The sequence below is a fragment of the Rhizobium sp. 9140 genome (genome assembly GCF_900067135.1).
Classification (GTDB): Bacteria; Pseudomonadota; Alphaproteobacteria; order Rhizobiales; family Rhizobiaceae; genus Ferranicluibacter.
The window spans coordinates 111,093-167,288 of sequence record NZ_FJUR01000005.1 but is presented as its reverse complement, the minus strand read 5'-3'; the positions used below and the strand labels follow the sequence as shown (position 1 = coordinate 167,288).

The window sequence follows — 56,196 nt, the reverse complement described above, 5'->3', positions numbered from 1 at the left end:
GAAGGCTGCGACCAGACATTCCGGGAAAACGTGGATCAGACCAGCGAAGACGAGGGGAGCCATCCCGGTTAGTGTCATCCTACGAGGAACTCGCCGAAGAAAGCGAAACGACACGAGGCCGGGCCGATTGCTGCCAGATGATGGAGGATCGGCCGCAAGGCTCGGTTTCACGGAAGGATGTGAAATGGTATCGGTGCTATTAGCGCAAGATGATAGCGACCGCGACGATTTCGGGACGGAAAAATACCCGCGAGGATATCTTCCGGAACTTTGCGCAGCGCATTACCCACCGGGCGAGGGTCATTTCCCAAGTTGGCTCCAGGAGATTGCCAAAGTTAACTTCAATGGATCGCACTGGCAGGCTCGGTGGAGAACCAAACGTCGGGATAGATGGCTATCGCGCTTTCGTCAGGGGCGCGATCGGCCGTTCTCCACAGCGAGCGAATGGACCGAGCTTCCGGAAAACTGGCTGGCAACATGGAAGCAGTGACCTCCCTCGACGCGCCCACGCATGGAATAAACCAGGCAGGCATCAGGGGTGTGACGCTAAAGCCCCCGTTTTCTGCCCGCACCAGCAATGTCAGCGCGACCTCCTCGCTCGGTCGCCACGGAAAGATCATCCGTCCGCCGGGCTTCAGCGCCCTTAACCACTCGGTCGGCGGTGCGGCCACGCCGGCGTTCACGTAGATCACGTCCGACAGCGGCAACCGCTTCCTCGTAGCATCACCCGTGATGACATCTACGCCTTCAAACGGTTCGAGGTTCTGCGTGGCCTCTCCGGCCAGGTTCCCGTCGATTTCGAATGCGGTAACCTTGCCTGTGGGCAAGACGAGCATTGACAGGATCGCGGTGTAATACCCGGTTCCTGCGCCGACATGCGTGACGGCCTCCCCGCGCTGTGGCGCTACCGCTCCTATCCATGCCGCATGAAGCGAAGGTTCGCCGTTATTGATCCCCTTTTGTGCATCCAGCGCCACGAGGGCATTTTGATAGAGGTAGACTGGATCAGCGCTCGGCGTCTCAAAGTACCGGAGGTTAACCATGACTTTCCAAGGGCCGGGAGGGAAAAAAGCTTCGCGAGGGACAGCCTCGAAAGCTCTCTCAAGCCGCGGATCAGACGATCTGCTGGCCGCCGCCATGAGGCGGGCATAAAACCCTCTGATTTCTTCGATGCTGGCTCGCTCATTTAACATGGGGAGGTCTCCTGTCCGCGCTGGATTTGGGCGACAGCAAGGAAACCCCGACCGTACGCGCCTCGTCCGAATCTTCATCCTGTTCAAACTTCATCGCTGCCGTCAGCCGCGCAATGGTTGCTCGATGCACACGAAACAGCCGTGCCACATCGGCCGGTTTCCGGCCGGCCTCGAGCATGTCGATGATTTCTGCGCGCTGTTCATCATTGAATTTCGGCGGTCGGCCTCCAACGCGGCCTTGTTCACGAGCAGAATTCAATCCCGCGCGAGTTCTTTCGCGTACCATGGCGCGCTCGAATTCGGCAAATGCCCCGAGCATCTTCATCATCATGCGACCCGCCGGGCCCGAAGTGTCCACGGCTTCGGTCAACGACCGGAAGCTGGCGCCGGCTGCTTCCACCTTGTCCAGGATATGGAGAAGATCCTTCAGCGAACGGGAGAGTCGGTCGAGTTTCCAGACGACGAGGGTGTCTCCGTCGCGCAGCTGGTCAAGCAACCGATGAAGCTCAGGCCGATCCCATCGAGCACCTGATGCCTTTTCATCAAATACACGTTCGCAACCGGCTTCCCAGAGCGCCTCTATCTGGGTTGCCGCCTCCTGGCCGTCGTTCTTCGAAATCCGCGCGTAGCCGATTAACATGTTCTGCTACATAAACCTGTTGCCAATCACAATTTGGCAACAGGTTTATGCGCAAGTCAAGCATTTATGAATCCTGGAGCGAACGACAATATCAAAGGTAATGATTTGGCAGCCGTACCAAAATCTGCACCTCAATTAACACGGTTCCCATTTGACTCGGTAAATTGAGTGAAGCGCAACGAGGCCGGAGGCTGGCCAGTCATTTTTAGTTCGAATAAAGGTTCGGGAAAATGACGTCCTGATCTACGATCACGTTGAACCGGTAGCCCGGCCTAATGTTGATCGTCGGCTGCACATTCAGGTTTTTAGAGATCGTTTGCTCGGCAACCCGACCAAAAGTTTCCGCGAAATTTCGCCGGGCTGCATCCGACGCCGTATCCTGAGTGGCAAGTGTCGAGCTTTCCGGTACCGCCATGTCGATGCCTGTCCCGATGAGAGCGACGAGCGCAGCGGAGCCGAATGTCCGCAGATAATGATTGTCCACCTTATCGCGGAAGCCGCTATACCCCTCAGAGTCGGTCCCTGCCATGCCGCCGATCTGCAGCGTAGACCCATTCGGGAAGATGATGTCGGTCCAGACCACGAGGACTCGACTCTGGCCAAAGGAAACCTTGCTGTCATAGCGTCCAAAGAGTTTCGTCCCCTGCGGCACCAGCAGGAAGTGACCCGTCGCGCTGTCATAGACATTCTGGCTCACCTGGGCAGTGATCCGGCCAGGTAGGTCCGAATTGATGCCGGTGATCAAGGTAGCGGGAATGACTGAGCCACGCTTCAATTCGTATCGAGACTGCTGCAGCACGACCTGATTGGGCAGGTAGCCAAGCTCTTTGATGTCAGCATTGAAGAAATCCTCTTTCGAAGCCTGGCCGTTGGGATCCCCGGCTTGTCCAGCTATGCCCCCTCTCAACGCTGCAGCATAAAGATCTGAGGCACCGCTTGGACCCGTCGTTCCCTGTGTGCGCTCAGTCGTGCTGTCGGCATGGCCTCCCTTTGCGGCAATGTCCGATATGTCGACCTTCAACGGCGAGTCGATGGCGGCGCCTTTTGCCTGAAGGCTCGCCATGCGCTGTCGCTGCTGCTCGCGCGCGATCTGTTCTCGCTGCTCGCGCAGCATGCGGGCGTTCCATTCCTCATCCGATTCCATGCGTGGCCGTCGGGTGTCGCGAGGTTCCTCTTTAGCTTCGGCTTCAACAGGTTGGTTGACGACCGTCCTGCTCGTGTCGGGGGTGGGCTGGAAGACAGGCTGTTCCTCCTGATCACCGATAATACCATCCTTCACACCCCGCTTCATCTGTTCCGCAAAACTGGACGCCGGACTATTCGATCCGGCTTCATTCGGAAGGTCATGACCGAAGCGAAGCCCACGGGAGGAGAGCCCGTACACGAGCACTGCAAGAAAAACGACCGCGATGCCGATACCGAGAAAGAGTGGGACGCGATTGAGGCGCTTCATCCCCTGGGTGTCGGCAGAGCCGTTTGTTCCCAACTGAAGAGATTGGACCATGATCGTTTCCGCCTCAGTTGCGCTTCATCAAAGAAAGCGGGCTTGCAGGCGTCGCGACGCCGTTGGTGACGGAGTACGCACGCCCGAGCTCAAGCGTGTCCGTCGACAACCTGACGAGGACCTGTCCATCGGAGGCGACAATCGAATAAGCCACCTCGACAGGCTTGGGCCCGTCTTTCGCGCTTGTGGCCTTTTCGTCGCCAATGATGGAGAACCCCCATCCCTTCAGCGCAGATTCCAGTGAGACGGCAAAATCGGAACTATCCTTCTTGAGCCTGATCGGCGTAGCGGTCGATCCGGCCTGCTCGGCAAAGCGCCCCGCCATATCACCGGCAATCGCGCTCGCTGCCGGCTCCGTAACGTCAACGGAGGCGGCGCTTGTGGTCAGACCGTCGGTTGCGCTTTGACAACCCGCAAGGCTCAGGCAAAAGGCAATCGGCAGAAGGCAGCGACGCAACATGTTTCAGCCTCCCCGCCGGATGGTGATTTTCTGCTGCCTCCAGCCAACTCCCGATAACAGCACGGCCTTGTCGATATTGTAGTCGACGATCATCATGTCATTCTTCAGCCGGTAGTTGACGATGCGGTTTTGTCCTCCCGAAACGACGAAGAGAACGGGCGCGTCCTGACCGGAAATTGCGCGCGGGAACTGGATGTAGGTCTTCTGGCCATCGGAATAGACCCGCTTTGGTCGCCAAGGCGCGCTGCCGCTCAATGAGTAGGAAAACGCCAGCTGTTCCGGCGGTACGCCGCCGCCCGGTCCACTCATCGACTGGATCCTGGCATTGATGTCCGAAAGCTTGGTCGACGCATCCTCCGGATATTCGAAGCCGACGCGTGCCATGTATTGGCTGGGATGCGATTTCAGCTGGATATGATACGTCCGCCGAGATGTCGTGACGACCATCGAGGTTACCAGGCCGGGTTCGGAGGGCTTGACGATCAGATGGATTGCTTGCCCGGTCGCGGCGCCCGATGTAGCCGGCTCGACCTTCCATCGAACAGTATCGCCAACCAGAACATCGCGGACGATCTCCCCACCTTGTAGCTCGATATCGCAGACTTGAAGAGGTGAACATACGACAGACGGTTGGGTCTCGCCGAAGAGGAAGATCACCTTCCCATCTGGGCCGCGCGTGACCAATCCCGCCTGACCGCGCCATTTTCCGGACAGATTGGTGCCTTTCACCTCGTTGTTGGTCAGGCTTTGCGAAAGCGCCGGCGTCGGTGCGCCGGCCGTTACGCCCAGTGCAAGCAAGCAGCCAACCGCTGCATATCCGTATAGGGTCCCCATTGCATTTCCCTGCCCTTAGAGTTGTGCGGTCCAGTCGAAGTCGGTCACGTACACCCCGATCGGGTTGAGCCGGATTGTTGCTTCGTCCTGCGGTGAAGTGATCGCGACGGTGGCGATGCCGCGGAACCGGCGAGTTGCGACTTCCTTGCCCTTCCGGTCACGCTCGTATTCTGTCCAGTCGATCTGATAAGTCTGGTTGGAGAGTGCGACGATGTTGTTCACCTCAATCGCAATGGTCGCATTCACGGCCTTTTCAAAAGGCGAGTTTCCGCGGAACCAGGCATTGACCTTTTGCGTCGAGGGATCACTTGTCCGCAGCAGTGCGTAAGTGCGGTCGATATATTGCTTTTGAACCACCGCATCGGGTGTAATGGAGCGAAAGCTTGCAACGAAATTCCCCAGCGTGGCGCGCACGACCCGGGCGTCGGCATATTCGATCTGTTGCGGGAAACCTCCCGACACTGTGTTGCCGAGCTTGTCGACCTCGACGATGTAGGGCACAAGTTTCACTTGCGTGCTCAGATACAGCGCATAGCCGAAACCTATGACGGCCATAGCCAGGCTCAAGATTCCGACAGCCCTCCATGCAGAGGCGGCTCTCACGTAGGAGCCATACCGCTCAGACCATTCCTGTCTCGCCGCAAGATATGGATTATCCGGTGCGCGTTGCGCTGCCATGCTCGTTTCCTGTCTGATTGTTAAGATTTATCCGGCCGTTCTGGCGGCGGAGTGGAGGACGATGATTTGCCGCGAGCCTGATCAAGCTTGGCGTTCGCGAGGCCCAAGATCGATCCGGCATAAGCGCCGGGAGAGCCGATCGCCTTATCCTTAGCTGCTGATCCGGCCGCCATTGCGCCGGATGTGAAGCCGGCTCCCATGCCTCGAAGAGCCGCGCCCGATGCGGAGGCCCCTCCGGCCCTCGCAGCCTGCGCCGCCGCAAACCCTGCTCCGACGGCACCAGCACCGAGGAAGGCTCCGCCCGCCGCAAACGAAGCGGCCTGGCCGCCGTGGCGGATCGTCTCCATCCCACCGGACACGGAGGCCCCCTGCACCACGCCCTGAATGATGTTGGGAACATACAGAGCGATTATGAAAACAACGACGGAGATTCCGGCAATCGCCAGCGTTGTGATGAATTGATCGGATTCGGCCGTCGGTGCCTGCGCGAGACCAAGAAGAACATTTGAGCCGATCTTGGCGATCATCACGAGCGCCATCAGCTTCATGCCGACGCCAAAGGCATAGACAAGATACCGAATGGCGAAGTCCTTGGTGAACGACGATCCACCCAGTCCAAGCATGATCATGCCGGCGAGAAGCCCCACATACATCTCGACCATAACGGATACGAAAATCGCAGCCACGAGCGAGAAGCAGATAACGACGATGCCCATCGCGAGCACAGCTGCGATTGCAAGCGCATTGTCTTCGAAGACCCCGAATTTCGCCTGCTCCGACATCTGGGATGCAACGCGGATCCCGGCGTCGAAGACTTCGGCGGGCGATGCGGATCCGCCGCCAGCGCCGATCTGAAAGAGGCTATCGACAACCGCCTTGGCAAAGGTTGGCCCCTGGGTCAGGACGAACGCGAAGAAGCCGATGAACATGATGCGGCGGACAAGTTCGGCAAACCAGCTGTCGAGAGAGGCGGCCTGCGTCGCGAGCCACACCGCCGCGATGCCAACTTCGATCCCGGCGAGGATCCAGAACAGCGACTGTGCTGCATCCATAATGGTGGTTTCCCAGCCTTTTGCGGCCGTGGAAACCTGGTTCTCCAATTCCGTGAGGACTTGACCTTGCTGTGCAATGGCCGGTGCCGCCAAGAAAATGCAGGTCGCGCCGGCAAGCAGGAAGATCCGCGTCAAATCACGCCTCACCATCTCGGCCGCATCTCCTGCCCCTTTTCAATCGGGGACAGATCCTTGCCTGTCCCGAAGAACTTCTCACGTGCGGCGCGCTGCTCTCCGCTCATCTCAGGCGCAGCGGTGGTCCTGTTTTGGGCAAAGATTACGGCAGATACAGCGACGAGGGCGCAGCCGCCTGCAAGGACGGAAACGATCAGAACGGTTCTGGTCACCAGCGCGGCTCCATTTTTTGCCCGGTCGGGACCGACTGGACATCGGCATTGAAGAAATTCTCGCGGCGAGCCTGGGCAAGATCCTTGTCGGTCTGTTCGCTTTGCAGCCAGGTTCCCATCATTGTCGTCTGCTGCGAGACAATCCCCCGAAGCTTCTGCATTTGGGCCACCTGTTGGGCAGCAATCTGATGGCCAACCTGCAGGGCCTTCATCTGGCCGTCGGCCGATTGCGACATTGAGCGCAACGCGCTCATCGTCTCTTCTTCGCTGTCAAACTGATCAGCGGTCAGGCTTGCGGCTTTGAGAGTACTCGAAATCGTATCCCGGTTCGTGGTCGACCAGGTTTGATAGGTCGACGAGAAGCTCTCAGCATTAGGCAGGCTCGTCTTTAGATCAGCGTAGCTTTTGAACCGCTGCTTCAGCAGGTCGTCCGCGTTACTCATTTGAAACGCGATGCCTTGACCTTGATCTACGAGGTCTCGCAGCTGATCGAGGTCGTTCTCGACCTCTCCCCAGATATGGTTTGGAAGCTGCGCAGTGTTCTGCAGCATGTTCTGGTAAATGTTGAGCTGGTTCTGAATCTGCTCGGCAAGCTGGGTGATCTGCTTGATCTGGTTTTCGATCTGGGTACCGGATTGGCCGACCAGCGAGATCAGCTCGCCATTATTGAGAAGCTGCGTCCACTCTGTAGCGCCGCCGGCCGCGGAGCCGGCGAAGGATAGAGTCGGTGACAATGCGAGGCCGAGGTTTATGGAGACAGTGGCGATTGCCCTAAGCGTTTTTTGAAACCGGCTGCCATTACGCATAGCGATTGATCCCCCTTTCGATGAGCCATTGCCCCGGCCACTCCTTGCCATGGGCGGATTGAAGCGCCCGGATGCGGGCAAGGTCGGATTTCCCGGACGCGCCGACGAAAGACAGCGTAACCGGACCAAGTGACATGTCGAAAAGCCGGCGGCCGTCTGGCGAGGTCACATAATATTCCCGCTTGGGGATGGCGTTCGCGACGATGTCGATCTGCCGTTCGTTGAAGCCGATCCGCTCATAAAACTCCCGTGTACCGGTTTCCCGGGCAGCACCATTTGGGAGGCAAATCTTGGTCGGGCAGGATTCCTTCAGGACGTCGATAATGCCTGAACGCTCGGCGTCTGAGATCGATTGCGTCGCGAGAATGACGGCGCAATTGGCCTTTCTCAGAACCTTGAGCCACTCCCTGATCTTGTCCCGGAAAACCGGATGACCCAGCATCAGCCAAGCCTCATCGAGGATGATCAGGCTCGGCGAACCGTCCAGGCGCTTCTCGATGCGGCGGAACAGATAGGTCAGGACCGGCACGAGGTTTCGCTCACCCATGTTCATAAGCTGTTCGATCTCGAAACATTGGAAGCGGCCGAGCGCCAGGCCATCATGCTCTGCGTCGAGCAGCTGTCCCATTGGCCCGTCGACCGTATAGTGATGAAGCGCGTCCTTGATGTCGCGCGCCTGGACGCCACTGACGAAATCGGAAAGCGATCGGCCGGGCGCTGCGGCCATCAAGCCGATCTGCCTGGAAATGGCGTTGCGATGGTCCGGATTGATCGTAACACCCTGCAAGGCCACGAGAGTTTCGATCCACTCGGATGCCCAGGCGCGATCCCCATCGCTCGACAGATCCGAAAGCGGGCAGAAGGCGAGTTTAGCACCCTCCCCGTCCTCGGCGCCGATCGCGTAGTGGTCGCCCTCGACAGCGAGCGTTAGAGGCAGCATTGAGTTACCCTTGTCAAAGGCGAAGACCTGGGCTTGCTCATAGCGGCAAAACTGCGCTGCGATCAGCGCAAGAAGGGTGGACTTGCCCGAGCCGGTCGGACCGAAAATCAGACTGTGGCCGACGTCGTTGACATGCAGGTTCAGCCGAAACGGCGTCGAACCAGACGCTACCTGCATCAGCGGCGGCGCATCGTGCGGATAAAACGGGCATGGCGCCGTCGGACTTCCCGACCAGACCGAGTTGAGTGGGATGAGGTCTGCCAGATTACGGGTGTTGATCAAGGGCTCCCGAATGTTGCAGTACCAGTTCCCCGGCAGGCTTCCGAGAAAGGCGTCGGTCGCGTTCAGGGTTTCGATGCGCGCACCAAATCCTTCGGCCTGGATGAGGCGGCGGACAGCTTCAGCCTTCTCCTGCAGAGCCTCCAGTCTCTCGTCGAAGAGAATGACCACTGGCGTATAGTAGCCGTACGCCACGAGCTGTGAGGACGCTTCGGCAATCGCGTCCTCTGTTTCCATGACCATCGCCATTGCGTCCTGATCAATCGAGCGGGACTGCGTTTGGAATAACTGGTCAAAAAACGGTCGAACCTTCTGCTGCCATTTCTTGCGCGTGCGCTCCAGCCGCTGCTTTGCTTCTTCGGCGTCGAGGAAGATGAAGCGTGACGACCACCTATAGGTCAGAGGCATCAGGTCGAGGCTGTTGAGGATACCCGGCCAGCTCTCCGCCGGTAGTCCATCAATCGCCACGACGCCGAGGAAACGATTCTCAACCCGCGGAGTGAGGCCGTGCTCCATCTCCGCTGTTACCAGCCAGTCGAGATACATGGGGATTTCAGGCAGCCGAATGGGATGATTTTCGCCAGTGATCGTGAAACGGATGAACTGAAAAAGATCGTCATAGCGGGCAACCCTGGCGCCGCCACGCTCCGGCACCTCGCGGGTGAGCATGCGTTGAATCGAAACCGAATTTCCAAGGTATTGCTCGATCTCGCGAATCGACCGCCGAAACGTCTCCAGCACGGTATCGGCATAGCTCGCCGTGCGGCTTTCGGTGTCCGAGTATATGTAGCGGGTCAGGCCGGAGCGGCGTCGTTCCGGCGGTCGATACGTCATGATCAGGGCGTGCCGGCTTTCGAAATGCCCTTGCTCCCGCGCGAAGTGGTTGCGTCGCTCGTCATCGATCATGCGCGTAACGGCGTCGGGAAAATGGCTTCGGTCAGCCGAAGGATAGTCGATAGTCGGGAAGCGGACCGCCTCGACCTGGATCATCCAGCCCGAACCCAGCCGCGACAGGGTCGCGTTGATCTGCCGGGACAGCTCATTGCGTTCAAAGTCGGTTGCACTTTCAGAGTCCGGGCCAGCAAAGTACCAACCCGCCATCAGACTGCCGTCCTTGAGAAGAATTATTCCGTTATCGACGATCCCCGCATAAGGGACGAGTTCCGAGAACGATGGGCCGGCGGAGCGAAATGAGCGCAAAGCAACCATCATAAACCCTCAGAACTGTCGCCAGGGCGAAGACGTTGGCAGGTAATGCGGCCGATATCGCATGTGGCGCACATAAACCTGCCGCATCATTGGGTCGGCTTTTGCCATCATTTGCAGGACGCCGACGATAACAATCCAGATCAATATCCCGAAGAGCGCCGAGTAGACTGTGAGCACGACGAAAATCAAAATCACCGCCGCAAGCCCGGTCAGGAGCACAAGCTCCCGGTCAGCACCCATCAAGAGGTTTGGGCGCGAAAGAGCGCGGTGGACCCGATTGCGGTGGAGATTGACCCTTGGCTCAGCCATTGCCCCCCTCCCCTTCCGCGCTGGTGGGCGGCGTTGTGGGTTGGCCTGCGAATTGCCCAATCCCGATCGAGGCGCCCGTCGAACCGAAGAGGCCGACAATCGTGGTGGCACCGAGAAGGATGCCGGCGACAAGGACGACATACATCAGCCGCCGTGCGAAATCATTGAGCTCGCCGCCGAAGATCAACATGCCACCAGCGATCGCGACGGCGGCCAGCGCGATATAGCCCGCGACCGGCCCGGTGATTGATTCCTGGATCTGTTCGAGTGGGCCCTCCCACGGGAGGCTCCCTCCTGAACCCGCAAACGCCGGAGCGGCAATCGATGCGCAAATGAACGCGGCGGCTATTCCCAAACGAAGGGAGCGATTATGCGGCATGGCTGTCCTCATCGATTTGCGGATAGTGCTCTGTCTGATAACGGGATCCGCTGAAACCCTCGACATGAAGGACCTCCCGCACCCGCCTCCCCCGGCCGGCGCGCTCGATCGAAATCACCAGATCGACCGCTTCGCCGATGACCGCTTGCATCGGCTGCTGGCTTGCCTCTGCTGTCAGTTGCTCGAGGCGCCGGAGCGCCGACATCGCGGTGTTTGAGTGGATTGTCGTCACGCCGCCCGGGTGGCCGGTGTTCCACGCTTTTAGCAAAGTCAAAGCTGCACCATCTCTGACTTCTCCAACGATGATGCGATCTGGTCGCAGGCGCATTGTGCTCTTGAGAAGCCGGGCCATATCGACGGTATCGCTCGTGTGGAGGCTGACGGCATTTTCTGCGGCACACTGGATTTCGGAGGTGTCTTCAAGGATCACAATCCGATCCTCCGGTGCGGCGGTCACGACTTCAGCAATCACGGCATTTGCAAGTGTCGTTTTCCCAGATCCGGTTCCGCCGGCGATAACGATATTGAGCCGGTTGGCGATAGCGCTGCGGATGATCGCTGCTTGCGCGTCCGTCATGATCTTTGTGTTCACATAGTCCTCGAGGGGGATGAGCTGCGACGCGCGACGACGGATGGTGAACGTCGGCGCGCCGACCACTGGTGGAAGCAATCCCTCGAACCGGTGACCTCCGATGGGAAGCTCACCCGAAATGATCGGGCGGTCACTGTCGGCCTCCGACTGGAGGGCGTGCGCCACCGAACCAATGACCGTTTCGGCAGCTGTCGCGGCCATCTCGCCAGCCGGAGCTACGCCGTGGCCCAGGCGTTCGATGAAGAGTTTGCCGTCCGGATTGAGCATGATTTCAACGACGGTCGGATCGTCAAGGGCAATGCAAAGCCGCTCACCAAGTGCATCCTGCAATTTGCGGACAAGGCGGGAGTGCGATTGAAGCATGGGGGAAACCGTCTCCTCGTTTGAGTGTGTGAAGAGACAGACCGTGAAGATCGCAGATTGTCGAGGTGCAAATTTGCATCTCGTAGTGTGCAAGTGATTCCGTCAGGCTTGCTGCGATTCGGCCCCTGACACTCTATTTTCGCTGGACGGTGGCGATTGAGTCACAGGAAAGATCTGCAGAGTTAACTCTTCGCTTCTTGCGGTAACCCGCTGGAATCTAACAATGAGTCCGGGAGACGTTCGAAACCAGCAAATCGCGTTAAGACTTTGTTAACTTTAAAATTCTTGCAAAACGCGGTGGAATGGGTTGTCCTATCGACGGCAAAAAGGTGTGTTTACGAAAATTACCGTGTGTACGAGAGGACGACGTGGAAAATCCCGCCCAGCTTCAAAAAGCTATTCATAAACTGATAGCGGCCCACGCGCGAGACCTCTCTGGCGCATTGCACGAGCATCGCATCAAGCTGTACCCGCCGGAGGCACGCAAGACGCTCCGGTCTTTTTCGTCAACCGAGGCGGCGAAGCTCATTGGAGTAAACGACGGGTATCTCCGCCATCTTTCAATCGAAGGAAAAGGGCCTCAGCCTGAGATCGGCAATAACAATCGCCGTTCCTACTCCGTCGACACCATTCAGGCGCTGCGCGAGTATCTCGACGAGAACGGCAAGGGTGACCGCCGTTATTCGCCAAGGCGCTCCGGTAGTGAGCATCTTCAGGTTATCACGGCAGTCAATTTCAAGGGTGGTAGCGGCAAGACGACGACGGCCGCGCACCTCGCTCAATATCTTGCTCTGAATGGCTATCGGGTCTTGGCAATAGACCTCGATCCGCAGGCGAGTATGTCCGCGCTTCACGGGTTCCAGCCAGAGTTCGACGTCAAGGACAATGAGACGCTCTACGGGGCCGTTCGCTATGATGAAGAACGTCGACCTATGAGGGACGTCGTCAAGAAGACCTACTTCCCGAATCTGGATCTTGTCCCCGGCAATCTCGAGCTGATGGAGTTCGAACACGATACCGCAAAGGTACTAAGCTCCAATGATCGGAAGAATATCTTCTTTACGAGAATGGATGACGCGATTGCGTCCGTGGCTGATGACTACGACGTCGTTGTCGTTGATTGCCCTCCGCAGCTCGGCTTCCTGACCATTTCGGCTCTTTGCGCGGCGACGGCGGTTCTTGTTACTGTCCATCCGCAGATGCTCGATGTCATGTCGATGTGCCAGTTCCTCCTGATGACCTCCGAGCTTCTAAGCGTGGTCGCAGATGCCGGGGGCAGCATGAATTATGACTGGATGCGTTACCTGGTCACCCGGTATGAGCCGGGTGATGGACCGCAAAATCAGATGGTGTCGTTTATGCGAACCATGTTCGGCGATCATGTCTTAAATCACCCTATGCTGAAGAGCACGGCCGTTTCTGACGCTGGCATCACCAAGCAGACACTTTACGAAGTGAGCCGCGATCAGTTTACGAGGGCGACCTACGATCGAGCAATGGAGTCGCTCGACAACGTCAACAGCGAGATTGAGCAGCTTATCCAGTCATCGTGGGGTCGCAAATGAGGCCCGCCCCGACCGCAAAATCGATCCTTCGCGGCAAGTTGCCAGCCGGAAACTCGTCCCCCCCTCCCCTTCTAGGGCGCGCGGAGACAATCAATTGTGCCAAACGCGAGAGGAAAGTTGATGGCTAGAAAACATCTTCTCTCGGAGCTCAAGGCTTCATTGACTTCGACGGACCACACGGGTGAGTCAACCTCTACAGTCGCGGCTCCGCCCCATTACGCCCCAAGGGGTGCAATCGGGGCGGTATCTCGTTCGATTGAGGCTCTGAAGTCTCAGGGTTTGACCGAGATCGATCCTGATTTGATCGATGCGCCGGCCGTTACGGATCGGCTCGACGAAGATGACGATCAATTCGAAGAGTTTGCTCGCAACATTCGTGAGAACGGGCAGCAGGTTCCAATTCTTGTCCGCCCTCATCCGACGATAGAGGGCCGTTATCAGATTGCATATGGCCGCCGCCGCTTGCGCGCAGTCAAGGCGGCAGGCGTCAAGATCACAGCCGCGATCAGGTCTCTGACGGACGACGAGCTTGTCCTGGCTCAGGGTCAGGAAAACAGCGCACGCCAAGATCTCTCCTTCATCGAGCGGGCACTTTATGCCGCGCAGCTTGAGGCAAATGGATATCAGCGCTCCGTTATCATGGCCGCGCTTGCAGTTGATAAGAGCAACCTGTCGCGGCTTATCCAAGCGGCGACCCAGTTGCCAGCCGACGTCATTCGCCTCATCGGTGCCGCTCCGAAAACAGGGCGTGATCGCTGGTACGAATTGTCCTCACGACTGAGCGCAGATGGAGCACTTGAAACGGCGCGTGCACTGCTTTCTGACAAAGCAATCATGTCCATGGCCTCGGACGAACGTTTTGCCCGTATTTTTGATGCGGTGGCGCCGAAGAAAACGAAAAGCGCTAAGTTTAAAACGGAAGTCTGGCAGGCCGACGATGGCGTCAAGGCTGCCAGCTTCAGACAGGATAAAAAGACACTGACCCTGATGATCGACAAGAAGGCGGCGCCGGAATTCGGCGAGTACCTGATGTCGGCCCTGCCCGAAATCTATGCATCGTTCAAAAAGACGAGGCAGTAGATGAAGCGAAACAAAGAAAGGTATCCGTAGCGCAAAGAAAAAGCCCTCCGAAACGGTGTTCCAGAAGGCCTCTCTCAGTTTGGTCGCTTAGAGAATCGCACTTCCTGGAATCACAGTCAAGAGTCAACGTCGATCCGGCGTAGCCTTTTCTTTGCCTTGTGAAAGGTGAAGGACATGGAAACTGGTTATTTAACGACGCCCTTTGGGCGGCGGCCGATGACGCTTGCCCTGGTGCGGCGTCAACAGGCAACTGAACAGGCCCCGGCGGAAGCCTCGGTGGATAAGTGGCGTGTCTTTCGGGACGTCGGGGACGCTCGTTCTAGGCTCGGCATTCATGATCGCGCGCTCGCTGTTTTGAACGCTCTCTTGTCGTTCTTTCCAGCCACCGAATTAAGCGCCGATCGCAGCCTCGTCGTTTTTCCATCCAACGCCCAGCTCTCCGCGCGCGCAAACGGCATAGCCGGAACCACATTGCGTAAATGCCTTTTGGCCTTGGTCGAGGCGGGCATCATCATCCGCAAGGACAGCCCGAATGGAAAGCGATATGCTCGCAAAGACGATGAGGGCAGAATTGAAGATGCCTATGGGTTTAACCTTGCCCCTCTTGTAAGCCGCGCCGCTGAATTCGCTGCGCTGGCCCAGGAGGTTGCGGCCGAGCAGCGCCGCTACCGCTTAGTGAAAGATCGGCTGACGATCGTGCGGCGAGATGTTCGAAAGCTTATCACCGTCGGCTTAACGGAAGGCGTTGCTGGCGACTGGCATGCTGCGGAAGACGCCTTTATCAACATCGTAGGGCGGTTTAAGAGGAGGCCAACGCTTGGCGACCTGGAATCGAGCCTCGACGAAATGACGCTTCTGCACGAGGAAGTGTCCAGGATGTTGGAAACACGAGAAGAATCCAAAAAAACCGATGGCAATGACATCGCATCTGGTTGCCACATACAGAATTCAAATACCGACTCTATCCATGAACTTGAACCTCGCTTCGAAAAGAAGCCGGGGGAAAGACCTGAGCCAAACAGCCGGCCTAAGCTGAAAGACGAGCCGCAGACCTTCCCGTTGTCGATGGTTCTGAGGGCATGCCCCGAAATTGGGAACTTCGGCCCCGGAGGATCGATCGGGAATTGGCGGGAGTTGATGGCCGCGGCCGTAACTGCTCGTTCGACGCTCGGCGTCAGTCCGTCGGCATATGAGGAGGCCTGCGAAGTCATGGGGCAAGCGGCGGCAGCGATTGCTATCGCCTGCATTTATGAACGTGCAGGACATATAAACTCGGCCGGCGGTTATCTCCGAGACTTGACGTCGAAGGCGCGGCGAGGGGAATTTTCGCTTGGCCCGATGCTGTTTGCGCTGCTAAGGGCGAACAACCAGTCCTTGAGAGCGACATCATAACGCCGCGGGGGACTAATCCGTTGATTATAAACCATTAAATGCGATAGATTGTGAAAGTTTCCGGCTGACAACTTTTCGATCCTTGGTCAAGATGCATCGCAACAGCTTAAGGCCGAACCGGAGAATTTAACGAGGGCACTCCATGTGGCGAGCAAAGCGTAAACTCTTGAGCGTGAAACAGGTCAGTGCACACCGGCCGACGTCTTCGCGATTGATCATGGGCCGGGAGCCTGGAAGCATGGAGTTGTCGTTTACGCCAGCAGAACTGTATGGGGCGATGGCCCAATGCTCGAGTCGGCGCCGAATGGACCAGCAAGCAGCGCGAGCTCATGTAGCATTTTGCAGGCATCTGATCGCTCGCCACGTTGATGAAAAAGGGGAACGCTTCGCACTTCTGGACTCATCTCGAGATCTGAAAGACTATGTCAGGAAGGCAATGACGGGGCTGGTGGGAGACGGCATCGCTTATCTTCATATGGCCCGCGACGGATATCGATGGGTCGATCATTTTGAAAGCCATGTGGTGCACGGAAAGAAGCCGACAGCTCGATCTCCCGATTTCATTTTCAGCCGCAGCAATGATTTCTTTGTGGCACTGGCCGAATCCAAGGCAACAAAGGGTACCTCGAAGAAGGCGTTCAATGAACGCGTTGAGGACGGTTACAAAAATCAGGTTGAGCCTTATCTAGGTCGCAAGATCGGCAGCTGGATTGCCTCTCACGGCTTTTCTGTCGGAAGCTGGATGACACCGGTAAAAGGGGCAGAAATCTTCGTCCACCATACGGATGCAGCCGATCCGACAACTGTCGAAGGGTCAGCTGCCGAAGAGCGATCTGATCCCACCGGAGTGCGGTTCGGAAGCTACTGCGGCGTGCTAACCCTTCTTTTCGGACCGGAAGTTGGAGAGGCTGCGCGCGCGCGTGCGTGGCGTCCGTCCGAGCAGAGTTTTTCGACTGTTGTCTGGCTCGACCGCACCTGGATCCTTGGTGAAGAAATTGCGCCGGAATCTTTCGTGGTTGGCAAGGATGGAAGGGTCGCGTTTAAACAAACAACGTTCCGCTGGTTCAATGGCCTGGCAATTGACCTGGAGATCGCAAAGCGCGTGTTCGCCTACATCGAAGCGGAAGCGCCCGAAGCACATTCTCTGGAGAACCTTCCTGAATTCGGTGATGATATCGTTGAAGCGGCCAAGCAGGCTGGCGGGGCAATTTTCCCGGACGGTTTTGCGGTCCTGGGGAATGAAAAGGATCTTGCGGAATTCAGGCCAGGTTCCGTCGCTCCAAGACAGGCTGCTGAAATCGTGAGAGCTGGCGATATTAGAATAGCGACATCAAACACTGAGCTGCTCTCTTATCAAGGCGCGGGATACGAACAGAAAGCTTTAGAGGAGCCAGTTCGAAACGCGGGTCTTCTACCTCGAGATTGAGAGCTCACAATGTCGAGCGACCAGCCATCTTTTTGCATTCGTGTCAGCCAGCAGGAAAGAGCGCGCCAGGTGTTAGGAGGTTTGCCCGTATGAACGACTGGCAGACCCGGCCAATCTTGATCATCTGTCCAATATCCTGGGGCAAAGTAGGATAGATTTCGCATATTTCCTCTTCAGGGTCGTGGAGAAAAACTGGAACGAATATGCCGAGCTGCTCCCGCCTTCGATGCAGCTCTTGCATCGTTCCATACTCCTGAGCCCTTAACGCTGTAGAGATCTGCCTGTCGTATTCCTCAAGAGCTGCTGCTGCCTCAGAGTCATAAGCTGCTGGAGGAACATACAACGGCATGCGGTGTGCCGCGGGGTTTCTCCGTTTCTTTACATCTTCTTCCCAGGTAGAAAACGGAGATAATGTGGTGGCAAGGTGTTGTAGTTTCGGATCTGCAGCGAAGGCAGGCTTGAAAAGACTGATGGAGAGTGGTCTTGCGGCTTGCGTGCCGGCACTGCCTGCCTGATGGACAATCGTCCACGCATAGTTATCGAGTAGGCCGAGAATGTTGATGTAGATCGCGTTGAGGTCGCGGCACGCTTCGTCAGACTGTTCGAGTGTTAGTGGGGCAGCACGATCGGGCATTATGATACTTTGGAAGCTGCGAAATGAAGCTATCAGCATCCTGAGGCGCCGCAGTACGCCAAACCGCATGAAATATTCTGCAGTCTTTGAGAGCCCGCCTCCCTCGACCAATACGGCCGCGTCTCCCAAAAGCTGGTTCAGTGCGTTGTTTACACCATAGATGTGGTTCTCCTTCGCCTGATTATCGAAGTACCGGTCGTTGAGAGCATTCGCGCCCCGGACGAAGAGCCTTTCGGCCTGTGCCGCGTGAACAGCAAATTCTACCTCACGGACTCCGAATTCGTCGTCGAAGGTCATTCTGCAATCCTCATGCTCGTGCTGATGACGTGACGAATGGCGAGTGCGGGAGAGAATGTCAACGCAATGACTTTGAGCGAGGGCATGGTTTTGTTCAGGCTACTTGCGCCAATCCTGTCCGTGCTCCAGAGCGAACCTGCAAGAGTATCAACGAATTAATTCTGCAGGCACGGCTACTGACTGTCTTTGCCGGAACGAAATCATCGATCACGTCCTCCGGACGACCGTGCACTCAACCTTTGTAATTGCTTAAGCCCGAGCCTACCCATAGCCCCGCGCGACGAACGCGGCCCGGGGTCGGGATCAGGCGTAAGCTGAACCGCCCCCTCGCCCGTTTCTCAAAGAAGCGGATTATGCAAATTTCCGGTAACGTATTGAAATAAAGAGATAAATAGCCACGAGTAAGAAAAGTTTCCGGCTGGCAACTTTTTGCACACCGAAATAGCGCTGGCTGAGGGGTGTCGAGTAACCGGGTCTTGGCGCATTGATTGATGACATCTTTCAAACCTTCACCTGTGAGGATACCGTTGTCGAGTTGGACTTGGTCCCGATCGAGCCGTCCAAAAGCGATCGCAAATGACGTTTCTGCCGTAGCCCGCCGGCGTGGCCGATCAATAGCGACGATATCGGCAGCCATTACCGCTTCGTTCTCCATTGGCGGGACTGGCGAAGCTTCAGAAGAGTGAAGACAGACCGGCGCTCGATGGTCGACTCGGAATTGGCCTTTGCGCGCTTCGCTCGGCCGTGCCGGAGGCACATGCGGTAATGTAGAGGCCGGTGGTGTGTGGGTTGGATGGGGAGGGGAGATGCCCCGGAGCGACGGCACCACGCGTCCAAATGGTACCACTCGCTGGAGAAAGCTTTGCGGGTGGCGGCGGAACTCGCTGCCTCGATATAGGTGCGGGCCCGATCCGTGCGGTTGAAACTGCGGAGGTAGACCGGGAACTAGCGCCGCCGGTGGCGAGGCGGGGAAGTGGGTTTACCGCGTCGATCGTTGTCGAGATGAGCACCGCTTCGCATCACGCCGCCTTGATATCGGTTTGCGAAAAGTCGTTGCCCATAAAGAGCAAGACTTAGGGATGCCGGGTGGCGGCCCTTGCCGTAGGTCAGCCAGGCCTGCGTCGCCAGAGCGACGAGATCGGCATCGACAGGAACATGTGTGAACGTTCTGAGGCCGTGTTTTTGCCCGAGCGAAGACTTGGGACGCGATATCCCTGACGTTTGTTACAGAGGCGGCAAGCGTCGTTTGACGGATGTTCCCTTTATGACGGCCGTGCTCGTGACGGCGTGTTCCGAGAGCGCTTCGAGAACATCGTCCATCTGCTCGATCGTATGAACGACGAGACGGGCCAAGAAGGGATCATCACCGGTGATCTTGTCGCATTCGACAACTTCCGGGCGCTCCTGAATGAGCCGTTCAACAAAGTGGAGCTTGCCGGGCAGCGGCCTGATCCTCACCATTGCCCTGATCTGGTACCCGATGGCGCGCGTGTCGACATCGACCGTAAAGCCGTTGATGACGCCAGCGGCCTCAAGGCGGCGAACGCGTTCCGATACGCTCGGCGCGGACATACCCACAAGGCGGGAAAGCTCGCTCATCGACAAGCGGGCATCGGAATCGAGTGCGGAGAGAATCCGCGCGTCGGTCGCGTCCAGCGTCGACTTTCCAATATGAAGGTTTTCAGGTGTCTTTGCTTTCGACATGGTAGTTAATTTACCGAAACAGCTTTCAAAGTTCCATATAAAATAGCCAAACCGCATTGCATGATTGCTCCAACAGGAGAAAACCATGCTGCTCGGGATCATCGCCGGCCTCACCACTTGCGCCCTATGGGGACTGACTTTCATCGCCCCGCGCGCCATCGGGCCGTTCACGGCTTGGGATTTGACGATTGCGCGCTATGGCATCTTCGGTCTGGCCTGCCTGCTGTTGATGGCCGATCGACGCTTCCGGCCCACTGGTATTGCGCCATCGCGGCTTTTGATCGGGCTGCTACTCGGCGGCGCCGGATACGTCGGGTACTTCATCAGTGCGGCCTTTGCAGTCCAACTCGCCGGGGCAGCCGTTCCGCCTGTCATCATTGGCACCATGCCGGTGTTCCTGGCGATTATCGCCAATATCCGAGACCGCTGCGCACCATGGAAGGCTCTCGCGCCGCCCTTGGCGCTAATTGCTATCGGCGTGGCAAGTGTGAACGTCGCGACGATAGGCGCGGCCGACGTTGCGGATACAGGGTCAATTTTGCTCGGTGCTCTCGCCAGTTCCGCGGCGTTGGCGATCTGGATCGCCTACGGTCTGGTGAATGCGGGGGTCATGCGGTCAACGGACGCACCGGACGGTCTGCAATGGACGGGATTGCAAGGCATCGGGGCGGCGGTCGGGAGTCTCCTCCTATTGCCACTGGTTTCGTTCGATCTCGGAAATACGGCATCCACAGCGGAAACCTTCCGGTTCATCGCATGGGCGTTGGTGATGGGGCTGGCCGGCTCGTGGTTTGCGACGTGGTGCTGGGTGATCGCGTCCCGCCGCCTGCCGCTGGCTCTCGCTGCCCAGCTTATCGTTGCCGAAACGGTCTTTGGCCTCGCCTACGGCTTTGCGTTCGAGGGGCGCTTCCCAACGCTAGCCGAAGCAATCGGGGTAGCCATGCAGTTCCTCGGCGTCTGTTCCGCAATCGCTGTTTTCAGCAAGCCGCGCACTTCGCTCGGTCTATCGCAAAACTCAGTCGTGCGGGGCTGACTCTTGCGCCTGCTATCTGCGATAGAAATTTCCTTGGGAATTCAGAGCTGGCGATCTTGCTGCAAGTATTAGGATTTTTGCGGCTCTTCGAATGTCTTTTTGAGCCAGATGCAAGCATGGCCAGGAGGAAGGCCCTCGATCCGCCCGAATTCTTCGTAGCCGTTTTTGCGATAGAAGTTGGGGGCTTGAAAGCTGAATGTATCGACGTAAGAACCGATGCAACCCCGTGCCTGCGCTGCCATCTCCGCTCGGCCTAGGAGCTGTATCCCTACATGTTGCCCTCTTGCCGCCGGAGACAACCATAACCAGTCAATAAAGAGCCAAGAGTAAAATGTGCGTCCCTTCAGGCCTCCTTGAACGCCTCCATTGCCGTCGCGCGCGATAACCCACAAATCTTCTGCGTTATCCGGGCCCACCTTTTCCGCGTTGAAGATGTCCAAACCCTCGTCGATTAAGCGTTGCACATCGTCACTTGGAAGGCGTTCTATTTCGACACGAATTGCCAATATTGTTTCCATTCCTATCGCGAAATTCTCGAGACCTGCGACAGCACCTTATCCGAGGCCGCGGGCTTCGGCGACCATCCAGCTACAGAACTGCGCACTGCTCTCGGTTCTGACCGGTGATCCAATTTCAACCGGCTCATATCCAGACGGGGCCACCAACGCGCCGGATCGTGTTTCCCTGGCCGTGAGGATCGGCGGCACGAGCACCATACCAAGACCGGCGACACAAGCATGAAGAGCTGCCTCGTCCGTGAAAAATCAGGATTTCGACGACAGCTATCTCGTCTGCGGTTGGAAAGTGAGCAATGAAGCAACCCCAAGGTTCGGTCAATTGTTGGGTGCCTCAACGCTGAGCAGTGAACGCACCAACGCGGCCTGACTACGCACGCCAGTTTTGTCAAAAATACGCTGGAGTTGAGTGCGTAGCGTATTAGTGCTGACTCTCAGGCGTTCGGCGGCGGCCGCCAGATCGTGTCCATCGACGATGAGACGGGCGAGCCTGATCTGCGCCGGCGACAAACCATAGATTTCCTGCGCCTGGTCAATCCGGCGCGCGATCGTCTGCGCATCATCGAATGATACTAGCGCCTTGCCATCTTCAAGATGGACCCAGCAGTGCATCGGCACCCCCGCCGCATCCTCGCCAAGGATCACCGGCCAAGCCTGCTTCGGCGATAAGGTTAGTCGTGTCTGCCCCTGCAACTCACGAAAAGCCAAGCGGACAGCTTCACGGAGCACGGAGGCGTGTTCGCTTCGCTTGGCGCGGAGTCGACCAGCAGCGATGGCGAGCCCCTGATGGCCCTGTATCCGCTCCTGCGCCAGACGGTTCGTCCACAGAATGCGCATATCTGCGTCAACCTCGATCATCGGGAAGTTCGCCTGCTTGATGGTACTTTCCATCATCACCACGCAACTGATCTTCCAGACCCCATCGATCCTGTGCAGAATTTTTAGCTCGCGTTTAAGGTCATCGCCGCCGTCGATCCCGATTTGGTCGTAAGTGACCCACGCCATGCTCTCAGCAACGATGACGTTGATCTTGTCCCACCGAACATGCTCCGAAAAAGCGCGCCTCTGCGGGAAACGCTCCACGATCGTCTTAAGTCGAGCGGCAATTACGTCCCAGCCTTCATCGACCCGCACCCCAAGTGAGGCGTAATATTCCATTCGCCGCGTCTGCGGCGACTGTACCCAGTGGTTCGCCAATGTTTCGAAGTCCCGCTGCAACCATGCCTCGGTCTCGCTGCGGAGCACTGCCAGGATCGCGTCTTTTTCAGCCTCGCGTTCGTCCATCCATGATCTCCGCAAAATGCCAGGCATTTGCATAGCACGGTCGGAACCATATTCCACGGGGCCGCTCAGGGCAGGGTGATGCCAAGGATCGCGATCATGGCGGCTGCCGTGGCGATCGACCCAAGCAGCCCTGCTTTGAAGCGCAGGCCCGTGTGGTTTGAGTAATAGCGATCCTCGCCCAAAGCAATCATGCACGCTGGTCGAGTCTCGGCTCGAATGTGTGTGATGGCGAGACTGTAGATGTCCACGATTTCTCTCCTGTCCCGGTGCTTCATCCACGCAGCTTCGCATGGAGGGGCACCCCGACTTGTCATGCGAACGCACGACAGCGGGACAGGTTTGCAAAGGAAAATGGAGTCGACCGATTATGTCCGTCAGGCATCACATCGCATGTCTTTCAGCGTTAGTGAAAATCCCCAGCGCTTCGATTTTGCGTCTGACTTCTGCGACGGCGCAGAAACCTGGTTTTTGCAACAGGTAGCGAATGATGTTCCATTCCCGATATCAGAGCCCTGCTGCTTTGGTGAGATTCACTCGAAATCGGTCCCGTCGCCGCTGGTACCGTCGCGTCATCTCGGCGGAAGTGTGGCCCAGATGTTTTTGGATGTAGCGCTCATCGATCTCGGCGGATGAGGCGAGTCCCGCCCGTAGTGAGTGGCCCGAAAATTTGAAAGCCCGCTCGATCTCGCTAAGATCGCCGCGAACGCCGGCGGCCATTGCAGCGCGTTTCACCAGCCTCGCCACTTCCTTGTCATTCAGCCGGTCAGGCCCAACAGCTTTGCCTTGCCCCGTCACACGGCGGAAGAGGGGACCATGCGCAAGCCTGGTGAACCTGATCCACGTCTCGACGGCAAGGACAGGGCAGGTGGCGTCGGACGAACCGCGGCCGATCTCGACCTCGCGCCAGCCGGTCTTGCCGCGCAGGGTGACGAGCATGCCCTTGTCGAGGATCTCGATCCAACCGCGCCCGTCTTCCGTCTGATCTGCTTTGAGATCAAGGCCGACGATCTCCGAGCGGCGCAGACCGCCGGCATACCCGATCAGCAGCATGGCACGATCGCGCAGGCCGCGGAGCGATCCGCGGTCGAGTGTTTCCACCATCGCAATGATATCCTCTGCGAGCACGGCTTCCTTCTGCACCGGCGGCCGCGCATGACTGTTGCGGATGCCGGCCATCACGGTGGAGATCGTACGATCCTTGCGATCAAGGGTCAGCCCGCGTTGCGTATAGTTCCACGAAAGCGAGGAGAGGCGGCGTTCGATCGTCGAAACGGAGTTTGGCTTCGCGCCTCGTTCAGCAGTTCCGGAGGCGCACGCCGTGATATACAGGCCAACGGTCTGTGGATGTGGGGGGAGGGGTGCCAGGTTGGACCGCCGGCACCAGGCAGCATAATGCTTCCAGTCGGAAGCGTAGGCTTTGCGAGTGTTGGCGGAACTCGCCGCCTCGACATAATCGCGCGCGCGATCGGCGAGGGCCTCGAGATGCGCTGGCAGGCGGGGAGTGGCCAAGCCCGAGAGAGGGGAGGGGGTAGGCTCTTCCGGCATCTTGCCCATCGCGATCACGAGATCGACGATATCGGGCAGGTCGGGGCTCTGTGGTCATTTCTACATTAATACACGCTAAGGGCATTTTGCAGGTGACGGGAAACACATGATTTCCGCTCACCGTGATCGCGGGGCAAACTGGCCACGCAATAGGGCCATTTTTTGCGCGACAAACCCTGTCGGAATGTCTGGCTGTGCGGCAACACCTGATTTGAGGTTTGTCGCACATGTTGATCGGTTACATGCGGGTATCGAGTAGTGACGAGCGCCAGTCGGTTGCCTTGCAGCGCGATGCCCTGCTCGCGGCCGGGGTCGATGAGCGCCATCTCCATCAGGATCGCGCTTCCGGAGCGCGTGATGACCGGCCGGGTCTGAAGGCATGCCTCGGCGAATTGCGCGAAGGCGATGTCCTGGTCGTCTGGAAGATAGATCGGTTAGGCCGGTCACTCTCCCACTTGATCCGCATCGTCGAGGATTTGAAGGAACGTGGTGTCGCCTTCCGATCTCTCACGGAGGCGATCGACACCACGAATTCGCACGGCGCGTTTCTGTTCAACCTGTTCGGCTCGCTTGCAGAATACGAGAGAGTGCTGATCACCGAGCGGGTCAATGCCGGCCTGGCGGCGGCTCGCCGACGTGGCCGTAAGGGCGGGAGACCTCCAACGATCGATGCGGAAAAGGTCGAGCAGGTTCTAGCTGCTTTGGAAGCTGGCGCCAGCAAGGCGTCCGTGTGCCGGACGTTCAAGGTGGCGCGCTCGACCTTGATCGACACGTTGAAGCGGACTGGATGGACAGGCCCCGGCAAGACCGGCACGCCCGAAACCGTAGTTTGACGAGTGACCGTGGCTGATGGCGTTTCTCGATGAGCAATCGCGTGCCGTTTTATTCGAACCACCCGAAGCTTATGAAGATGCGCAAGCGCGCTATGCACTGACTTCCGAGGATATTGTCTTCGTCAAGGAACATCGCCGGTCGCATAATCGGCTTGGCTTTGCGATCCAACTCGCACTGGTGCGTGATCTGGGCCGTCTGCTGCGAATAGGCGAAGTTCCACCTCAGGCGGTTGTCTCTGTTGTCGCCGACCAGCTGGGCATCGACCCTGCAGTGTTCGAGTTCTACGCCCAGCGCGACGAAACGCGCCGGGAACACGCGCGCGAGATCGTCTCTGCACTGGAGCTTCAGCCTGTCCGGACGAGTGACTATCGCGAGTTGATAACGGCGGCGGCACGCGAGGCGGCGGCCACTGAACAAGGTGCGCCGATCGCCAAGGCCGTGATCGAAGCCTTGAAGGAACGAAAGTTGCTCGTTCCTATGCCGGAGCTGCTGATCCGTCTGGCACTGGCCGGCCGGGCGGCGGCGCGTCGACAAGCCTATCGCGAATTGATCCGGGATCTGGAGCAGCCTTCGATCGAGGCGCTTGATCAGCTCCTCGCTGAGCGGGCCGGCGATCGGAGCCACCTTGGCTGGATTGCGGAAGCACCTGAAGGGGCGAAGCTGAAGAACCTCAAAGGCTTGATCGCCCGCCTCGAGGTATTGCGCTCAGCCGCCATTCCCGACGACCGTCGCAAGACGATCCATGCCAATCGCTACGGCATCATCGCCAGGGATGCACGCATTCTGCATGCCCGGGAGATACGACGCCTGACATCCGAACGTCGCTACGCCACGCTGGCCGCCTTCGTCATCGAGAGACAGGCGTCGATCACCGACCTGACGATCGACATGTTCTGCAAAATGATTGGGAGCAACCGCCGCAAGGCCGAGATCAGCCGCACGGAACGCCGGCTAAAAGAGGCCGAGGTTCTTGATGGGGTGGCGCTTGAGCATCTCAAGCTCGGCGAGGCGCTTCTGGCCGCTCGTGCGAGCAAAACCGATCTTGCATCGGCGATCGCAGCCTCCCTCGGCTGGGACGGATTGGTCGCCAGCATGGCGGCAGCCAGATCTGTCGTCCACCCTGATCGCAGTAACGAATTCGACGAGCTCATCAAGCGGCACAAATCGTTGCGCAAGCTGGGCAGACTGATGTTCCGCACGTTCTCGTTCCGGTCGTTTCGTGCTGATGATCCGATCCTTGTAGCAGTGGACCATCTGCGCGCGCTCTATGGCGGCCGGAAATTGCCGGCGCAGGTGCCGCTCGCCTTTCTGACCCGCAAATGGCGACGCTGCGTGCGCCCGAACAGTGCCGATATCGACCTGCGCGCCTGGGAAGTGGCGGTCCTCGTTCACCTGCGAGAGCGTCTGAGGGCCGGTGACATCTGGGTCGAAGGCAGCCGGGCATGGCGCAGTTTCGAGGATTATCTTCTGCCTCGGCCGATCTTCGAGCTGATGCGCGCCGAGGGGCGGCTCGGGCTCGCACTCCCCGACAGCTTTGCCGAATGGCGAGCAGAACGGACCGCCACGCTCGATGCGAAGCTGAAAGAGCTGGCAAAGGCGGCGGCTGCCAATGCTATTCCGGATGCAGCGATTTCCGACAAGGGCCTGTCGATCTCGCCGATCCGCGAGGAGGAGCGCGACAGCATCGTCGCGCTCAGCCGCCGACTATATGTTCTGGTGCCACGGATCAGGATCACCAGCCTGCTTGCCGAGGTGCAAAGCTGGACCAAATTCCTCGACAGCTTCACGCATTATCGTACCGGTGAGACGGCAAACGACGAGGCAGCGCTGATGGCAGCGATCCTTGCCGACGCCACCAATGCCGGAGCCGAACGTATGGCGGAAAGCTCACGCGGCGTCACGATCCACCAGATGATGCTGATGGTGGACAGGCATATGCGATCGGAAACCTACGCCACGGCGACCGCCGTGCTGGTCGATGCGCAGCAGGCCCATCCCTTTGCCGCGATCTGGGGTGACGGCCATATCTCCTCCTCGGACGGACAGTTCTTTCCGGCTGGCGGGCGTGGCGAAGCCAGCCTCGACTACAATGCAAAATACGGCAAGCGACCGGGGGCGTCGATCTATGGCTTCCTATCCAACCGTTTTGCTTCCTTCTTCTCCCGCATGATCCAGGCATCCGAGGGCGAAGCCCCCTACGTTCTCGACGGCCTCCTTCACAACGAAAGCTCCGTCGAAATCTATGAGCACGCAACCGATACCGCTGGCGCCACCGAAACGACGTTCTCCATGTTCCACGCCTTTGGCTACAGGCTCATTCCCCGTATCCGCAATCTCGGCAATCGCAGGCTCTTTGTCATTGATCGCGATCCGGCTTACGAACCGCTCGACGCGCTGATCGCTGGAACCGTCAACATGGATGTCGTCGAGCACCACTGGGATGAGGTCTTGCGGCTGAAGGCTTCGATCGCTGCAGGTTTGGTGCCGCCTTCCGTCATCCTCAAGAAGCTGGCAGCGTCGCCGCGACAAAACCGGCTGAACCAGGCCCTGCGCGAAATGGGCCGGATAGAACGCTCGATCTTCATCTGCGACTGGCTGCTCGATACGAAACTGCGCCGCAGATCGCATGCGATCCTCAACAAGGGTGAAAGCCGTCATGCTCTCGCACGCGCCATCTTCCTCCACCAGCTCGGCGAATTGCGCAACCGCGTCGCCGAAACCATGGCTTACCGCGCGTCCGGTCTTAACCTCGTCGTCAACGCCATCATCCTGTGGAACACTGTCTATCTCAGCCGTGCTGTCGATTATATCAGCAGTCAGGGTATTATCATTCCGGACGAGCTGCTCTCCCAGGTCGCACCACTACCATGGGCGCATATCGCGCTCACCGGCGACTACCTCTGGAACGAAATTGACCGACCCCTCGAACGCTTCAGGCCAATCCGGGCTAACCGCTTCAATCCAAACAACTTCAAATTCCCTTAGCGTGTATTAATGTAGAAATGCCCACGGAGCCCCAGGTCGGCGTCACCAAGCGCTGCGGGTTCGGCCGACAGCGACGCCCCCGTAATATCATTCGAAGCCGCCGTCCTGTCAGACGTCGCTGGGCTCTCCTCGACGTGGATATTGGCATTTTGCTCGATGATTTGCGCCATTTCTCTATAATGACATGAACGTCCGATAATGCAAGATTATCGGACGTCTGTTGACAACGACGGTCTGTGCGGATCAGGCGGTGTGGGATAGCATCATCCGCACATCCGTTCTATGCTTATCACATGGATTCGCGCATCATCCCGACCGTTTCTTCACCTGCTCAGAGCTTCGTCCTGCCGTCATGGTCGGCATCGTTGCGGTCTGCCGGGACGGAAAGCGACGCAGCCTTCTCGGCCGGCATCGCCCTGAAAACACTGGACGATCTGGTTCGCACCGAACCGGTCTGGAGCGGGTGCTGGCGCGCGCGGTTAGCGCTCCGATCTGCCGCTGCCGCCGTGCGCCTGACGGGGCGCACCGAGGGGGAAGCCGAACTGCGGGATGCCGTGCTGATGTCGTCGGATGCCGGTGATCCCGGTCCGGCCGGAAACGTCTATTCCGCCTACCGGACGCTCGGCGCCCGCAAGGGTCCCGTGAACACGGCAATCCTGAAAGAACTCGCCACGTTGTTGTCGCTCCGCTGGGACGATCCTCTGGCCGGGGTCGTCGATCTGCTCGATGGCGCGCTGCAGTCGTCCCGATCCGCGCCCTTTGCCGCGGCCGATCTCGTCTCAGCCATCCATGCCGTTCGCCCGGATGCCGAACGCCTGGCCTGGGCGCTTGCCGACGGTTTGATGGCGCAGCGGCTCGGCTGGACACAGCCTGTGTTTCTCCTGATGGCGCAGCGAAGCGGACCCGCCTTCCGTACGCTTGGCGGCCGCGGGCGGGTGCGTCCGGGCGAGCCAGGTTTTGCGCGTGCGGTGTGTCTGGCGCTGGTCGAGGGTGCGGGAACCGCTTTGCAGTCGGCGAGCGAGATCGATCGGCGCGCCCGGCAGCTCATGATCGTCGCGCCAAAACTGCGCACGAAAGGCGGGGAGGGCGTGATCCACCGGTTGCTGGAAGAGGATGCGGTATCGGCGTCCGCTCCGGGCGCGGATCTCTCGCGCTGGGCCAGTCGGCGCATGTTCGAGCGGCTGGAGGCCTCCGGTGCTGTGCGGGAGCTGTCCGGCCGCAGCACGTTTCGGATCTACGGGCTGTGACGATGGCGGGCGCAAGTACAGGCTCCCGCCGAGGCACCGGGAAACGGGACGATGATCGCGCCTTCGACCAAGAGCTTGAGGACCTGCCGCCAGCGTTGCGTTGGCGGGAATGGATGATGCGGGTCGAGGCGGTGATCTTTGCCTCCGCGGAACCCGTCACACGCGAAACGCTGGCCCGCGTCGTCGGCAGGGACTGCGCCATCGATCTCTTGATCGACGATCTGCGCGAGGATCTGACCGGTCGGCCCTATGAGCTCGTTTCCGTGGCCGGTGGCTGGCAACATCGCACCCGCGGCGTCTATGCCGATGCCATTCGCGCCTCCACGGCACAGACGCGGTCCCTGGCGGCTGCCCTTTCCCGGAACGAAGCAACGGTCCTGATGGCAATCGCCTATCTCCAGCCCGTCACGCGAAGCGAGCTGTCGAAGACCTTCGGCAAGGAGATCAGCCGCGACACGATCGCAAGCCTGCGCAGCGCCGGCTTGATCGCCTCCGGGCCGCGTAGCCCGAAGCCGGGCGCACCTTACACCTACGTGACCACCCGGCATTTCCTCTCGGCCTTCGGCATGGAGACGCTGCAGGACCTGCCGGACGTGGAGATGCTGGAGGATGCGGGGCTGATGCAGGGGCAGGGGACCGATGTGGCACTGCCGTTCGACAGCGTTGAGGAGGCCGACGTGGACGAGGCGTAATGGGAATGCTTGCAATCGTGTTATGCGGTTTGATCTCAATTCTGGCCAGACGTCTGAGTCGCGCGGCGACATCCCATGCACGGCAACTCCCGACATTGCGGCTATAGCAGAACTCCGTATTCTGCGAAGTCGCAGAAGCCGGGAAAACAAGTGTGTTTCTAAGCGGGAGTTTTGCGACAAGCGAAAAGCCGAGTTCGCCCGAAGCGACCTTTGGATTTACGAATAGTCGGGAAGGAGCTTGGCGATACTGCCTTCGAACGGCGATTGAGATGCAAGATAAGGTAGGCGAGCGATCTATCCCGCGGCCCAATCGTCAAAGTCCCCAATTGCGGTACAGGATGTAACCGGCGACCGCGAAGATGAGCGCAGCAAACAGCCGGTTCAGGATGTTTTTGTAACTGCTGAGCCGTGTGGCGAGCAGCATCCCGATCACGCCACCGACAATGCCTCCCCCGATGAACTCGGCGGCGAGCCGCAAATCGACGAAGCCGGAGCTGGCGTAGTTCAGTGCGGTGGCCATTCCAAACGCACCCACGGCCAGGAGAGACGTGCCGATCGCGTTGATCATCGGCATTCCTGTAGCCAACATCAGCCCCGGAACGATCAGGAAGCCGCCGCCGATGCCGAAAAAGCCGGAAACAGCGCCGGCGGTGAGCGCAACGCCTGCAGTGATCGCGCACATCCTGAGATCGACCGGCCGGCTTCCTGCCGAAGCCGGCTTGCCCGGCTTCAGCATCACGACGCCGACGACCATCATCAGAATTCCGAACAGGAAAATCAGACGGTCTCCGTTCATCGCCTTGCCAAGGCTGGAGCCGCCAAGGGCACCAAGGACGCCGAGCGCCGAAAAGACGACCGCACACCGCCACCAGACGTGACCCTTTATCGCATGGCTTGCGAAGTTAGCGAACGCGTTCACGGATACAGCAAGCGCGCCCGTTCCGATGGCGATATGAGGCTGACTGACGCCAACAACGTAAAGAAGCAGTGGAGTGGCTAGGATCGAGCCGCCGCCGCCGAGCAGGCCGAGCATGAAGCCCACAATCCCGCCGGAGCCGACTGCTGCAAGCATTGAGGTGCTCATGTCTGCCTGCCCCAGCCTCTGTCATGCAAGCTCATTCCGACCAGCATGGCAATAACGAACAGAGCTATCTGCGGAATGCCGACAGACAGAGACGCGACTGCCGGCCCGGGACAGAAGCCACCGATACCCCAGCCCAGGCCGAACAAGGCCGAGCCGATAACGAGCGGAGCGTCAATCCGACGGTTCGTCGGCAGATGGAAGTTGTCATCGAAGGCCGGATGGAGCATCCGCTTCGTCACCTGGACGCCGACGAAGGCGACGACGGAGGCTCCACCAAGAACGAAGGCAAGGCTTGGATCCCAAGCGCCGAAGATGTCGAGGAAACCTTGGACACGAGCCGGACTCAGCATGCCGGAGAGCGACAGGCCCAAACCAAACACAATGCCGGAGAGGAGAGCGGCGCCGAACTGGTAGATGTTCCTATTCATATCTCAAGACTACGCAGGACTGCGACAGCGACCACGCCGGCCGTCAGGAAGGTGGCGACGGCGACCATGGAACGCGGGGACAGGCGCGCGAGACCAAGCACGCCGTGGCCGCTGGTGCAGCCCGATCCCATGCGCGATCCGAAGCCGACCAGCAGTCCAGCGACGATGGTCAACGGCCAGCCGGTGGTGATCTCAACCGTCGGCCAGCCGCCGAACACGAACAGGTATGTGAGGGGCCCGAGTAACAGTCCGAGCACGAAGGCAAGATTGGCTGGCAATCCGACGCCTTGGGCGAGACGCCCGACGATCCCGCTGATCCCCGCAATCCGGCCGTTGAGGAGCAGGAGCATGACGGCGGACGCGCCGATGAGCATTCCCCCGGCCAATGAGGTGAGATATGCGCTCATTTGACTTCCTTCGCGCAGAAGATGTCATAGAGGGCGGCAACCAGCAGGGCGGCCCTTTCCTCCGTTAGGCAATAGAAGATCTGTTTCCCCTCACGCCGCGTTTGAACGATCCCGGAGTTGCGCAGCACGGTGAGGTGCTGCGACAGATGCGGCTGGTGGATGTCGACCTTCTCTTCAAGCTCGCCGACTGAAAACTCCCCTTCCACAAGCGTGCAGACGATCATCAGACGCGCCTGGTGCGAAAGCGTCTTCAAGAGGTTGGCAACTTCTCCGGCCCGGGTGGCCATCTCGACAGGAGAAAGTCCAGCCTTCAGCATAGTTTTCAGGTCGGTGGTCATGCCCATGCTGCTACCTGTAATGCGTCGACCGGAAACCTGAGGTAGCGCTTGCCGTTGGGTTCCGGCTCCGGCAGCCGCCCGCCGCGGATGTTCACCTGCAGGGCATGCAGGATGAGCTTGGGCATCGGCAGCGTCTTGTCGCGCTTTGTCCTCAACGCCACGAAGTCTTCTTCCGTCAGCCCGGCAAGATGCGGGTTGAACGTCTTCTGGTCGGCCACCGTGCTTTCCCAGCGAGGTTCCCGCCCGTCCGGCTGGTAGTCGTGGCCCGTGAAGATCCTTGTCTCGTCCGGGAGGGCCAGAATTTTCTCTATCGACCTCCATAGGTCACGAGCATCACCGCCGGGAAAATCGGCGCGCGCGGTGCCACCGTCGGGCATGAAGAGCGTGTCGTGCACAAAGGCTGCGTCACCGATCACATAGGTGATGGAGGCAGGCGTGTGTCCCGGAGAAAACAACACTTTCGTATCGATGCAACCGATCTTGAAGGTCTCGCCATTGGCAAACAACCGGTCCCACTGAGATCCGTCGATTGCAAGCTCAGGCCAGTTGTAGATGCCCTTCCACAGCTTCTGAACATCTACGACGCGCTCGCCGATGGCCGTCCGCGCGCCGGTCTTGTCTTTGAGATACTGGGCGGCCGAGAGGTGATCGGCATGCGGATGGGTGTCGAGGATCCACTCCACGGTCAGCCCCTCATTACAGATATATGCGAAGATGGCGTCGGCGTTGATGGTCGCGATGGCCCCGGCCTTCTCGTCAAAGTCGAGCACAGGATCGATAATGGCGCATTTGCGGGTCTCGGGGTCGAATACAACGTACTGGATGCTGCAGGTGCGCTTGTCGAAGAAGCCCTTCACCTGCGGCCGTCGCGCGGCTTGGTTCTCCAGCCAGCGCGCAGCACCGCTGGTGTCGAAGCTGCGGCTACGTCCGAAATCAACGACCTCGTCGGCCGACATGCGACCGTCAAGAACCTCGCCGATCAGATAAAGGCTGAGGGATCGTGTTCCAGACTTGCAATGGGCGAGCACGGGTCCTTCGGAGTTGTCGATCGCGCGCTGAAACGCACGCACATCTGCCTCGGTGATCGAGTCGAGTATGACCGGAATGAATACGTAGGACAGGTCGCAGTGTTGGGCGGCCTGGCGTTCACGCTGCGTTCCAGGCTGGTCAGAATCCTCGTTTTCCGGTCGGTTGTTGATGAGTGTCTTGAACCCCCTGTCTCTCAGCGACTGGATGCCATCGAGGCTCGGCTGAGGTGAGATCGACAGCTTTCCGGATATTTCGACAGCAGGCATCATGAACTCCACGAGTTTTAATATACGTTATATTATTATATATTATTAGAGTGTCAAGACGTCGTGGTACCGTCTCCATTTTACAGTCGGTTCTGCTAGGGCCTGTTAGCGCCCGATCCAACCACGAGCGGCTGTGAGGCAGAGAACGCCAAGGAAGCTGGAGACGATGCTGTCAAAGCGTCGCAACTCTCCAAAACTTGCGACAAAATCAGCGACATTGAATTTTTTCCAGACAATTGATGTCGCAAAAACCGGTCGCAAAGAGCTAGCATTCACGACCGACTTTTGCGAAGGGCCTGGATAACCGGAAGTGACCCGTCCGAACCGTTCTACAATTGCTCGTCCACTCCCGTAGGCTGCCGTTCACTTTCTCCCTTCGTTGCCAAGCCTCGTGTATCGGGAGCCACCGCGCCACATGTCCTATCGCACCATCTTCCCGCATCTTGCAGCGGCAGCCATCTTTCTTCTTGCTCCGCCACCTGCCTTCGCAGAGGAGCCGGCCTTGCCGCCAGGTGCTGAGACCGCGGGTAACGCGCTGCCCAGCGCAATCATGCTACGTGCGGCACCCCTGATGCAGGCGGGCAGGGGAGACGAGGCGACGTTCTGGTTCTATGCCGGACAACTTCGCTGGCGCTCACGCCTGAACGCCAGCCCAGCTCAGGACCCGACCGGCGAACCCGCTCTGTTTTCGTCGCTGTTCGAGACACTCGGGCCGCCCGTCAATGGTTGGGCCTTCGGCGACATCCCCAAGCTCCAGCGGACGATCGACGTCGTGCTCCTTTGGGACGTCCGTTATCCCGATCCTTCGCTGGATCCTGCCGTACACGAGCGGATGCGGGCAGGACTGACGGCCCTTCGCGACGAGATCGGGCGAGAAGCGGACATGATCAGAGCCGAGCGCGCCTCAAAGGGTTTGGAGAACCGATGATGCTGCGCTTACGGAGCTCCATCGACATGGGCCGTTTGTCCCGCCTGCTGCTCGCATCCACGATGCTGCTTGCCATCTCCGGGTCCGCATCGGCGCAGGATGGGCCTGTCGCGGATCCGTTGCGCAGCGGTCTGGAGGGCGCACTGCGCGGCTGCGAGATTTGGGTCCTCGACCCGTCAAGCTGGCTGAACGATCCGGCGCGCTTCCTCGCGGCCATCGATCTTGGTGGCGCGGTGTTCGAGACCGAGAGCCTGCCGGAGCCGCTCTTCCCACCCGAGCCCTTCCGGCGCGGCAACCGGTACTGGCGGATCAATGTCGGACCCAACGAGGGTTACGCGCTGGTGGTCTCGCGCGACATTCCGATGTGCCACATCACGGGCGGCGGCGGGGCCGACTTCCAGCCGGCGGCCGAAGCGGTGGCCGCCTCGCCGGACGTCTCCGATCGCTGGGAGCGCATCGGCGAGGAGCACCGAGAGGGCCGGGTCTCGACCTTCTTCCGACTGCGCAAGGAGCCAAAGCTGGCACTGGTCCTCAGCCGTGCCGATGAACCGGGTGCACGTCGCGACCGCCCCCAGGTGATCGTCACCGTGACCTACGACCTTGGTCGCTGAGGCGACGCAGGTTCGTCCGGCCACGTGGTGGAAATGGCCACACAAAAACCTCACCGCCCGGTGGGATCGGTCCCAAATGGCGCAGGACACGGTCATAGTGCGGGTCACGCGGCGGGTAGCGCCACTCACCATGTCCGACAACGGACCCGTCTTCAATTTTCCCTCGCAGCCATAGGACCAGCGTGCCATCGGGCTCGCGATGCGCTGAGCCGATCGACGCCTCCGCGTAAGGAGGCGCCGGCGCATGCGCCTGCGAACTCGCTCGCCCGTTGGCGGACGCCGCCAACGCTTCCAGTACAGCATAGCCCGTCCGCCGTTTGAGACCGACCTCTTAATAATCGCTGATTTTCTTCATGTAGCGGCGGGCTTCCAGCATTGTCTGATCGCGGAGATCGGCAAGCTTGTAGGCGAATTTCCAGAGGGCATCGAAGAATATCAGGGGAACGAGATAGCCCTGGAATTGCGGGTCGATCCCGTCGAGGTCGAGATCGGCAGCGTCGAGGACGAGGACGTTATTCCTGTCTCCGAACCGATACAGGAAGTCGCGCGTGCGCTCTTCGAGCCGACGGGTTTCGTCAAGGCCCATCATGGTGATGAAGCAGGCGTTCTCGTCGACCACCTCGAAGGGTCCGTGGAAGAACTCGTTGGCGTGGATGGCCTGTGAATTGATCCACTGCATCTCCATGAGAACGCAGATCGCAAACGAATAGGCTGCGCCGTAATTGGCGCCGCTCGCCGTGGTGTAGATCACCGGACGGTCCTTGAAGCGCTCGGCAAAGGTTGTGAAGAGGTCCGCGTAGCGGATATGGGCCTTGTCGATCGCCGGCTGGAGATGTCCGAGGCTTTTCAGCAGCGACGGCAGATAGTCGGTACCGTCGGCGATGTTCACGAGGCCCGCGAGGAGCATGTAGAGTACACCATAATTGCTGTCCGCCGCATCGATCGCCACGCCGGTTGTGTAGGACGCCTGATACTGAAGAACATGATCGGCCGCTTCGGCCAGCGGCGATGCCGGATCCAGCGTCATGCCGATGACGGTGGCGCCCTTGGCCTTGGCATGCTGTGCGGCACGAACGGTCTCGCGCGTCGTCCCCGTCTGCGAGCAGAGAATCACGATGGAGTGGGCATCGAGCGTCAGCGGATCGCGGCAGACGAATTCGTCGCCATTGTAAACGTCCGACGTGATGCGCCGGGAATGACGATCCAGGAAATACTTGCCCGGATGCATGATCGACAGCGACCCGCCGCAGGCGACGAGAAAGACCTGTCGAACGGTTCTTGAACCCAAGGCGGCAAGCGTGGCGGCGATATCAGCGTTTACGGCAGTTTTCATCATATCCTCGGTCTGTCTCGGCGCCACACCGGCACCTGCTGAAGGCAGCTGTCGCCAACCTGCCACCGGACACGACGAGGCTATGGCCGCCGGAATGCGCCGAGGCAGCGTCTCGCAATGTCGGGTCAGGCCCGCGTTGACAGCTTTCGACCAATGTGCGAACGTTCTCACATCAAGTCAATCGGAAAGATGCGCGATGATCAAAATTGCTGCGATGGGCGACAACGTCGTGGACTGCTATATCTCGAAGCGCCAGATGTTTCCGGGTGGAAACTGCCTGAACCTCTCCATCTTCATCCGCCGGTTCGGCGGGCAGTCGGCCTATATCGGCGCAATCGGGAAAGACGAAGCGGGTGCCGTGATCAAAGCGGCACTGCAGACGGAAGGGGTGGATCTCGCCCGGTTGCGAGTGCTGGACGGCCCGACAGCCTACTGCATCATCGGCCATCGCGATGCCGACCGCATCTTCGTCCGCGCCGACCTCGGCGTCTCGATGTTTGCGCCGGACCCGGCGGATATCGCCTGGCTCTCCACATTTTCCGCCGTTCACATCGGGCAATCCAGCGGTCTCGATGCGCATGTCCCCCAGGCCGCCGGCCAGACGCGTTTGTCCTACGACTTCTCCACGCGCCGGGATGCCGACCACCGCAAGGCCATCGCACCGTTTTGTTTTCTGGCATCCGTTTCTGCCGGCGATCTCGACCGTGCCGAGGCGCTCGCGATCGCTCAGGAGCTCAGAGGAACCCAGGACCTCGGCGGAGCCGGGAAGGTGCGGGGGCCGGGGAGGTGCGGGGACCAGGAGCGACGTGGGTGCTGGTCACGCGGGGCGGCGCCGGTGCGCTGCTTCTGGGGCCTGCAGGTCTCTTCGAGGTCGCGGCGTCGCCGGCCGAACTGGTCGATACGCTCGGGGCGGGCGATACCTTTATTGCCCGGACACTCTACGGGCTTGTGGCCGGAGAAGCGCCGGACGTCTTGCTGAAGGCGGCCGCCGATGCCGCCGCTGATACCTGCCGATACGTCGGCGCCGTTGGCCATGGGGCGCCTATCGCGCTGACGGGCGATGTTCCCGAACTTCGGCCGGCACGTCAGGCGTCGATGGCCTGAGGTGCGGACACGGATCCGCGAAGCGCCAGCGTGTGCGTCAGCACGTGATGCTGTTCTGCGCTATCCTCCCCGCCGATGCGCGACAGGATCAGGCGCGCAGCGGCTTGGCCCATCTCCGTCAGTGGCTGGGCGATGGCGGTGATGCCGGGCTTGAGAAATCGCATCCAGTCGAGATCGTCGAAGCAGATCAGGGAAAGAGCATCAGGAAGGCTGAGGTCGAGTGATGTGATGGCGTCCATCGCAACGGCCGACATCAGCCCATCGGCCGTGAACAGTGCGGTCGGCCGGTCGGCGCGCTGCAGCAGCTTCATCGTGGCCGCACGTGCGGCCGAACCAGAGTAGGTTCCGGCCCGTCCGATCAGGCTGCGATCGATGCTGATCCCGTGCACGATGTGCGCTTCGATATAGCCGAACAGTCGCTGCCAGCTGGGAAACAGCGTTTCCGGGTCAATGGAACCGGCGACAACGCCATCGACGAACGCCTCCATGTCACCGAACTCGAAACGCTCTAGTTCCGCGATCATGCCGATCCGACGGTGCCCCGCAGCTATCAGCCGGCCGATGCTATCGCGAGCCGCGTGCCGGTTGTCGAGCGTTACCGAATCGGCGGCGAGCCCGGCGACTCGGCGGTCGATCTGGACGATGGGGCATCCGGAGGCCGCAGCGTCATGCAAGTGCCGTGCACCCGACGTGTCGCAGGGAGCGACGATCAACCCGTCGATTTGCTTTTCGAGGAGTAGCTGAACGGCCTCGATTTCGCGTTCCAGCCGTTCGTCGCTGTTTGTCAGAAGCACGCCAAAGCCTTGTGCGCGCGCAACATCCGCGATGCCGCGCAGAACACTGGCATAGAACGGGCTCTGGATATCGCCAGCGACGACACCGATCGTGCGCGTCTTGCCGGTGATCAGGCTGCGTGCCAACTGATTTGCGCGGTAGCCCAGCGCTTGGGCGGCGAGGCGGACCTTTTCCTTGTTTTCGGCGCTGGTATAGCCATAGCCTCCGAGAACGCGTCCAGCCGTTGCAGTGCTGACGCCGGCATGGCGCGCCACATCGGTGATCGTCGTCTTGTCGGAACGCTTTTCTGCCATTTCTTTCTCCAAGCTGCAATTGAACGGCTGCTCACATGAGAGCCTGCTCACGTTCTGGCGTACCTTGCCTGACCTTGGAAGGACAGGCATTTCATGTCCATCTATGATGGGAATGACCCTTCCCGACACTTTGTGACTTGACGGAACCGCAAAACAAAGTCTTCCTATGAGAACGTTCGCACAATGACGGAGGGGTATCAATCCCACGGACCCAATGAGGTCGCCCGACTTGTCGGAACCTGGAGGAAGAATGACAAGAAGAAAGGGGAAGAAGATGAGATCAGAACCATCGGCCTACCTGAAGGGCTTGGCCTTCACACTGGCGCTCGTACCCGTCTTGACGGGTTTGGCTCTAGGCACTGCGTCGGCTGCCGGCATCGATCAGAAGCTGCATGATGCCGTGCCGGAGCAGTACAGGGCGAATGGGGTCAATGTCGCGGCCTTCAACGACTGGCCGCCGGACGAGTTCATCGAGAACGGCGAGCTGAAGGGCTGGAGCATCGATATGGCCAAGGCCATGTCCGCGAAGCTCGGCGTCACCTTCACCTTCACGCCCACCAGTTTCGACGCGATCATTCCGGGTCTCGCATCCAAGCGCTTCGATGCCGGTTTCTCCTCGTTCGGCGTAACCGAAGAGCGGCTGCAGGTGCTGGATTTCGTGCCGCAGCGCAATGAGGGAACGGCCTATGCATTCCTGAAGGAGAAGAACTTCGACATTCAGGCCGAAAAGGATCTCTGCGGCCACTCGATTGCCGTGATGACGGGCGCCTGGGACTTTCAGTACCTGCAGACCGTAAGCGCCGACATCTGCTTGAAGAGCGGCGCGGAGCCGATCGACCTCCAGCAGTTCACGACGCAGAACGCGGCAGAACTCGCGGTCTCCTCCGCCCGGATCGAAATGGTGGCTGCCGGCTCGGCAAAGCTCCAGTATCTGGCAAAGCAGACCGGACGCTTCGGCGTTTCGAAGCTGACGAGCAATGCCGTCTTCAACGGCATCGGAGTCAGACGCGGCGACCCTCTCGGGCCGGTGCTGCGGGATGCCTTGCAGGCGATGATCGACGATGGCTCCTACAAGGCCCTGATGGCCAAGTGGGGCGTCGATGGATCAGGGATGCTGGACGCGGCTATCCTCGTCAACGCCGCGCATCCCGCCACGAAATAGAAATCATGCCGACGACGAGGAGCCGCGATTGCGGCTCCTCTCATCCATAAGAAGACGCATGCCCCGCTGCCTGCCTCTTCTCATCTGCCAGAGGTTCGAATGGCGCAAAATCTGAAAACTCTTCCCGAACGTCCGGATATCCACACGATCCAGCCGGTCCCCGAACGCCATCCCTCGCGGTGGATCGGCGGCGTCGTGCTTCTCGTGATCGTGTTCCTGTTCGTGCGCCTGCTCGTGACGAACGAGAACCTGCACTGGGATGTCGTCGCGCGGTATATGTTCAGCCCGGAGATTCTTGCCGGGCTCGGGCGGACCTTGCTTCTCACCTTCATCGCCATGGTGCTCGGTCTGGCGATCGGCGTTATTCTCGCCATCATGCGGCTCTCGCAAAATCCGGTGTTCCAGATGGCAAGCTGGGTGTGGATCTGGTTCTTCCGCGGCGTGCCGCCGCTGGTTCAGCTGATCTTCTGGTATAACCTGGCACTTCTCATTCCCACGGTGTCGCTCGGCATTCCCTTCGGTCCGCAGCTCTGGTCGGCCAGCATGAATGCGCTGATCACGCCGTTCAGCGCCGCCGTCCTTGGTTTGGCGCTGACGGAAAGCGCCTATGCGGCGGAAATGATCCGCGCCGGCATCCAGGCAGTCAGTACCGGGCAGACGGAAGCGGCGGCAACGCTCGGCATGAGCAAAGCGCAGACGCTGCGCCGGATCGTGCTGCCACAGGCCTTGAAGATCGTCGTGCCGCCGATCGGCAACGACACGATCTCCATGCTGAAATTCACGTCGCTGGTCAGCGTTCTCGCGCTTCCCGATCTGCTCTATTCCGCGCAGATGATCTATTCGCGCACCTACGAGACCATCCCGCTGCTGATCGTCGCCACCATCTGGTACCTCGTGCTCTCCACCATTCTGACGCTTGTCGAGCACTACATCGAACATCGCCTGAACGACGGCCGTCCGCTGCAGGTCACCCTGATCCTTGCCTCGCTGTTTCGCACCCGGTTCTGGGGAGCCCGCCGGGTGGAGGTCTCGCCATGAACGTTGCCATGCCTCTCCTCAACGTCGAGCGCCTGACCAAGAGTTTCGGAACGCACCGCGTGCTCACTGGTATCGATATGAGCGTCAGGGCCGGTGACGTTACATGCATCGTCGGTCCGTCTGGTTCGGGCAAGAGCACGCTGCTGCGCTGCCTCAACCATATCGAGGTGCCCGATTCCGGCGTCGTCTTCCTAGACGGCGCGCCCGTCGGCGTTCGCTGGCGTGGAAAGACCCTCCACCGCATGAGTTTCAACGAGCTTGCCGCCCAGCGCCAGCGGATGGGCATGGTGTTCCAGAGCTTCAACCTTTTCCCTCACAAGACGGCCCTCGAGAATATCATCGAGGCCCCTGTCGTCGTGCAGCGGCGCAAGAGAAGCGAGGCGATCGAGGAGGCGATGATGCTGCTCGACAAGGTCGGGCTGCGCGAGCGGGCGCACTACTATCCGAAGCAACTTTCTGGCGGCCAGCAGCAGCGTGTGGCCATCGCGCGCTCGCTTGCCATGCGCCCGGCCGTCATGCTCTTCGACGAGCCGACGTCCGCGCTCGACCCGGAGCTTGTCGGCGAGGTCCTAGCCGTCATGAGGCAGCTAGCGGAAGAGGGAATGACCATGGTGGTGGTCACGCACGAGATGGCTTTCGCCCGCGATGTCGCCGATCATCTCATCTTCATGGATGGCGGCGTCATCGTCGAAGCCGGCCCGCCCCGCGAGGTCCTTTCGAACCCCAAGCACGCGCGCACGAAGTCGTTTCTCGCCCGCGTCCTCTGACGCCCGGAGTTTGCATGCTGCATTTGAATGCCGAGACCGTCCACGATCTGCTTGATTACCGGAGCCTCGTAGCTGCCCTTCGTAAGGCCCATAGCGACGGTACGATGCCCCAGACCCGCGTCGATGTGATGACGGACAGCGGCAACACCGACAATGCCTTTGTCTCACTCATCGCCTGGGCAAGTGGCGACATGATCGCGGTCAAGCTCGTTGGCGTCTTCCCCGGCAACCCGTCGCTGCCCGTTCCGCAACCTTCTGTACAAGGTCTGGTGACGCTGATCGACGGGCGAACCGGGGCGCCGCTGATGACGTGCGACGGCGCTGCGCTGACGTTTCGAAAGACAGCAGCAGACTCGGCGCTTGCCGTCGATCTCCTGGCACGCGCTGACGCGGAGGTCCTGCTGGTGATCGGCGCTGGCGGTCTTGCACCGCACGTGATCGCAGCTCATCGGTGCGTGCGTCCCTCGATCGGCAAGATCATGATCTGGAACCGAAATCCTGAGAAAGCACAGGCACTGGCGGCTCGCCTCGATGATCCCGCTATCTCTGGTGTAACGGATCTCGATGCCGCTGTCGCACAGGCCGATATCGTTTCCTGCGTCACAATGGCTACGGAGCCGCTCGTCCGTGGTTTACATTTGAAACCCGGCGCCCACGTCGATCTGATCGGCGCTTATTTGCCGACCATGCGCGAGGCCGATGACGATGTCGCTCGCCGCGCCGGCAAAGTTTTCGTCGATACCCGCGTCGGCTGTGAGGGCTCGGGCGACATTGCCGAGCCGGTTCAGCGCGGGCTCATCACGCGGGACGACATCGTCGCCGATCTCTTCGACCTTTGCAGCCGGAGACATTGGGGCAGGGCGGGGCGGGACGACATCACGATGTTCAAGAACGTCGGTGGCGGGCATCTCGACCTTTTCACTGCGCGCCATCTTTTCTTACAGAGCCGGTCGCTTGGATAAGAGATCGCGTGGTTTACTTCGGGCAAGGTCTTACAAGATCGGAAGCCTACTGTGATGCTCGCGGCAATCTGGAGATGCTGCTTACCATTCGTAAGTGGTCCTGAATCCTGATTTAACTGCCCCCTTATATCGCGTGCAGTTCGTTCAAGTCCAATGCGCCCTCAAACTCATGAGTTCGATCACCACATTCATGTCACGGTTGACCGACGGAATGTTTCTTCCTTCAACGACCTTCTTCAATCAACTCGCAATTTCCGGCCGTGGGCCTACTCATAAGACGCTTATATTGATCGGAAACAAAACCTATTACCCTAGTTCTAGGGGAAAATCCTAAAATCTGCCGCTCGTCAAAGAGAAAGCTTGGACTTCCCGTAAGTGACTATCGACTCTTCGTAAAGTTGTGCGATGATCTCCTCGTTATCTGAGGGGACAACGTTGAAATATAAGCAAATTGCGCGGCTCGCGTTAGCCGCATCGATGACGCTTGCCTTGGCGAGCTGCACAACCACTACTCAAGCTGAGTTTGCCAGGAATCCTAAAGCCGTCAGCCAGGCTTCCCTATGCCGTACATTTCTGCAGGCTATGGACCCTGTTTTCCAGCAGCAGATTGCGCTCGAGCTGAATCGACGTGGAATCCAAACCTACGATTGCCCGGCAATGGTGCAGCAGCAGGACCAGGCTGCTGCGGCAATCGTGGCTATCGCACTGGTTGGAACAGCCGTCGCAATTTGTGCCAACAACGATTGCGGGGCACCGTCTTACCCGACGTATCAAGGAAATTGTCAGTACTCCTGGCAGCGGGACGCGAGAGGCAGACGATGCGGAGATCGTGCAGCCAACCGGAGGGCAGGTGGATGGCGATAACACGCTGCGTAGCCATTGCAGGCTTCATCCTTTCACTGTGCCACACGACGAGCCTGGAGGCTCATGGTGGAGGTTGCCGTAAAGATTCTCCACCCGGACAGTGCTGTCATATGAACAGGAAGACTGGTCAAGCCCACTGCCATTGACGGTAGAGCCATAGGGATCCGCGCTTGCGCGCGGAGCACATGTACCTCACGCCGCCTGCCAAACTTGATTGAGGATCTTCGCCGCCAGCGCCGCCTTATCCTGCGGCAGGAAGCGGCCATAGTGCCTTGCGACCATGTCGGGTGTGTCCTGGATGGCATAGCTTGCCTGCTCGTAGGAGCCGGTCTGTTTCAGGATGTGGGTTGCAAGCACATCACGCACGTTATGCGGCCCGTGGGGGAGAAGGCCTTCGATCGCACCGCGGCCGGTGTAGGGATTGTAGATCCCGTACCGCTGGATGGTCAGCCGCCAAGCCTCGTAGAAAGTCGTCTGGTCGTAGGCCGCATCCTTGCTGGTGGTCTTCACCGTCTTGACGAAGAAGGTTTCGGGATCGCGCGCGTTTCCAAGAAGGACACTGCGGTGGCGCGCGACATAGGCGTCAAGATGCGTATAGAGCCCCATCAGATCGGGCAGGATCAGCCGGAACGGCTTTGAGCCGAAGAACGACGAGTGGGCATTCTTGAAAGCGATGGCCGGGATCAGCACTTCCCATCCTCGTTCACGGTCGTTCCAGCGCAGCTCGCCCCGCTTCAGTTCTTCCAGCCGCCGCTCGGAGCGTGGAAAATGACCGCGAGGGCAGAGCAGGAGCTGGCGCAGGTTCTTCTGGCGAAGCCCCAGATGCAGGCCGAGACGCAACATCAGGAAAGCACGCACGGATTCGGCCACAGCCCGCGGATACCGGCGCTCATCCGGCATCCGCTGAACGATCTCCTCCGTGATCTTGCGATACTCGGCAAGCGGGCTTGCCGCCTCCAGAACCGGCATGATCGGCTCGAACGGATCACGGTGGACGCGCATGACCCGCTGGATCTCCTTTGAGCGATGACGGGCATACTGGAAGAAACGTTCGCAGGCGGCATGCCAGTCGCTGCGCGCGTCATTGATCTCGGCTTGCGAGATCAGACCGGGCACGGCACGAACGCGCTGCAAAAGTTCGGGATGTTGTCGCAGCCAGCCTGTGCCTTCCCGGGTCAAAGACAGCGCGACGCTCAGCATGTCGACCTCCCAGGCAGTGTAGAAGCCACGGCGGCGTTCACGCCACTGCACATACCAGTCCCAGATGCCGGGAAAGACCAGCATGCCGAAGGTGAGGTGCGTCAACGGCACGCCACGCCCGCGCACGGCACAGCCAGGGGAGGCGGCAAGGGCACCGAACATCAGGCCGAGATGCTCGATCTTCTGGGACGCCGTCTCCTCGCCCCACACCCCGTGGCGCTGAAACCCGAGGGCTGTCAGCGTCGATGTCTTGAAGCTAACGAGATCGGCCATTTCCATCGCAAGGGCTGGCGGCGCATCGAACACGCCGGACAGGAGATCCGGATCCTCGATCGACGTGACATCGTCTTCATCTGCATCGTCCACACGTGTGAGGAGGTTGCAACTGGTCGATGGGCCGCCGCCATAGGCTATTCCGGGAAAGCGTATGGCGTATCGCTGACGCACGGCTGCTGCCTGATATCGCCTGTAGTCGGTGGCGCCGGTAATAATGACGCGGCGGACCCATTCAAGGATCTCCTCGCGCTTGGCATGGGGCAGACTGTTGAAGTCGTCCGGAAGATGCCAGGCCAATCGACGGCGTTCCGCTGGACCGATGTCGCTGCCGACGTCATGGCCCGATGCTGCGCGCGCGGCATGCGGCAGTTTGGCTTTGAAGTATCCTTGGGGAAGGCGATAGCGGGCTTCAATACGGTTGAGGATGTCGAGGCTTTCCAAATTCCTCGGCGTCTTCATGCCGGTGATCCAGCTCAGCAGCGTATTCTTGTCAAAGGCCTCCTCTGGACGGACGATAGCCTTATGCAGGCGATAGTACGTCTCGCCAAAACGGCGGATCTGGTAGCTCAGTGCCTCCTGGAAAGAGGCGGGATCCTGCCCTTGGCTGAAGAGTGGCTCGGGGAAGGGGTCGATCGGTTGCGGATCTGGTCCAGGCTTCAACCGAGACGATGGCGACACGGATATCATCGTTGGCTGCGACGTTGACGATCTCGATGGCGGCGCGCCATTGACTGATCGTTTAGCCTCCGCCGTCTTGCCCATAGTCGTCGTCCGCGGGCGCGGCCGTGCTTGCTGAGAGGGAGCTAGAACCGGCTCCGCCTCGCTGACGTCGCGTATCCAGCGTTCGATCGCATCCAGTCCTGGCTGCATCGCCCGCTTAAGCCTCGGCGACAGGTCGTCCTGGAGATCACATTCATCTGCAATCTGCCGCCAGTCCGCAGTGCGCCCTGTGTTCTTCATGGGCGGCGGGGCTTTTTCGGCGATGAGGGCTAGCATGAAGCGCTGAATGTTCTGGCAGTCTCGTGGTGTTGCCACGGAAGCGATCCTCGCTTGGCAGAACTGGGTAATCATGCGCTGGAGGGTTTGGGGTGAGGCAATGTGCTTTCGCATAAGGCATCCGCAGTTGGTCGAACATCGCCGGCCTAAGGCCGGGGCACGCCTGCTAATGCGATAATGTTAACAGAGCGTGTATAAGACAATGAGAATTTAGTTTCGGAGCTGTCTGACCCGTTTGGAAGCGCCCGATCCCGTGCTGCACCTTGCGCAGCTCCATGTAACTCGCGATTTTAAGGCGTTCGGACCGTTCGGAACCGGAGCGACAGGTGCGCGTTCCCGAACACGAGCCTCCATCAACCAGGCAGTCAGGTGACGTTATGACCCGTGTGATCGTGATCGGAGCAACGGGGCATGTCGGGACCTACCTCATTCCCGCCCTCGTTGAAGCAGGGCATGAGGTTGTCGCCATCAGTCGTGGCGTGGCCGAACCCTACCAGCCGCACACGGCCTGGCGTCACGTCGAACGTCTGCGAATGGATCGGGAGGCGCTGGAGCGCGCTGGCAGTTTTGGCGAGGATATCCGGTCGCTGAAGCCCGACATCGTCATCGACATGATCTGCTTCACAAAACCCAGCGCTGAAATTCTGGTTGAAGCGCTGTCTGGTCATGTCGGTCATTTCCTTCACACAGGCACGATCTGGACCCACGGCACGTCTGTTGCTGTGCCGACCGTTGAAGACGCACCAAAATATCCGTTCGGCGACTATGGGGTGAAGAAAGCCGAGATCGAGACCTACCTGTTGAAGAAGGCGCATCAGGACGGGTTTCCCGTGACCATTCTTCATCCCGGGCACATCGTCGGACCGGGCTGGACCCCGCTCAACCCGCAGGGCAACTTCAATCCGCAGGTGTTTTCGGTGCTGGCGCGCGGCCACAAACTTGCCTTGCCGAACTTTGGCCTGGAGACTGTCCATCACGTCCACGCGAGAGATGTCGCCCGCTTGTTAATGGCGGCCATTTTCTCTCGTGCAACGGCAATCGGTGAGAGTTTCCATGCTGTCTCCGAGAAGGCACTGACTCTGCGCGGATATGCAGAGAGCATGTCGCGCTGGTTCGGTCATGAACCCGAACTGGAATTTCTTCCCTATGACCAATGGGCGGCTGGCCAGAACGCCGAAGACGCGAAAGCCACCTGGGAGCATATCGCGCGTAGCCCGAACTGCTCGATGGAAAAAGCGCGGCGTCTCCTCGGCTTCGTCCCTCGGCACACATCGCTGCAAGCCGTACAAGAAGCGGTCACGTGGCTCATCGCAAAGGATAAGGTCGAGGCACCACTCGGATAAGTATATTGGCTTCAGACTGAATTATATACCATCGATAAGGGGTACTTATCGATGGTTAGAACGCCAACCAACAATCATACCATGTGAGGAACTACAATTATCATATAGAGTTCCTAAGAGATCATTTACCATGATATCAATGGCTTACGATATTACGAAAATCAGCATGAGTACCTTGATGCGGCCGGCTTTCGACGCCGGTGTCGCGCTCGCGCGTCTCGACGAGCGCATCGCCCGCTCGCCCGTCGGCGCGGGCTTCCTCGAACGATCCCAATTCACCGACGCCTGCGCCTCGCTTTGGATCGACGGAGAACTTGTCCACCTCGAAGACCTCGTCCTCCACGACGCCACGAAGGATATTCGCACGCCCACCCACGAACTGACCATCGCCCGCGACGTGCTGCGCACCCGCCGACGCATCGCCGCTCAGCCGTCCGGTTGGGCGTTGACCGCCGACGGGCTTAGGACACTGCGAAAGACGGCGGAGATCGGGTCGGGCGGCGGGGACGAGGCGACGACGGCCGGAGTTGTTCGGCCGGCGGTGGCGATCGACGCGGAAGGGGAGGGGGATGACACCGACGACTTCGAAAATCTCCCCGGCGTCGACTACGCTGCCATCGATGCGATGCTGGCCCGATCGAACGCCGCCATCGAAAACGCCACGCGCCCCGATCGCACCAGTGGTCGGGGCGAGGAAAAAGATCCGATGATCTACGATCTCGACTGGGACGAGGATGCGCGGCTCGACGAATGGCGCGGCGTGCTGCGACAGGCCCAAGACCTGCCGGCGGTGCTGCAGGCCATCGTCGCTCTGGATGCCTGGAACGAATTGTCGGTGCTGCAGCATGCGCCATGGCTTGGTCGGCTGTTCGCCGCCTCGATCCTGCGCCAGGCCGGCGTCACCACCGGCGCCCATCTCGCCGCCATCAACCTCGGCCTGAAAAGCATTCCAGTCGATCGGCGCCGGCATCGCAACCGGGAGACCCGGCTGCTGGCGATCGCCCACGGGCTGATCGTGGCTGCCGAGATCGGGCTGAAGGAGCATGACCGGCTGGCGCTGGCCCGGACCCTGTTGGAGCGGAAGCTAGAAGGGCGGCGGACGTCTTCAAAACTGCCGGAGTTGGTCGAGCTGGTGATGGCAAAACCGCTGGTGTCGGCCGGGATGGTGGCCAAAACGCTGGAAATAACGCCGCAGGGGGCGCGGCGGGTTCTTTTGGAGCTGGGCTTGAGGGAGATGACGGGCAGGGGGAGGTTTCGCGCGTGGGGGGTTCTCTGATTGGTGAGCAGCGGAGTTCGATTTTCGCACCAATGATGAGAATTACGACTTGGCCGGGGCCATGAAATCGGCCAATAACTCTGCTAGGGGACGCAACTATGCTTACAACGAACGACCAGGAAATTAGGGCCGCGCTTCATAGAAAGAAGTTCCGGTCATATCATAGCACCGACGATGTCATCATCGTTGACGAACTTGGTTTGTCGCATGCCAAGGTGCGGATTGATGTCGCAGTTATATCTGCGGAGGTCCATGGTTTCGAGATCAAGAGCAGTCTCGATACCCTCGACCGACTTCCGGGGCAGCTGGAGTTTTATTCGAAAGGGCTTAGCAAGCTTACGCTCGTCTGCGCTGAGAGGCATCTTTCCAAGGCAGAGGGGATTGTTCCAGATTGGTGCGGTCTGATCAGTGCCGAAAAAGGATCAAGAGGCGGCATTGCATTTGAAACAGTGCGGCGCGCCCGGGCTAATCCGTTTGTCGATCCCATTCATGTTGCGCATCTGCTCTGGCATTCTGAGGCCGCCGAGCTCCTCGCGGGTTTTGGAGCGTCTCCTCGGGAGCTTAAGAGAAGTAGGCTGCACCTCTACGTTGATCTAGCAGCTCAGATGCCTATCGCGGATCTTATTACGGCAATTCGCAACTTCATGGTCCAGCGCTCGGCATGGCGAGGTCTGCCAGCACATGCATGATATGGTGGCTGATGCCGTTTTCTTTCCAGCGCGTCAGGTTCGACGGTGTGGCGAGCTTTTTCGCACATAGATCGATGTACTCGTCGCCAGCTGAAAAGTGCGGGCCGGAAAACTGGCCTGACTTGACAATGCTTTCGCAGTGCGTGTGCATCTGATCTGGGTCAGCCCGGAATGCCCCGCCTTTTCGAACGTTCCATGTGTCGCCAGCTGTATAGACCAACTTGCCCGCGGGCTTGAGCATACGCATATCCTGGGCGGTAAATTCTGGATGAACGATTGTATAGTCTCCGAAGTTCGGGATACGTCCATAACCAGAAAGTTGGGATCGCAAGACCTTGTAGAAGATCCAATCGTGGCGAGGCAGGTGCCCGCCCGGTTTGTCGATGGCCAGAACTTGAGGGAAACCTGTACCGACTATTACCAACGATCGGTAAACCACAAGATCGGATATGCTCTCCATCGCCGCAATCAAGCCGTTGGCGAAATCCGCGTAAGGCTGGAAATTCGGAGCGCTTAGATCGATGATTAGGTCTGCCCGATCTCGGGTGAGGCCTATCGACGAGATCAGTGTGGTCAATCGAGCATCGAAGTTTGGCATCATCACATGTTCGAGCCGAGCTCTGATTCCAACACCGAGCTTGTCGGTCGCCGCGATACGGGACACTATTCCATTCACTGCTGGCGGGGCGTCCAGCGAGGTGATCGGAACGGCCCTAGACCCGAAACCCGAAAGTTCTTCGAATACGAATGACATGGGTGGCCGGCCATCCGTCATGCTGGTTGTGGCAATATTTGCGTGAACATCGATCCAAGCCGGTCTCTTGCCCCACTTCTGTTGGTAGCGCTTCGGGAAGGTCTGGACCTGCTCCTGAACCGTCTTCTTTGGACGACCCTCCTCGAAATCGTATTCTGGTTCAGGAATAAGAATGAGCGGTACGACTAGCTGCTTTGCTGTGTCGCTGAGGCGGAAGAGCGCTTGATACTCGCCTAGGCGCCAACGCAGGGATGGAACATACATGCTCGGAGTTAGCTTCATTCCATCATTCCTTCAAACTGAGCCCGAACGTTCCCTGATCCGACTAGGTTGGCGAAAAGCCGAAAATCGTTCCTCTCCTTCCTGATTCTGCCGGCAATAATGCTCGCACTGATCCCGAGCTTTTCCGCATCAATGAGAACGGCCTCTTCAGTCAACGCGAAACGAGAGAGGCACCTACGCCACGCATCTTGTGGGATGAGATGGTCCAACGAAAACTTATCCGCATCTTCTTCATACTGATCGCCTTGTGGCCATCCTCCTCATCGAAGAAGTCGAAGCGGAGAGAGTTATAGAGATGCAAGAAGACGTGACCCAGTTCGTGAAATAGCACGAACCAGAAGTTATCTAGCCGATCGAACCGAAGAGTGAGTGCAACTACCGGGTTTCCGAATGGTGCGACCATTGCTCCACCATCGAGATATGTGCCCGGCAGATGACTTTGCACGATCATTCCAATGCCGTTTCGGCCGAGAAGATCCTTAGCCTTACGCGGCCCATCGTGATCTTTCGTAAGCGCGACCAACTGGCCTAACCAACGGTCGTCCAAGCGAAATTCACCGATCAAGCCCGCTTCGAAGTCGTCACTCGCCTTCTGAAGCACGCGCGCCTGCCACGCGAGGAGAGCGTGCTCGTTCGGTGCGTTACCGCTGTGCATTTTCTTACGGTGAAGCGCCGTTGCAAACTGAGGCCCAGCTACCTGATGAAACCAGCTACGAGCGGAAAAGGCGAGATCAGTGCCACTAATCCACCCGCGTTTGGCCATTTCTCGAAGTGGGAACCTATTCCATTCGACAGAGCTTGCGTCAGACCAAGCATAAATTGCACCGTCCGATCTTTCATCACCTGCCCCATAGGACGCAGAGACCCGAACGTTCAGAATACTTGCAACTTCCAAGAGGCGCGCCAGGCTGGCGCTCATATAGTCAGTGGCTTCATACCGCTGTATCTGCTGCGCCTTCAATCCCAGACTTTCAGCGAGATCCGTCTGGGTAAGGCCACCAGCAATTCGGGCCTTTATAAGAACGCGCGGCAATTCCTCAAAGGAGAACTCCTCCGTAAAGCCGACAGCTCCGGATTTAAGGAAATCGTACTCCGCCATCTCGCGCCGAATGTCTGCTATCTGGCTTTGAAGCGCATCGGATTCGATTTGCTTCAGCCAATCGATCTTGCCATCCACAACCTGGAGAGAAAGGGCCGCATCTGTTAGATTGGTGAGCTGTTCTTTCGACACTGCGTACTGACGATCACTGAATATCATGGGCTAGCCTCCGAAGGACCATCGCATCCGTCGTGATCGAAATCCCAACAATTCCCTTTTTTCCGCCTGAATGTTTCTCCACTTGGAAGAAATCCAGGAAAGCCTTTCCGGACCCAGCTTCTACGACACTTGAAGGAAAAAATTCGCCGCCGAAACGTGCTTTTTGTCGTGCTCTGCCATCGCTAAAGTCCTTGAAAACGGGATCGAGAAGGGACCCTACAACGCCGGCTGGATCCCAGCATGCGTCGTAGTCGCCCGGGATGGGTTTCGATGTGACGAAGCTACCGTCCAAATAGATCCTCGAACATCCAGCCTTCACCAGTGCGGTTGCGCCCTCAACTAATCCTGCGAAAAGCACACGGCGCCGCTCATTGTATCCATATGCATTTGCAACTTCTTCGAGGGTCGCGAAGTGTATACCGGATGGCAGCACATCCCAGGGGGAGCCAGGCAAACTGATGAACGCTGGAATCATGCTTACAACAATAATGTTGTAAGGCCGATTATGCAAGTGCAAATTCGATGGGTGTACAGCGTTTGATTGTGCTGACGTAAAGTACGCTGCTCCCTGAAAATAAATCGCACTCTCAGAGATTCGGCGAAATGATATGTACTTGGCTGTCAGGCGGGTTCGAGGGCAGCGTTGGGCTTTCCTTGAGAGCCGTCTGCTGAACTTGGCCGGTTGTTGACGTAGCCTTCCAATTCATCTGCGTGGTTGTCGCAGCCTTTTGCCTGCTTCCGTAAAAGTGAAACGTGGTCAGACAGCTCTCGATCCGAGCATTGGCTTAAAGGTACCAAGGCGCGCTCGCCGTTCCTGCGGACGGGATATGATTTCACAAGACGCGTATGGCCCGGAAAAACCATTTGTGGTGGAGCGGGGTCGTCGCTCATGCCGACCCGCTTGAGCATTTGGGTGACCATGTCCACGAGTGGCTTCTTCGCGTAGGCCCTATAAAACTCGGCATGAACACCTGATAGCGGCTTGCTCTTGAGGACTTCGTCGACAATCTCACTGGGTTGAGCGACTTGGCCGGCGTCGACGCGCTGGCTGATCAACTTGCGGAATTCCAACAACAACGAATTATCTTTTGCCATGTGCCTTATCCTGGTTACGACCTAAGATGCGATATACTAACGAGTATTTGGCGTGGGGAGTTTGTGTGGCCGACAATACCAATCACCGAAGTCGCGTGTCAAAGCTAATGTTCTTAATTTGTTCGATTGTCTTGGGGAAAGTTTCAGGCCTTGCAATTGGCAGCTTGGAATAGAGACCTGCGCTTACCGACATGGTGAACTAGACGAACTCGTAAGAACGTGTTTGAAATGACTCAGGAAGTCGGAGGCGTCCATTAAATGCACAGTTTCCCAAAGCGGGTCGCCGAAAATATCGTGCCGCTTTCACTTTCGGCTACACTACCCGCCGCATTTCGAGAATGGCATTTTACGTGAGAAACCATTGATCACGAATTATCTCATGAAATCTGCCGTCTGTGCGATCAAGATGGACTTCGGTATCATTTTGAGATCATGAACCGTCAGACAGGCAACCGGCTCGACGTTGGTTCTGAATGTATTCTCAAGTTCCAAGTTGCGATTTTCGATAAAGGTCGCGAGCTTACAGCTGGAGAGGCCCGTAAAGCGCTCTTTGAACGTGTGCGGCAGATGCGCCTTGAAAGTTGCTTGCGTGCTTTAGAACGATTGGCGTCGGCAGAGTCGAACGACATTCTTTCCAGTGCGCTCAAATATTATAAGCTTCACAAGGCATTGACGCCTAAGTTCGCGAATGTGGTGTTCTGGCGACTGCAAGCTAACGCTATCGATCACGACCCTTCATTCTTTAAAGTACGGCTAGATAAATCAAGCTACGTTGCTGATCTTCGCGCAATGCCGACCCGAAATGTCCAGCGTATTGGAAGGCTCTGACTTCCGCTCAGCGCAAAAAGGCTCAAGAATTTGGGCATACTGCTCCAGCCCAATAGAGCGAATTGATTGATCTTGGCTAGGATATTCATGGCGTGGCTTCGATGAATTGAAGTGCGTTTGGCTACACCCTTTCAAGGCCTTTGATCTGAGTTCCGAAGAGTCAAGCGGCTCTGAAAAGAAAACGGTACAGTGCCAACAGAATAACTCGCTATAATCGTGTTTGAGTGTAATTCCGGCGAGACCCGCGCCGCTGCCACTTGAGATTTCACTCGCCGAAGTGACAGGGATAACACGCCCGCTAACACGGATAGTGGGCATGCCAAACAGAAATAGTAGTGCTTCATTAGTAAGCGCGAATTTCTCCGCACCTTCTGTAATTGAGTGAGCTTTGGCATGAGGTGTCCACTTAAAAAAGGTGGACACCAAGTATGGGTGAAGGTCAAAAACTTGCTGTGCGGCTGGTTGGTCGGAATGGAAGACGGCGCTTCGATCAAGGTTCGAAAGATCGCCTTGTTGCGGCCTGCCTTGAACCCGGCGCATCAGTATCGAAACTGGCGCGAGAACACGGGGTCAACGCGAACCTCGTTTGGAAATGGATCAGGAAACATACCCCGGCACATCCATTATCGCCGTCTTCGACATCTGCGTTTATTCCAGTTCAGATTGCCGCCCCGAGCAGCGAGTTCGACATTGAGATGCCTGCCACGGATCGCGAAGAGCGATTGCCGACGACGGAGAGGAGCGACCCGCTGACCTCTCCAGCGAAGGTGAGTGTATCATTGCCGAATGGTGTGAGATTGACGCTGGAGTGCCGCGATCTCAACGCATTGACGGCAATCATCGGAGCTCTGGGTCATGTTTAAGCTTGGCGCTGATCTTCAAGTCTATCTGCATCGCGAACCGATCGACTTCCGGGCCGGCATCAACAGCCTTGCGGTCCTGGTCCAGGAGACGATGGCGCTGGACCCGTTTGCTCCTGCAGTGTTTGCCTTCTGCAACCGCCGGCGTGACCGGGTGAAGCTGCTATTCTTCGATCGCTCGGGCTTCGTGCTCATCCTGAAGCGGTTGACCGAAGACAAGTTCCGATGGCCGCGCCGAGAGGTGACGGTGGTCACACTGACGACCGAGCAACTGCACTGGATCCTCGACGGGATCGATATCGATGCGATGATCCGCCATCCCGTGCGGCAGTATCAGATCGCCGGCTAAAGGTGGCGAATTGAGCTATTGACGCGGCAGCACGGCTCAGATTCAAAACTGGGATGACCCGAACCGGCGAACTGAGCGTTGCAGAGCTGATGGCGCATTTGGCGGCCAACGCCGCCGAAATTGCTGCGCTCAAAGCCGAGAAGGAGGCCCTCTCGCAGCGGGTCGTCAAGCTTGAAGAAGAACTGGCGCTTGCAAGGCTCCATCGTTTTGCCCCCCGCAGCGAAAAGCACATTGATCGCATCTTCAACGAGGCCGAAGAGGCCGCGGACGAGGATGATCCTGATTATGGCGACGCGGCCGCCGATCTCCCGGATACAGGCTTGCCGGTGGTCCAAAGCACAACGGGAAAGAAGCGTGGCAGAAGGCCTCTACCGGAAGATTTGCCACGCGAGCGTGTCGAATATGACCTTGCCGACGATCAGAAAGCTTGCCCTTGCTGCGACAGTCAAATGCATCGCATGGGCGAGGCCGTCACCGAGCAGCTCCATATCGAGGTCAAGGCAAAAGTCCTGCAGAACGTGCGGTTCAAGTATGCCTGCCGCCATTGCGACCGCACCGGGATCAATACGCCTGTCGTGATCGCTCCGATGCCGACGCAGCCCCTGCCGGGCAGCATCGCCACCGCCTCGACACTGGCTTTCGCGCTCGTCCACAAATACGTCGATGGCACGCCGCTCTACCGCGTGGCTCAGACATTCGAGCGTGCCGGCGTTCCGATCAGCCGAGGCGCTCTCGCTCACTGGGTGATCGGCTCGAGCGAGAAGCATCTTCACCGCATCTATGATGCGCTGAGATTGCGGCTCAGGTCGCAGCCTCTCATTCACGGTGATGAGACGACCGTTCAGGTCCTCAAGGAAAAGAATAAGGAAGCCTGAGAGCGGCGGTGCAAAATTAGACCACGGTAGCGGCGGGATTGTCCCGCTTCGGGCGGCGTAAAAGTCGGCCACCTATTTCTCTTCTGCAATGAGCGCAGGAGGGCCTGGGGATCTATACCGTGGAATTATATCTGAAGGTTCGACTGGCTTGCTCGGAAGGCATGAGCCGGCGTCAGGCTGCAAAGCATTTCAACATATCGCGCGACAGCGTTTCCAAGATGCTGTCCTATTCGACGCCACCTGGCTATCAGCGACAATCACCGATCCGGCGGCCCAAGCTGGATGCGTTTGTCTCGACGATCGATCACTGGCTGGACGAAGACAGACAAGTGCCGCGCAAGCAGCGCCATACGGCCAAGCGGGTGTTTGACCGGCTTCGAGACGAATGCGGGTTCACTGGCGGCTATACGATCATCAAGGATTACATGCGCGAGCGGGATCAGCGCCGCCAGGAAGTGTTCGTGCCGCTGTCGCATCCGCCCGGCCATGCGCAGGCCGATTTCGGTGAGGCGATGGTGGTCATCGGCGGTGTCGAGCAGAAGGCGCATTTCTTCGTGCTCGACCTTCCGCACAGCGACGGCTGCTACGTGCGGGCCTATCCGGCGGCAGTGGCCGAGGCCTGGGTCGATGGCCATGTCCATGCGTTCGCTTTCTTCGGCGCCGTGCCGCAATCGATCGTCTACGACAACGACCGTTGCCTGGTGGCGAAGATTTTGCCTGACGGCACCCGCAAGCGCGCGACGTTGTTCAGCGGCTTCCTGTCCCACTACCTTATCCGGGATCGCTATGGCCGTCCCGGCAAGGGCAACGACAAGGGGAACGTCGAGGGTCTCGTCGGCTATGCCCGGCGCAACTTCATGGTACCGATCCCGCAGTTTGCGACATGGG

Annotated in this window: 55 protein-coding genes and 4 pseudogenes (1 of these 59 cut by a window edge); 25 read left to right on the top strand and 34 right to left on the bottom strand. The window is 58.8% G+C overall.

Going from position 1 to position 56,196, the window contains the following annotated elements; genetic code table 11:
- Positions 1-341: 341 nt before the first annotated feature.
- The 13 genes from GA0004734_RS24675 to trbB all read right to left on the bottom strand — a co-directional run bounded on the left by GA0004734_RS24675 (position 342) and on the right by trbB (position 11,585).
- Positions 342-1,193: a protein-L-isoaspartate O-methyltransferase family protein gene (locus tag GA0004734_RS24675; protein ID WP_080823890.1), complete on the bottom strand. Its 852-nt coding sequence runs from the start codon at positions 1,191-1,193 to the stop codon at positions 342-344.
- Positions 1,183-1,833 (bottom strand): recombinase family protein, encoded by a 651-nt coding sequence (locus tag GA0004734_RS24670; RefSeq protein WP_080823891.1) that lies wholly within the window; start codon positions 1,831-1,833, stop codon positions 1,183-1,185. Before GA0004734_RS24670 ends, GA0004734_RS24675 begins: the two co-directional genes overlap by 11 nt.
- Before the next feature lie 205 nt (positions 1,834-2,038).
- Positions 2,039-3,337, bottom strand: a complete 1,299-nt coding sequence (gene trbI / locus GA0004734_RS24665) for an IncP-type conjugal transfer protein TrbI (protein ID WP_080823892.1) — start codon at positions 3,335-3,337, stop codon at positions 2,039-2,041.
- Between the two features lie 13 nt (positions 3,338-3,350).
- Positions 3,351-3,797: a conjugal transfer protein TrbH gene (gene trbH / locus GA0004734_RS24660; RefSeq protein ID WP_080823893.1), complete on the bottom strand. Its 447-nt coding sequence runs from the start codon at positions 3,795-3,797 to the stop codon at positions 3,351-3,353.
- A gap of 3 nt (positions 3,798-3,800) precedes the next feature.
- Positions 3,801-4,631 (bottom strand): P-type conjugative transfer protein TrbG, encoded by an 831-nt coding sequence (gene trbG / locus GA0004734_RS24655; protein ID WP_003501721.1) that lies wholly within the window; start codon positions 4,629-4,631, stop codon positions 3,801-3,803.
- Between the two features lie 15 nt (positions 4,632-4,646).
- Entirely contained in the window at positions 4,647-5,309 is a 663-nt protein-coding gene (locus GA0004734_RS24650; protein WP_003501718.1) for a conjugal transfer protein TrbF, read from the bottom strand.
- A gap of 20 nt (positions 5,310-5,329) precedes the next feature.
- Entirely contained in the window at positions 5,330-6,511 is a 1,182-nt protein-coding gene (gene trbL / locus GA0004734_RS24645; protein ID WP_080823894.1) for a P-type conjugative transfer protein TrbL, read from the bottom strand.
- Positions 6,505-6,708: an entry exclusion protein TrbK gene (trbK, locus tag GA0004734_RS24640; RefSeq protein ID WP_080823895.1), complete on the bottom strand. Its 204-nt coding sequence runs from the start codon at positions 6,706-6,708 to the stop codon at positions 6,505-6,507. The genes trbL and trbK overlap by 7 nt, the downstream gene beginning before the upstream one ends.
- Entirely contained in the window at positions 6,705-7,514 is an 810-nt protein-coding gene (gene trbJ / locus GA0004734_RS24635; RefSeq protein WP_080823896.1) for a P-type conjugative transfer protein TrbJ, read from the bottom strand. Before trbJ ends, trbK begins: the two co-directional genes overlap by 4 nt.
- The gene (locus GA0004734_RS24630; protein WP_092938694.1) at positions 7,507-9,942 is read right to left on the bottom strand and encodes a conjugal transfer protein TrbE; all 2,436 of its coding nucleotides are present in this window, start codon (positions 9,940-9,942) and stop codon (positions 7,507-7,509) included. The genes trbJ and GA0004734_RS24630 overlap by 8 nt, the downstream gene beginning before the upstream one ends.
- A gap of 9 nt (positions 9,943-9,951) precedes the next feature.
- Positions 9,952-10,251 (bottom strand): conjugal transfer protein TrbD, encoded by a 300-nt coding sequence (locus GA0004734_RS24625; protein ID WP_080823897.1) that lies wholly within the window; start codon positions 10,249-10,251, stop codon positions 9,952-9,954.
- Positions 10,244-10,630 (bottom strand): TrbC/VirB2 family protein, encoded by a 387-nt coding sequence (locus GA0004734_RS24620; protein WP_035243728.1) that lies wholly within the window; start codon positions 10,628-10,630, stop codon positions 10,244-10,246. The genes GA0004734_RS24625 and GA0004734_RS24620 overlap by 8 nt, the downstream gene beginning before the upstream one ends.
- The gene (gene trbB, locus GA0004734_RS24615) at positions 10,620-11,585 is read right to left on the bottom strand and encodes a P-type conjugative transfer ATPase TrbB (protein ID WP_080823898.1); all 966 of its coding nucleotides are present in this window, start codon (positions 11,583-11,585) and stop codon (positions 10,620-10,622) included. Before trbB ends, GA0004734_RS24620 begins: the two co-directional genes overlap by 11 nt.
- Before the next feature lie 368 nt (positions 11,586-11,953).
- Here trbB and repA point away from each other — a divergent pair, with 368 nt between their 5' ends.
- The 4 genes from repA (at position 11,954) to GA0004734_RS24595 (ending at position 17,048) form a co-directional block, all read left to right on the top strand.
- Positions 11,954-13,150 carry a plasmid partitioning protein RepA gene (gene repA / locus GA0004734_RS24610; RefSeq protein ID WP_003501703.1) on the top strand — a complete coding sequence of 399 codons (1,197 nt, stop codon included), beginning with the start codon at positions 11,954-11,956 and terminating at the stop codon, positions 13,148-13,150.
- A 120-nt stretch (positions 13,151-13,270) separates the two neighbouring features.
- A complete protein-coding gene (gene repB, locus GA0004734_RS24605; RefSeq protein ID WP_080823899.1) occupies positions 13,271-14,230 on the top strand; it encodes a plasmid partitioning protein RepB in 960 nt (319 codons plus the stop codon).
- A gap of 174 nt (positions 14,231-14,404) precedes the next feature.
- Complete coding sequence (gene repC / locus GA0004734_RS24600) at positions 14,405-15,622, top strand: plasmid replication protein RepC (protein WP_080823900.1); 1,218 nt, start codon at positions 14,405-14,407, stop codon at positions 15,620-15,622.
- 304 nt (positions 15,623-15,926) lie between these two features.
- Complete coding sequence (locus GA0004734_RS24595) at positions 15,927-17,048, top strand: hypothetical protein (RefSeq protein WP_234882109.1); 1,122 nt, start codon at positions 15,927-15,929, stop codon at positions 17,046-17,048.
- 43 nt (positions 17,049-17,091) lie between these two features.
- Here the strand turns inward: GA0004734_RS24595 and GA0004734_RS24590 are convergent, their stop codons facing one another.
- The 5 genes and pseudogenes from GA0004734_RS24590 to GA0004734_RS24570 form a co-directional block, all read right to left on the bottom strand.
- Positions 17,092-17,979 (bottom strand): hypothetical protein, encoded by an 888-nt coding sequence (locus tag GA0004734_RS24590; RefSeq protein ID WP_080823902.1) that lies wholly within the window; start codon positions 17,977-17,979, stop codon positions 17,092-17,094.
- Positions 17,980-18,211: 232 nt separating this feature from the next.
- On the bottom strand, positions 18,212-18,616 hold the full coding sequence (locus tag GA0004734_RS24585; RefSeq protein WP_094513383.1) for a hypothetical protein: 405 nt from the start codon (positions 18,614-18,616) through the stop codon (positions 18,212-18,214).
- A 56-nt stretch (positions 18,617-18,672) separates the two neighbouring features.
- A pseudogene (locus tag GA0004734_RS26635) lies at positions 18,673-18,894 on the bottom strand (integrase); the annotation flags it as partial.
- A gap of 104 nt (positions 18,895-18,998) precedes the next feature.
- A pseudogene (locus GA0004734_RS26630) lies at positions 18,999-19,134 on the bottom strand (type II toxin-antitoxin system VapC family toxin); the annotation flags it as partial.
- Positions 19,135-19,203: 69 nt separating this feature from the next.
- Complete coding sequence (locus tag GA0004734_RS24570) at positions 19,204-19,683, bottom strand: Lrp/AsnC family transcriptional regulator (protein WP_080823904.1); 480 nt, start codon at positions 19,681-19,683, stop codon at positions 19,204-19,206.
- Between the two features lie 85 nt (positions 19,684-19,768).
- Between GA0004734_RS24570 and GA0004734_RS24565 the strand changes: the two genes are divergently transcribed.
- Positions 19,769-20,716: a DMT family transporter gene (locus GA0004734_RS24565; protein WP_080823905.1), complete on the top strand. Its 948-nt coding sequence runs from the start codon at positions 19,769-19,771 to the stop codon at positions 20,714-20,716.
- Between the two features lie 68 nt (positions 20,717-20,784).
- Here the strand turns inward: GA0004734_RS24565 and GA0004734_RS24560 are convergent, their stop codons facing one another.
- From GA0004734_RS24560 to GA0004734_RS24540, 4 genes are all read right to left on the bottom strand, one after another.
- The gene (locus GA0004734_RS24560; RefSeq protein ID WP_234825410.1) at positions 20,785-21,222 is read right to left on the bottom strand and encodes a GNAT family N-acetyltransferase; all 438 of its coding nucleotides are present in this window, start codon (positions 21,220-21,222) and stop codon (positions 20,785-20,787) included.
- Positions 21,223-21,549: 327 nt separating this feature from the next.
- Entirely contained in the window at positions 21,550-22,515 is a 966-nt protein-coding gene (locus tag GA0004734_RS24550) for a helix-turn-helix transcriptional regulator (RefSeq protein ID WP_169692224.1), read from the bottom strand.
- 65 nt (positions 22,516-22,580) lie between these two features.
- The gene (locus tag GA0004734_RS24545; protein ID WP_136883662.1) at positions 22,581-22,763 is read right to left on the bottom strand and encodes a hypothetical protein; all 183 of its coding nucleotides are present in this window, start codon (positions 22,761-22,763) and stop codon (positions 22,581-22,583) included.
- A gap of 256 nt (positions 22,764-23,019) precedes the next feature.
- Positions 23,020-24,060 carry a site-specific integrase gene (locus GA0004734_RS24540; RefSeq protein ID WP_245292639.1) on the bottom strand — a complete coding sequence of 347 codons (1,041 nt, stop codon included), beginning with the start codon at positions 24,058-24,060 and terminating at the stop codon, positions 23,020-23,022.
- Positions 24,061-24,287: 227 nt separating this feature from the next.
- Between GA0004734_RS24540 and GA0004734_RS24535 the strand changes: the two genes are divergently transcribed.
- From GA0004734_RS24535 to GA0004734_RS24515, 4 genes are all read left to right on the top strand, one after another.
- A complete protein-coding gene (locus tag GA0004734_RS24535; protein ID WP_003501158.1) occupies positions 24,288-24,893 on the top strand; it encodes a recombinase family protein in 606 nt (201 codons plus the stop codon).
- A gap of 16 nt (positions 24,894-24,909) precedes the next feature.
- Complete coding sequence (locus tag GA0004734_RS24530) at positions 24,910-27,879, top strand: Tn3 family transposase (protein WP_003501156.1); 2,970 nt, start codon at positions 24,910-24,912, stop codon at positions 27,877-27,879.
- A 293-nt stretch (positions 27,880-28,172) separates the two neighbouring features.
- The gene (locus GA0004734_RS24520; protein WP_092938661.1) at positions 28,173-29,126 is read left to right on the top strand and encodes a DUF1403 family protein; all 954 of its coding nucleotides are present in this window, start codon (positions 28,173-28,175) and stop codon (positions 29,124-29,126) included.
- Positions 29,127-29,128: 2 nt separating this feature from the next.
- Positions 29,129-29,818 (top strand): SMC-Scp complex subunit ScpB, encoded by a 690-nt coding sequence (locus GA0004734_RS24515; RefSeq protein ID WP_092938659.1) that lies wholly within the window; start codon positions 29,129-29,131, stop codon positions 29,816-29,818.
- A 313-nt stretch (positions 29,819-30,131) separates the two neighbouring features.
- On the opposite strand, the gene GA0004734_RS24510 is transcribed toward GA0004734_RS24515, so the two are convergent.
- From GA0004734_RS24510 to blh, 5 genes are read right to left on the bottom strand one after another with little or no spacing between them, the layout of a single operon-like run.
- Positions 30,132-30,902, bottom strand: a complete 771-nt coding sequence (locus tag GA0004734_RS24510; protein ID WP_175386688.1) for a sulfite exporter TauE/SafE family protein — start codon at positions 30,900-30,902, stop codon at positions 30,132-30,134.
- Positions 30,899-31,330 (bottom strand): YeeE/YedE family protein, encoded by a 432-nt coding sequence (locus GA0004734_RS24505; protein WP_092938655.1) that lies wholly within the window; start codon positions 31,328-31,330, stop codon positions 30,899-30,901. Before GA0004734_RS24505 ends, GA0004734_RS24510 begins: the two co-directional genes overlap by 4 nt.
- Entirely contained in the window at positions 31,327-31,737 is a 411-nt protein-coding gene (locus tag GA0004734_RS24500) for a YeeE/YedE family protein (RefSeq protein ID WP_092938653.1), read from the bottom strand. The genes GA0004734_RS24505 and GA0004734_RS24500 overlap by 4 nt, the downstream gene beginning before the upstream one ends.
- The gene (gene bigR, locus GA0004734_RS24495; protein ID WP_092938651.1) at positions 31,734-32,081 is read right to left on the bottom strand and encodes a sulfite-sensing transcriptional repressor BigR; all 348 of its coding nucleotides are present in this window, start codon (positions 32,079-32,081) and stop codon (positions 31,734-31,736) included. The genes GA0004734_RS24500 and bigR overlap by 4 nt, the downstream gene beginning before the upstream one ends.
- Positions 32,072-33,370 (bottom strand): bifunctional sulfur transferase/dioxygenase Blh, encoded by a 1,299-nt coding sequence (gene blh / locus GA0004734_RS24490; RefSeq protein ID WP_092938649.1) that lies wholly within the window; start codon positions 33,368-33,370, stop codon positions 32,072-32,074. Before blh ends, bigR begins: the two co-directional genes overlap by 10 nt.
- 415 nt (positions 33,371-33,785) lie before the next feature.
- On the opposite strand from blh, the gene GA0004734_RS24485 reads away from it, so the two are divergent.
- Positions 33,786-34,298, top strand: a complete 513-nt coding sequence (locus GA0004734_RS24485) for a hypothetical protein (RefSeq protein ID WP_092938647.1) — start codon at positions 33,786-33,788, stop codon at positions 34,296-34,298.
- Positions 34,299-34,324: 26 nt separating this feature from the next.
- The gene (locus tag GA0004734_RS24480; protein WP_139056345.1) at positions 34,325-34,909 is read left to right on the top strand and encodes a hypothetical protein; all 585 of its coding nucleotides are present in this window, start codon (positions 34,325-34,327) and stop codon (positions 34,907-34,909) included.
- A gap of 331 nt (positions 34,910-35,240) precedes the next feature.
- Here GA0004734_RS24480 and GA0004734_RS24475 read toward each other — a convergent pair whose 3' ends face one another.
- Positions 35,241-36,242: an SIS domain-containing protein gene (locus tag GA0004734_RS24475; protein WP_175386686.1), complete on the bottom strand. Its 1,002-nt coding sequence runs from the start codon at positions 36,240-36,242 to the stop codon at positions 35,241-35,243.
- Here GA0004734_RS24475 and GA0004734_RS26820 point away from each other — a divergent pair.
- Together GA0004734_RS26820 and GA0004734_RS26620 are read left to right on the top strand one after the other, a co-directional pair.
- A pseudogene (locus GA0004734_RS26820) lies at positions 36,136-36,768 on the top strand (PfkB family carbohydrate kinase); the annotation flags it as partial. The gene GA0004734_RS24475 and the pseudogene GA0004734_RS26820 overlap by 107 nt on opposite strands.
- A gap of 284 nt (positions 36,769-37,052) precedes the next feature.
- Positions 37,053-37,346 carry a PfkB family carbohydrate kinase gene (locus tag GA0004734_RS26620; protein WP_245292638.1) on the top strand — a complete coding sequence of 98 codons (294 nt, stop codon included), beginning with the start codon at positions 37,053-37,055 and terminating at the stop codon, positions 37,344-37,346.
- Here GA0004734_RS26620 and GA0004734_RS24465 read toward each other — a convergent pair.
- Positions 37,328-38,434 (bottom strand): LacI family DNA-binding transcriptional regulator, encoded by a 1,107-nt coding sequence (locus GA0004734_RS24465; protein ID WP_092938639.1) that lies wholly within the window; start codon positions 38,432-38,434, stop codon positions 37,328-37,330. The two genes, GA0004734_RS26620 and GA0004734_RS24465, sit on opposite strands and share 19 nt — an antisense overlap.
- A gap of 274 nt (positions 38,435-38,708) precedes the next feature.
- Here GA0004734_RS24465 and GA0004734_RS24460 point away from each other — a divergent pair, with 274 nt between their 5' ends.
- The 4 genes from GA0004734_RS24460 to GA0004734_RS24445 all read left to right on the top strand — a co-directional run bounded on the left by GA0004734_RS24460 (position 38,709) and on the right by GA0004734_RS24445 (position 42,363).
- On the top strand, positions 38,709-39,596 hold the full coding sequence (locus GA0004734_RS24460) for a transporter substrate-binding domain-containing protein (RefSeq protein WP_092938637.1): 888 nt from the start codon (positions 38,709-38,711) through the stop codon (positions 39,594-39,596).
- Between the two features lie 99 nt (positions 39,597-39,695).
- Positions 39,696-40,634, top strand: a complete 939-nt coding sequence (locus tag GA0004734_RS24455; protein WP_092938635.1) for an amino acid ABC transporter permease — start codon at positions 39,696-39,698, stop codon at positions 40,632-40,634.
- Positions 40,631-41,401 (top strand): amino acid ABC transporter ATP-binding protein, encoded by a 771-nt coding sequence (locus GA0004734_RS24450; RefSeq protein ID WP_092938633.1) that lies wholly within the window; start codon positions 40,631-40,633, stop codon positions 41,399-41,401. The genes GA0004734_RS24455 and GA0004734_RS24450 overlap by 4 nt, the downstream gene beginning before the upstream one ends.
- Positions 41,402-41,415: 14 nt before the next feature.
- Positions 41,416-42,363, top strand: a complete 948-nt coding sequence (locus tag GA0004734_RS24445; protein ID WP_092938631.1) for an ornithine cyclodeaminase — start codon at positions 41,416-41,418, stop codon at positions 42,361-42,363.
- Positions 42,364-43,419: 1,056 nt separating this feature from the next.
- On the opposite strand, the gene GA0004734_RS24435 is transcribed toward GA0004734_RS24445, so the two are convergent.
- On the bottom strand, positions 43,420-45,813 hold the full coding sequence (locus GA0004734_RS24435; protein WP_092938629.1) for a hypothetical protein: 2,394 nt from the start codon (positions 45,811-45,813) through the stop codon (positions 43,420-43,422).
- A gap of 263 nt (positions 45,814-46,076) precedes the next feature.
- Here GA0004734_RS24435 and GA0004734_RS24430 point away from each other — a divergent pair, with 263 nt between their 5' ends.
- The 3 genes from GA0004734_RS24430 to GA0004734_RS24420 all read left to right on the top strand — a co-directional run bounded on the left by GA0004734_RS24430 (position 46,077) and on the right by GA0004734_RS24420 (position 49,007).
- Positions 46,077-47,042 (top strand): NAD-dependent epimerase/dehydratase family protein, encoded by a 966-nt coding sequence (locus tag GA0004734_RS24430; RefSeq protein ID WP_092938627.1) that lies wholly within the window; start codon positions 46,077-46,079, stop codon positions 47,040-47,042.
- 130 nt (positions 47,043-47,172) lie between these two features.
- On the top strand, positions 47,173-48,318 hold the full coding sequence (locus tag GA0004734_RS24425) for an RHE_PE00001 family protein (RefSeq protein ID WP_092938625.1): 1,146 nt from the start codon (positions 47,173-47,175) through the stop codon (positions 48,316-48,318).
- A 98-nt stretch (positions 48,319-48,416) separates the two neighbouring features.
- Entirely contained in the window at positions 48,417-49,007 is a 591-nt protein-coding gene (locus GA0004734_RS24420; RefSeq protein ID WP_092938623.1) for a sce7726 family protein, read from the top strand.
- Here GA0004734_RS24420 and GA0004734_RS24415 read toward each other — a convergent pair.
- The 4 genes from GA0004734_RS24415 to GA0004734_RS24400 form a co-directional block, all read right to left on the bottom strand.
- Positions 48,961-50,043, bottom strand: a complete 1,083-nt coding sequence (locus GA0004734_RS24415; RefSeq protein ID WP_092938621.1) for a beta family protein — start codon at positions 50,041-50,043, stop codon at positions 48,961-48,963. The two genes, GA0004734_RS24420 and GA0004734_RS24415, sit on opposite strands and share 47 nt — an antisense overlap.
- Before the next feature lie 151 nt (positions 50,044-50,194).
- Entirely contained in the window at positions 50,195-51,301 is a 1,107-nt protein-coding gene (locus GA0004734_RS24410) for an XRE family transcriptional regulator (RefSeq protein WP_245292637.1), read from the bottom strand.
- Positions 51,288-51,776, bottom strand: coding sequence for a DUF6932 family protein (locus GA0004734_RS24405; RefSeq protein ID WP_092938619.1), 489 nt, complete (start codon positions 51,774-51,776; stop codon positions 51,288-51,290). The genes GA0004734_RS24410 and GA0004734_RS24405 overlap by 14 nt, the downstream gene beginning before the upstream one ends.
- A 146-nt stretch (positions 51,777-51,922) precedes the next feature.
- Positions 51,923-52,396, bottom strand: a complete 474-nt coding sequence (locus tag GA0004734_RS24400; protein WP_092938617.1) for a hypothetical protein — start codon at positions 52,394-52,396, stop codon at positions 51,923-51,925.
- Positions 52,397-52,828: 432 nt separating this feature from the next.
- Between GA0004734_RS24400 and GA0004734_RS26320 the strand changes: the two genes are divergently transcribed.
- From GA0004734_RS26320 to istA, 5 genes and pseudogenes are all read left to right on the top strand, one after another.
- Positions 52,829-53,224, top strand: coding sequence for a hypothetical protein (locus GA0004734_RS26320; RefSeq protein WP_210173777.1), 396 nt, complete (start codon positions 52,829-52,831; stop codon positions 53,222-53,224).
- Positions 53,225-53,652: 428 nt separating this feature from the next.
- Positions 53,653-54,087, top strand: a complete 435-nt coding sequence (locus GA0004734_RS24390; protein WP_092932084.1) for an IS66-like element accessory protein TnpA — start codon at positions 53,653-53,655, stop codon at positions 54,085-54,087.
- Entirely contained in the window at positions 54,080-54,433 is a 354-nt protein-coding gene (tnpB, locus tag GA0004734_RS24385; protein WP_060716621.1) for an IS66 family insertion sequence element accessory protein TnpB, read from the top strand. Before GA0004734_RS24390 ends, tnpB begins: the two co-directional genes overlap by 8 nt.
- Before the next feature lie 53 nt (positions 54,434-54,486).
- Positions 54,487-55,305: pseudogene (locus GA0004734_RS24380) on the top strand (transposase); the annotation flags it as partial.
- 122 nt (positions 55,306-55,427) lie between these two features.
- Positions 55,428-56,196, top strand: partial view of an IS21 family transposase gene (gene istA / locus GA0004734_RS24375; RefSeq protein WP_139056207.1) — the 5' portion only. Its footprint extends 728 nt past the window's final position; only the first 769 of its 1,497 coding nucleotides appear in the window; it begins with the start codon at positions 55,428-55,430; its stop codon lies beyond the right edge, outside the window.

Coding starts and splice junctions, on each gene's coding strand:
- GA0004734_RS24435 (WP_092938629.1), bottom strand. CDS start 45,813: ATGCGAAAGCACATTGCCTCACCCCAAACCCTCCAGCGCATGATTACC.
- GA0004734_RS24520 (WP_092938661.1), top strand. CDS start 28,173: ATGGATTCGCGCATCATCCCGACCGTTTCTTCACCTGCTCAGAGCTTC.
- repB (WP_080823899.1), top strand. CDS start 13,271: ATGGCTAGAAAACATCTTCTCTCGGAGCTCAAGGCTTCATTGACTTCG.
- GA0004734_RS24465 (WP_092938639.1), bottom strand. CDS start 38,434: ATGGCAGAAAAGCGTTCCGACAAGACGACGATCACCGATGTGGCGCGC.
- GA0004734_RS24540 (WP_245292639.1), bottom strand. CDS start 24,060: ATGCCGGAAGAGCCTACCCCCTCCCCTCTCTCGGGCTTGGCCACTCCC.
- GA0004734_RS24630 (WP_092938694.1), bottom strand. CDS start 9,942: ATGGTTGCTTTGCGCTCATTTCGCTCCGCCGGCCCATCGTTCTCGGAA.
- bigR (WP_092938651.1), bottom strand. CDS start 32,081: ATGGGCATGACCACCGACCTGAAAACTATGCTGAAGGCTGGACTTTCT.
- blh (WP_092938649.1), bottom strand. CDS start 33,370: ATGCCTGCTGTCGAAATATCCGGAAAGCTGTCGATCTCACCTCAGCCG.
- GA0004734_RS24425 (WP_092938625.1), top strand. CDS start 47,173: ATGATATCAATGGCTTACGATATTACGAAAATCAGCATGAGTACCTTG.
- GA0004734_RS24445 (WP_092938631.1), top strand. CDS start 41,416: ATGCTGCATTTGAATGCCGAGACCGTCCACGATCTGCTTGATTACCGG.
- GA0004734_RS24625 (WP_080823897.1), bottom strand. CDS start 10,251: ATGGCTGAGCCAAGGGTCAATCTCCACCGCAATCGGGTCCACCGCGCT.
- GA0004734_RS24565 (WP_080823905.1), top strand. CDS start 19,769: ATGCTGCTCGGGATCATCGCCGGCCTCACCACTTGCGCCCTATGGGGA.
- GA0004734_RS24460 (WP_092938637.1), top strand. CDS start 38,709: ATGAGATCAGAACCATCGGCCTACCTGAAGGGCTTGGCCTTCACACTG.
- GA0004734_RS24390 (WP_092932084.1), top strand. CDS start 53,653: ATGGGTGAAGGTCAAAAACTTGCTGTGCGGCTGGTTGGTCGGAATGGA.
- GA0004734_RS24430 (WP_092938627.1), top strand. CDS start 46,077: ATGACCCGTGTGATCGTGATCGGAGCAACGGGGCATGTCGGGACCTAC.
- trbG (WP_003501721.1), bottom strand. CDS start 4,631: ATGGGGACCCTATACGGATATGCAGCGGTTGGCTGCTTGCTTGCACTG.
- trbH (WP_080823893.1), bottom strand. CDS start 3,797: ATGTTGCGTCGCTGCCTTCTGCCGATTGCCTTTTGCCTGAGCCTTGCG.
- trbL (WP_080823894.1), bottom strand. CDS start 6,511: ATGGTGAGGCGTGATTTGACGCGGATCTTCCTGCTTGCCGGCGCGACC.
- GA0004734_RS24415 (WP_092938621.1), bottom strand. CDS start 50,043: ATGAAGCTAACTCCGAGCATGTATGTTCCATCCCTGCGTTGGCGCCTA.
- GA0004734_RS24405 (WP_092938619.1), bottom strand. CDS start 51,776: ATGATTCCAGCGTTCATCAGTTTGCCTGGCTCCCCCTGGGATGTGCTG.
- GA0004734_RS24595 (WP_234882109.1), top strand. CDS start 15,927: ATGGACCAGCAAGCAGCGCGAGCTCATGTAGCATTTTGCAGGCATCTG.
- GA0004734_RS24550 (WP_169692224.1), bottom strand. CDS start 22,515: ATGGACGAACGCGAGGCTGAAAAAGACGCGATCCTGGCAGTGCTCCGC.
- GA0004734_RS24420 (WP_092938623.1), top strand. CDS start 48,417: ATGCTTACAACGAACGACCAGGAAATTAGGGCCGCGCTTCATAGAAAG.
- trbI (WP_080823892.1), bottom strand. CDS start 3,337: ATGGTCCAATCTCTTCAGTTGGGAACAAACGGCTCTGCCGACACCCAG.
- repC (WP_080823900.1), top strand. CDS start 14,405: ATGGAAACTGGTTATTTAACGACGCCCTTTGGGCGGCGGCCGATGACG.
- GA0004734_RS24485 (WP_092938647.1), top strand. CDS start 33,786: ATGTCCTATCGCACCATCTTCCCGCATCTTGCAGCGGCAGCCATCTTT.
- GA0004734_RS26320 (WP_210173777.1), top strand. CDS start 52,829: ATGAACCGTCAGACAGGCAACCGGCTCGACGTTGGTTCTGAATGTATT.
- GA0004734_RS24650 (WP_003501718.1), bottom strand. CDS start 5,309: ATGGCAGCGCAACGCGCACCGGATAATCCATATCTTGCGGCGAGACAG.
- GA0004734_RS24515 (WP_092938659.1), top strand. CDS start 29,129: ATGGCGGGCGCAAGTACAGGCTCCCGCCGAGGCACCGGGAAACGGGAC.
- GA0004734_RS24570 (WP_080823904.1), bottom strand. CDS start 19,683: ATGTCGAAAGCAAAGACACCTGAAAACCTTCATATTGGAAAGTCGACG.
- GA0004734_RS24505 (WP_092938655.1), bottom strand. CDS start 31,330: ATGAATAGGAACATCTACCAGTTCGGCGCCGCTCTCCTCTCCGGCATT.
- GA0004734_RS24535 (WP_003501158.1), top strand. CDS start 24,288: ATGTTGATCGGTTACATGCGGGTATCGAGTAGTGACGAGCGCCAGTCG.
- GA0004734_RS24400 (WP_092938617.1), bottom strand. CDS start 52,396: ATGGCAAAAGATAATTCGTTGTTGTTGGAATTCCGCAAGTTGATCAGC.
- GA0004734_RS24475 (WP_175386686.1), bottom strand. CDS start 36,242: ATGAAAACTGCCGTAAACGCTGATATCGCCGCCACGCTTGCCGCCTTG.
- GA0004734_RS24670 (WP_080823891.1), bottom strand. CDS start 1,833: ATGTTAATCGGCTACGCGCGGATTTCGAAGAACGACGGCCAGGAGGCG.
- GA0004734_RS24590 (WP_080823902.1), bottom strand. CDS start 17,979: ATGACCTTCGACGACGAATTCGGAGTCCGTGAGGTAGAATTTGCTGTT.
- GA0004734_RS24410 (WP_245292637.1), bottom strand. CDS start 51,301: ATGATATTCAGTGATCGTCAGTACGCAGTGTCGAAAGAACAGCTCACC.
- GA0004734_RS24675 (WP_080823890.1), bottom strand. CDS start 1,193: ATGTTAAATGAGCGAGCCAGCATCGAAGAAATCAGAGGGTTTTATGCC.
- GA0004734_RS24455 (WP_092938635.1), top strand. CDS start 39,696: ATGGCGCAAAATCTGAAAACTCTTCCCGAACGTCCGGATATCCACACG.
- GA0004734_RS24510 (WP_175386688.1), bottom strand. CDS start 30,902: ATGAGCACCTCAATGCTTGCAGCAGTCGGCTCCGGCGGGATTGTGGGC.
- GA0004734_RS24585 (WP_094513383.1), bottom strand. CDS start 18,616: ATGGCTGCCGATATCGTCGCTATTGATCGGCCACGCCGGCGGGCTACG.
- trbB (WP_080823898.1), bottom strand. CDS start 11,585: ATGCTTCAATCGCACTCCCGCCTTGTCCGCAAATTGCAGGATGCACTT.
- tnpB (WP_060716621.1), top strand. CDS start 54,080: ATGTTTAAGCTTGGCGCTGATCTTCAAGTCTATCTGCATCGCGAACCG.
- trbJ (WP_080823896.1), bottom strand. CDS start 7,514: ATGCGTAATGGCAGCCGGTTTCAAAAAACGCTTAGGGCAATCGCCACT.
- GA0004734_RS24530 (WP_003501156.1), top strand. CDS start 24,910: ATGGCGTTTCTCGATGAGCAATCGCGTGCCGTTTTATTCGAACCACCC.
- GA0004734_RS24500 (WP_092938653.1), bottom strand. CDS start 31,737: ATGAGCGCATATCTCACCTCATTGGCCGGGGGAATGCTCATCGGCGCG.
- GA0004734_RS24450 (WP_092938633.1), top strand. CDS start 40,631: ATGAACGTTGCCATGCCTCTCCTCAACGTCGAGCGCCTGACCAAGAGT.
- GA0004734_RS24480 (WP_139056345.1), top strand. CDS start 34,325: ATGGGCCGTTTGTCCCGCCTGCTGCTCGCATCCACGATGCTGCTTGCC.
- GA0004734_RS24620 (WP_035243728.1), bottom strand. CDS start 10,630: ATGCCGCATAATCGCTCCCTTCGTTTGGGAATAGCCGCCGCGTTCATT.